Below are 41,977 nucleotides of genomic sequence, written 5' to 3' on the forward strand. Positions count from 1 at the left end.
ACGCTGCAGCAACTCGCCGACGTGTTCTTTTTCGGCATCCGACACTCGCAGGTTTCTAGCCTCCATGACACCAGGATAATGCCCACGCGAAGCGACTGCCGCACACTGCAAGGTTCGCTGGGCCGGCCCGTGGGTACAGCTCGCAGTATGGAGATCACGATCGACGCGACAGGCCCGGCTCCCGCGGAGTTGGCGTGGGAGCGCTACATGAACCCCGATCTGTGGTCGACGTGGGCGCCACAGATCAGCGGTGTCGACTACGACGGCGAACGGCTGGTTGCCGACACCTCCGGCAGAGTCGAGGGACCACTGTGGATTCGGATCGACTTCCGCGTGCTCGCCGTCGACGAGGCGGCCCGCACCTGGACGTGGCAGGCCTGGTGGCAGAACCGCGTGCTGGGCTTGACGTTGACCCACGGCGTCGAGTCCCATCGGGCCGGCTCACGGACGTGGTTGACGGTCGACGGCTTTCCCGGGCTGGTGCTTCCGTATGTTCCGATCGCCAAGCTCGCCCTCAACCAGTTGGTCAAGAGCTGAGCTACTCGGTCCGCGTCGTGGTCTTCGGGTCCGTCTCGGTGTCGGTGACCTCCGCGGCATCAGGGGTCGGGAACGTCGGGTTGTCGCCCGACCCGTCCAGGTGGTCGTCGAACTCGCGGACGGCCTCCCCACGCTCGGCTGCACTCTGCGCACCGTCCGCATCGAGGCCTGCCGACTTCTCGGTCGGATCCACCGTCGTGTCCACTGGCTTGTCCGTCTCACTCATGGGGTGTGGTTGCCCCGAGTGGACGGCTCACAAACCCTGTTCGATCGCGTAACGCGTCAGCTCGACCCGATTGGCCAACTGCAGCTTGCGGAGTGTGGCCTGCACATGATTTTCCACCGTGCGATGACTCAACGTCAGTTTGGTTGCAATCTGCTTGGCGCTCAGGCCCTTTGCAACGAGGCGTAGCACTTCGGTTTCGCGGTCGGACAGCGTCGGACGTAGCACTTTGGTGTCGTTCGCGTCTGCGGGGGCGGTAGCGATACGTCGATACTCCCCGAGGACCAGCCCGGCCAGACCGGGAGTGAACACGGCTTGCCCGGCGGCGGTGGCCCGGACGGCGTCGAACAATTCCTCGGCCGATGCACTCTTGACCAGGTATCCGCTGGCGCCGGACTTGATTGCGTCGAGCACGTCACCGCGCTCGGCGGAGGCCGACAACACCAGAATCCGACTGTTCGGTGAACCGAGAAGTACCTGGACCGTCGCGTCGGCACCGTTGCCGTCGACCAGGTGCATGTCCATCAGAACGACGGCCGGTTGTGTGGCCTGAGCGCGACGCCCCGCGGATCCGACTCCGTCAGCGGTGGCAACGACGTCGAATCCGGCTGCATCGAGGTCGCGTGCCACCCCGTCGCGCCACATGGGGTGGTCGTCGACGACCATGACAGAAATCCGCTTGTCCATCACTTCTGCTCCTTCGGTACTCGAATTTCCCACTCGGTCCCCGTGCCGACATCGCTGTCGAGAACTGCTGTGCCGCCCAGCATCTCAACTCTCCCCAGTATCGACTCGGAGACGCCCATTCGGCCCTCTGCCTCGGCTTCGGCGAGGCGTCCGGCGGCTATCCCGATGCCGTCGTCGCGGATACTCACGATGATGTCGCCTGCTACATCTTCGAGCAGAACATACGCGCGCGCACCCGATCCCGCGTGCAGTGTCACGTTCGACAATGCTGTCGAGAGAACGGCAGCGAGCTCGTCGGCGACGGGTTTGTGGACGAGTACAGGATCCGTAGGGGCAGAGATCGACACGGTGGTGCTGCCCTGTTGTCGGAGCAGACTTCCCAGATCGACCTTTGCATCGCCGGTATCGATGCGGCTCGGGTTCCTCTGCTCGGAGATCAGCATCCGCAGCGCAACCTCTTGCTCGCCCGCGAGGTCGGCGAGTTCACCTGCTGCACCGCCGATTTCGTTTCCGCGCCGACGAACCAGCGCCAACACTTGCAGGACGCCGTCGTGCACCTGGCGGGCAAGCCGTTCGCGTTCTTCGGTGATCGCCGCGAGCCTGATGGCCCGCTCCAATTCCGAGTGTGCGCGTTTGGCGGTGTTGCTCGCCAACCCGAGCGCAAGCCCGACCGACACCAGAACCGGCGCTGTCGCGTCCGTCCACAGATCGAAATTCACCTGATCGCGTACCAGTGCGCTCACGGCTGCGAGCATGATCGCCGACGCGATTCCGCCCCTGGGCCCGAACAGAATTGCCGCCGAGATCACCGCATTGGTGGCCCACAATGTGGTCGGGAGAGTTTGGTGAGTGCTGTACCACTGGGGATCGGCGACCAACCGAGTCGACGCCATCAACCCGATGACGACGAGTTGGTCGGCGAACACCACCTTCCATAGCGGGATTCTCTTCTCCGAGAGAAGCGCTGCCGAGATCCCGGTCCACACCGCCATCAGCGCCACGAAGAACCAGCTCAGGCGCGGATTGCTGTAGGACGACATCGAGCCGATCTGGTAGCTGACCGCATAGAGGAGGGTGACGAATCGAAATACCTGCGACGCGCGCCAGAGCGGGGTCAGTGCGTCAGTCATCTGGCTTTTCGAGAGTTCCTGGGTCGAGTTGTCGACTACGTGGATGTGGGCTGTCCCCTGTTGCCGGGAACAGGGGCTCCGACGGGTCGTGTTCCTCGAGTTCCTCGTAGACTTCGTCCGGGTCCTCTGCCAGCAGTGAGCGGATTGCAGTGTTGAGCACTGCCACGATCGGAACGGCCAGCAGCCCACCGACGATGCCTGCCAGCAGGATTCCCAAGGTGATGGCGAAGACGACGGCCAAAGGATGCAGCCGTACTGCGCGTCCCAGCAGCAGAGGTTGCAGTACGTGCCCTTCCAGTTGCATTACTGCGACGACGATGCCGAGTGTGATCAACGCGGTGATCAGACCCTTGGTCACCAGGGCGATGAACACTGCGACGAATCCGGTCAGGAAAGCACCGACAATGGGGATGAACGCGCCGATGAACACCAACGATGCCAGCGGCAAGGCCAAGGGCACACCGAGAATGGCCAGCCCGGCCCCGATCCCGATGGCGTCGGCAGCTGCGACGGCAACCGTTGCGCGAACGTACCCGATCAGGGAGCCGAAGCCCTGACTTCCGGCGAGCCGAATACGACGCCGCGCCGACGTCGGGGCAAGCCTGGTGACGAAGTTCCAGATCTGATCGCCGCCGTAGAGGAAGAAGATCAGCGTGAACAGCGTCAGCAACGCGCCGGTGAAGATCTCACCGATGAGCGTCGCGGTGGTCAAAGCGCCCGACGTCACCGCTGCCTGATTGTCCTGGATGGCTTTGACTGCGTCGTCGCTGGTCTGCCGGATCTGATCCTCACTGATGTGGAGTGGGCCAGTGGACAACCAGGACTGGATGTCGTTGATGCTCGCGGTGAATTGATCGCCGAGTTGCGGTAGGCCCTCGATGAATTGCTCGACGACGAACGTCATGATCCCGACGACGACACCGATACTGGCGATGATGACAACGACGACGGCCGCGGACCTCGGGACTCCGCGTCTCTGCATCCAATCGACGATCGGCACCAGCATCGCCGACGCCAGCAGCGCCAGTCCGATAGGAATGAACACTGTTTCGAGCCGGATGACGACATAGCAAAGGGTCAGGAATCCAGCGAACAGAACCAGCAGACGCCACGTCCATTCCGCTCCGACACGCACCAACGGATGAACCGAATCCGCGGGCGTTCGGGCACCGGAAGGCTCCTTTGGTGCTTCTGCCCGCAGCTCGCCAGTACCCACCCGGTAAATTTAACCTGTGCTGGCATCTTTCCGAGCGGTCTCGCTCACCCTGAAGAGTCGCTGGCCGCTCTATATGGTCTCGATGGGCCTGTCCAACCTCTTCGGCGCGGTGCTCGTATTCGGCTTCGTTCGTTATGGGCTGCCCATAGCCGAGTCGGAATCGATCATCGCGGACCGATCACGCAATGTCTGGATCTTCGGCATCTATCTGCTGGTCGGAGGCGGGGTTAGCCTGTATTACGCGTCCCGCATGTTGAGGACGGTCGTTCGTTGGCAGCTGCGGGGTGGCCCACCCACCCGCAAGGAACAGATGACTGCGCTGCACGCGCCGTTGCGTCAAGCGATCGTGCATGCCGTTCTGTGGGTCATCGGGGGTGTCCTGTTCGTCGTCCTGACGGTCGCCGAAATGCCGTCGCTCGCCGTCGCCGTCATCGTCACCGTGGTCATGGCCGCCACCGTCACCTTCGGATTCACCTACATGCTCGGAGAACGGATCCTGCGCCCGGTCGCTGCGATGGCGCTGAGCGAGGGCCGATTCGACCGGACCATGACCCCCGGCATCGGCACCCGGATGGCGATGACCTGGGGGCTGGGCACCCTGATGCCCGTCATCGGCATCATCTTGCTCTGCGTGACCCAGCTGACCACCGATCTGGTGTTCTCCCCCCATTCGCTCGCGATAGCGATCATCCTGCTCAGCGTCCTCGCTATCGGGCAGGCGTTCATCCTGTCGATGTTGACGGCCAGCCAGATTTCCGACCCGATCCGGCAACTGCGTCGGGCGATCGAGCGGGTCCAACGCGGTGAAAACGACGTCGAGGTCGACGTATTCGACGGCAGCGAGATCGGCCGACTTCAGGTTGGCTTCAACCGCATGATGGAAGAGTCCGCGGAACGGCGCGTTCTGCGTGAACTGTTCGGCGCACACGTCGGCGAAGACGTGGCGCGCCGTGCATTGCAATTCGGTACCGAATTGGGAGGCGAGACTCGCTTCGTCGCGGTGCTCTTCGTGGACATGGTCGGGTCGACGGCTACGGCTTCCGAGCGTCCTCCCAGTGAGGTCGTAGTCCTCCTCAACGAATTCTTCCGCGTCGTCGTCGACGTCATCGATCAGCACAACGGATTCGTCAACAAGTTCATGGGTGATGCGGCGCTCGCCATTTTCGGCGCGCCCCTCGACCGACCCGACGCGCCGACCGCTGCGCTCGCTGCAGCTCGTGACCTGCGGTTCGCCCTCAACGACATCACCGGACTCGACATCGGGATCGGTGTGTCGGCGGGACTGGCGGTCGCCGGGAACATCGGCGCAGCCGAGCGGTTCGAGTACACCGTGATCGGAGATCCCGTCAACGAAGCGTCTCGATTGACCGAACTGGCCAAGCTGAGACCGGGCCGCGTTCTCGCATCGACCTCCGCGCTCTACTTCGCCAGCGACGAGGAACAGGCGCATTGGGAACTCGGTGATCAGGTTCAATTACGCGGCCGTCGCAGACGCACGCATCTCGCGTGGCCGGTCGAGCATCCCTGACAGCGGGCGCCGTGTGGTTACCCTGTGAAGGTGGCCGAACCAAGACCGGAGTCCGTTGCCGACGGGCCACGGAAGAGGAATCGTCTCCGCTGGTTCAAATGGATCGTCGGGATTGCCCTGGTCGCACTGCTCATAGGCGAGGGGATCTATCTCTGGCCGCGGTTGCACGAGTCGTGGAAGGCCCTCACCGAAATCCATTGGGGGTGGCTCGCCGCATGTGTCTTTGCGCAGGCACTATCACTGAGCACGTTCGGCCGAGTCCAGAAGCAACTGCTCGAAGCCGGCGGAGTTCGCGTCCGTCAGTCCAAGTCGGTATCGGTCATCTACGGCAGCACTGCCATGTCATTGACGCTGCCCGCCGGCCAGGTCTTCTCCACCGCGTTCACCTACCGTGAAACCCGGCGGTGGGGCGCGAGTCCCGTAGTCGCCTCATGGCAGCTCGCGATCTCTGGAGTCATTGCGGCGGCAGGCCTCGCCGTCCTCGGCGTCGGTGGCGCTCTTCTAGTGGGCGGATCGGTCAACACATTCACCCTGGTACTCCCGATTGCGGGCGTCATCCTGATAGTCCTGGCAGTGCGGTACATCTCCGCACACCCGCAGGCGATACGCAGCACGGCCCAGTGGACGCTGCACAAGATCAACGATTTCCGTAACCAACCGGCCGATACCGGCGCCGAGCGTATCGACGAGATCATCGAACAAGTTCAATCGGTTCGACTCGGCACACGCGACGGCGTGCTCACAGTGTCGTGGTCGGCGGTTTACCGACTCGCCGACGTCGCCTGCCTCGGCTTCGCTTGCTTCGCCGTCGGCGCAGACCCTCGGCTCTCCGGTCTGCTCATCGCGTTCGCTGCAGGTAAGGCCGTCGGATCCGTGCCGCTCGCGCCGGGTGGGCTCGTCATCGTCGATGCCACCCTTATCGCCTTTCTCACCAGCGCAGCCAGCATCAGCGCGTCACAGGCCGTCGCAGCCGCCTTCGTGTATCGCGGTGTCAGTTTCATCCTCGTCGCGATCGTCGGCTGGATCGTGTTCCTCGTGCTTTTCCGCAACCACCGGCAAGAGAACCTCGAGTACGACATCGTCCTCGAACAGCGGGAAGCCGTCGAGCAGCGGGAGGCCAGTGGCCTGTACCAGCCGCGGGCGGACAACGCCGATCCCGAGTCTGGATAACGGGCTTTCCCTCCCGCTCGAAAACTGTGATCGGCATCTCTATTCGGCAGCCGGGAATAGATTCGGACCCCGGTCCGCTTGTGTACTATGCAAGTTGAACCTTCAACCCCACCGCTAGAGGAGCTCACATGACCACCGCGATCGCATTGCCAGAATTGTCCGCAGGCACCTGGAACATCGACTCGTCGCACTCCACCGTCGGCTTCTCCGTGCGCCACCTCGTCGTGAGCAAGGTCCGCGGCCGTTTCCAGGCCTTCACCGGCACGATCACCGTTGCCGACGACGGCGCCCCTTCCGTCGCCGCCGAAATCGACGTCACCTCCATCACCACCGACAACGCGCAGCGCGACGGCCACCTCAAGACTGCCGACTTCTTCGAGGTCGAGAAGTACCCGACCGCCACCTTCGTGTCGACGTCGGTACAGCCCAAGGGTTCCGACTTCGTCGTGACAGGTGACTTCACCCTGCACGGCGTCACCAAGTCGATCGACCTGGCACTCGAGTTCAACGGCGTCAACGCCGGCATGGGCAACGGTCCGGTCGCCGGCTTCGAAGCCACCACCACCATCAACCGTCGCGACTTCGGTCTCACCATCGACATGCCTCTCGAAGGCGGCGGCGCAGTCGTCGGCGACAAGATCACCCTGACCCTCGAAATCGAAGCAGGTCTGGCTTCCTAGATCGCCACATTCACCGGAACAGGCCCGCGGACATACAGTCGGCGGGCCCGTTCTCTATTGTGGGAACGGTGAGCAAGCGCAACCCGATCATCGCCGCCGTACCGGGCCGTTTCGCCCCGCTGTACGTTCCCGCAGTCATAGATCTCGTTCTGGTCCTGATCTTCTGCGCCATCGGTCGACGCAGCCACGACGAGACGGGTGCACTTGCCGGATTGGCGACGACCGCTTGGCCGTTTCTGATCGGTGCGGTCGTCGGCTGGGCCGCCACCTGGGCGCTCTACCGCGACAAGTTCGACGCGTTCCTCCTCGTCCCGACCGGCATCATCGTGTGGGTGTCCACCGTCGCGATCGGCATGGTGCTGCGGGCGATCAGCGGGCAGGGCACTGCCTTCAGCTTCGTCGTCGTAGCCTCGACCGTGCTTGCACTGTTTCTTCTCGGCTGGCGCGCCCTCGCGCGAGTCATATCCGCCCGGAGAAACTGACCCCATCGGCCCCCTCTGCACCATCGAGCATGGGACAGTTCTTCAATGGCGGATGTGACGGACAAGCAGGACACCGGATTCTTCGGGCAGCCATTCGCACTGGCGAATCTGTTCGGTGTCGAGATGTGGGAGCGCTTCTCGTTCTACGGGATGCAAGGCATCCTCATCTATTACCTCTACTACGCGGTGTCCGACGGCGGACTCGGGATCCCCGAGAGCTCGGCGACGTCGATCGTCGGCGCATACGGCGGCACCGTGTACCTGTCTACGATTCTCGGCGCGTGGATCGCCGATCGACTTCTCGGTTCCGAACGCACCCTGTTCTACAGCGCCATCCTCATCATGTTCGGCCACATCGCTCTGGCAGCGCTCCCCGGTTTCATAGGGGTCGGTGTCGGTTTGGTGCTCGTCGCGTTCGGTAGCGGCGGCCTCAAAGCCAACGCGACGTCTTTGGTGGGAGATCTGTACGAGGAGAAGGATCCTCGACGGGATGCCGGTTTCTCGCTCTTCTACATGGGCATCAACATCGGCGCGTTCATCGGCCCGCTGCTCACCGGGTTGGCCTGGGACAAGATCGGATTCCATGCCGGCTTCGCGCTGGCTGCTGTCGGTATGGGGCTCGGCCTCATCCAGTACACGCTCGGCCGGAAGCATTTGCACGGCATCGGCGCTGTCGCCCCCAATCCGCTCCCCTCGACCGAGCGAACCAAGTGGGTCGCGATCGCTGCGGCGGCGATCGCCCTCATAGCTCTGCTCTCGGTGTTCGGCGCGATCAAAGCATCGAACCTGTCCAACATCGTCGTCGGTGTCACGGTCGTCGCTGCTATCGGGTACTTCGCGATTATCCTCTCCAGCAAGAAGATCACCTCGATCGAACGTCGTCGGGTCATCTCGTTCATTCCGATGTTCATCGCCAGTGCTGCGTTCTGGTCGCTGTTCCAGCAGCAATTCACTACAGTGCCGCTCATCGCCGATACCGAGTTGGACCGCAATCTCTTCGGCTGGGAGTTCCCGCCGTCGTGGGTACAGTCCATCAACCCGGTGTTCATCATCATCTTTGCAGGCATTTTCGCCGCAATGTGGACCAAGCTCGGTAATCGTCAGCCCTCGACACCCCTGAAGTTCGCTGCAGGAGTGGGCATCATGGGCGTAGCTTTCCTCGCATTCGTACCCGCCCTCGCCGGCGACAACATGCCACTGCTCGCCCTGATCGGCATCTTGCTGATGTTCACCTTCGCGGAACTGTTCCTCTCCCCGGTCGGCCTGTCACTGTCCACCAAACTCGCACCGGAGAACTTCCACACGCAGATGGTCGCGTTGTTCTTCCTCTCGGTTGCCCTCGGTTCGGCCATGGCAGGCACTCTCGCCGGCTACTACGACCAGGACAACCCGAACCCGTTCTTCTACAGCGTGGGAGCTGCATCCATCGCGGTCGCCGTGGCGCTGGTTGCTCTGACGCCGTGGATCAAGAAAATGATGAGCGGTGTGACATAGCAACGCCTGCAGCTATTTCCACATCAACCATGCTGCGAGCCCGAGCCCGAGAACTCCGACAGCGATGCGCAGAAACGTCGGGGGAATAAGCTTGACCACGGGCGGGCCGCAGTAGCCACCACAGAAGGCCCCAATCGCCAGCGCCAGCGCAGCGAGCCAGTCGACTTGGCCGGAGAATGCAAAGATCACGGCCGCAACCAGGTTCGCGACGCCCAGAAAGAAGCTCTTCAGAATGCTGGCGCGCCATATCGTTTCGGATGTGGCGATCAAAGCGAGCGCCAAGAAGATCACCCCGGCGCCTGCCCCGAAGTACCCGCCGTAAACAGCAACCAAGAACAGTGCAAACGGATACAGCGTCGGAAACTCTCGATTTCCGGACAGCTTTCGAATCCTCGGTTGCAGTAGGAGCGCGAGGGCCGCGAACGCAACGAGGAACGGCACCACCACCTCGAAGGATCCCGAGGGCGCAACGAGCAGAACGACGGCACCGACCAGCCCACCGGCTGCCGAATAGACGGCGTAACGAACCAGCTGCTTACCGTCCTTGGCGAGCTCAGCCGAAGCATTCGTCGTCGCGCCGACACCGACGGCGACCATCGCCACCGTGTTGGTGACATTTGCGCTCACCGGAGGCAACCCGGCTGCCAGTAAAGCTGGATACGACACCAGCGACGCCATCCCGGTCACGAAGCCGACGAGGCCGGCGAAGTAACCGGCCACCACGAGCAGACCGAAATGAAGCACAGGGGGTTACTCGGCGATGCCGGAGTCCATGCCTCGGATCAGACGGGTACTCATCTTCACTGCCTGGTCCGTTCCGTCCGCGTCCTCGATGTAGACGGCGAACGCAAGATCGCCTCGGTTGGCTATGAACCACCGGTCGTCGCCACTGTTACCCGCGAAACCTGTCAATCCCGCGTACGCGTCGAGTCCTTCGGCATGAGCCGAGTCAACCAACATCTTTCGGAGCCTGGCCAGGGCTTCAGGGGGAATCGAATCGGTCGGCTGGTCGGCGACGGCGTTCTGACCGACGACGATCGACGGGAGAGGCGCTGAGCCACGGGAGATCGCCGCACCCATCTGAGCCAGACCGAACGGCGTCATCGACTCCGTGGAGCTCTCGTTTCCGACGGACCGGATCCGATCGATCGACCCGCCTGGCCCGGAACGTTGACCGGCGAAGGCGTCGAGTCCGGGCATCGAGTAGTTGACCCCGAGGCCGAGCTGAGACGGGTTCCCTGGGTTATCACCCGACTGCAGGGCGTCGAGCAATGCCGATGCCGATCCTGCGGGATACATCCCCGAGAACGCAATCTGACCCTGTTCGTTGGCGTAACTGTTCTGAGCAGCCGCGACAATGGCACCGGTCGAGGGCACGATAGCTACGATCGAGGCGGCAGTCCCGACGCTGACCACGGCATCCTCGGCCGCCAACTGAATCCGAGGATCGAGCGTGGCATGCAGGTCCGGACCGGCAGGGCCCTGGAACCCCACCTGACGCGCCGGAATTCCGTCGGCACCGACGACGTCCACTGCCCAACCGGACGTCGCGTCGCGGCCGAGTTGCCAGGCGTCTCGAATCGAGTCGAGCAACGGGGAGGTGATTCGTCGATCGCCCGCGATCAGTTTGGGTGTCTGCGAGATCACGACGCCAGGAATGGTACGCAGATCGTCCTCGAGAACTGCGAAGTCGTCGTCGCGCAGGTTCACCGCGAGTACCGGGGCACCAGGTGCGGCGTCGAGCTCAGCGGTGAGTGATTCTGCAGTGATCAACGGCGCCACGACGTCGATGACATCGGCGAGTCGCGCCGCGGACCCTGCCGGGTCGGGCATCTGCGCTGGGTCGAGGGAGACGGCGTTGATGGTGCGTTCGCTCATCAGGACGTTCTGGGCAGCGTCGAAGACCAGCGGTGGCGGCGCGTCCGTTCGGGTGTAGTGCACTGCGCTGGCGAGACCCGGTGCAAGGATCTCCGGCTCCCAGGTAATCCGCCAGCCGACGCTCAATCTCTTCGTGCTGCCGCGTGTCGAGTACTTCCAGTCTTTGCCCTCACCGAAGTTCCATGCCGAACCGAGGGTGAAGAACCCCGCGTCCTGATCGAGGTCGATGAACTGCGAGAGTTCGAACTGCGAGGATGATTTGCCGCCCGCGGACAGGCCGTCGAACATCTGTGAGATCGATGCCGCCGCAGCGTTGGGGTACGAAGTCAGGTTGGCGGCTGCATCGACGTCACGGTCGTTGAGCGCCTCGACGAAGTCGGACACAGTGGACTCGGCCCCGCCGGCGGGGCGATCGAGGGTCCACGAAGCGAGTGATGCGGCCAACACCAACGTTGCGCTGAGCGCCACCACATATCGGACACGAATACGACGAGGCATCAGTGACCTTCCAGAACTCATGGGTCACAATATTCACTGTAGCCACAAGGGTAACAAGCACGACAGACATACACTCCGATCACGATTGGGCCACACCAGGTGTTTGCCTGCTAGGCCCTACCGGAGGAGCTTACCCGCTGCTTCGAGCGCGGGGTCCGAACTCTGGCCACCCGCTACGAAGACCGCGAAGGCAAGATCACCCGCGATCCCGACGAACCAACCGTGCGCGATCTCGTTGTTCGGCCCGAACTCGGCAGTTCCGGTTTTACCCAGAAGGCCGGGGATGTCCTGCAACTGCGTGGCCGTGCCATTGGTGACGGTCTCGCGCATCATCGCCTTCACCTGGTCGGCTACCTGCGGATCCACAGGTTTCGGCGTCGCATTCGCTACACCGGGCTGTCCGTCGAGAAGCGTCGGAGCCTTCAACACGCCACTCGCGATCGACGACGCGACCAAAGCCATCCCGAACGGTGACGCCGTCACCTGCCCCTGGCCGATGGCGGATTCGACGCGTTGGGCCGGCGTATCGGCGAGAGGGACATCACCGGTGACCGAGGTCAGCCCTGGCGTCACATAGTCGACGCCGAGGCCGTACTGCTGTGCCGTCTGCTGCAATCCGTCGGCGGGAAGTCCGACGCCGAGGCGGCCCATCGTCGTATTGCACGATCGGGCGAATGCCGTGTGCAGCGGGACGTCACCGAGATCGAAGTTGTCGTCGTTCGGAATCTGGCGGCCCTCGATGTTCTCGGTTCCTGGGCACGGCAGGATCGTGTCGGGGGTCGCTGTCCCTGCTTCCAGCGCCGCCGACGTAGTCACTGTCTTGAACGTCGAACCGGGCGGATACAGACCAGTCAGCGCGATCGGGCCTTCGGCGTCCGCCGCTGCGTTCTGCGCGACGGCGAGGACGTTGCCGGTCGAGGGCTGCAACGCGACGATCGCAGCCTGCTGCGGCAGCGACGCGAGAGCGTTCTCGGCTTTGATCTGAAGCGCCGTGTCCAGCGTCGTCGCGATGTCCGGTGCGGGCTGGGCGTCGATTCCGGCCAGCGGTTCCACGGATCCGTCGGCCTTGACCGACTGAACGGACCAGCCTTTGTTGGCGTCGAGTTGTTGCTGCCACAGCTCCGATACCCCGTTCAGCGCTGGTGACGCGAGCGCGCGATCGGTGGTGAGTAGCCGGGCCTGCGGCGCAAGCGTCACGCCGGGCATCGCGGCGAGCTGGGCGGCAACGGGGTCGACGTCGGACTCTCGCAGCGACACGAGAGTGACCGTCTTGCCCTGCGCGCCCGCAACGTCGGCTGCGATCGACTGCGCAGTGATCGTCGGAACGAGCGGCGTCACGAGCGCTGCGACGGCCGCAGGATCGGCGGTCGCGTCGACGTTCACGAGTGTCACGACCTGCTGCGACATCAATTCACCCCCGGCACGATCGAGCACCTTGGCGCTCACGAGCGCATCGGTCGGGGTGAACCTGATGGTGCTGTCGGCCGCGAGTGTCGGGGCCAAGATGGTGGGGTCCCAGTCGATCCGCCAACCCTGGTCGGTATCGGTGGCCGTTGCAGTTGTCGCATAATGCCACTGCTTCGGCTCACCGTCCGGCTCCTCGGTTCCGTCCTGCGTTGTCGAGAAACGCCACGTGGCATCCAGGGTGACCGTCCCGCCCTCCTCGGAAGTGTCCTCGACGGTGAAATCGGGTGTCGCCGTCACCGTCCCCCCGGCACCCAGTCCGTCGTACAAGCCCGTCAGTGCTGCGGCCGCGGCGGCCGGATCCGTCGTCAACGCGGCGGCTGCCTCGGCATTTCCCCCGTTGACCGCATCGACGAACTGCTGGGCTGTGGTGCGCGGCTCCGGCGGACCGTCGTCCGAGCAACCGGCAAGTACAAGCGCAGTGACGGCAACGAGGGCGGACACCGTTCTCTTCGAGGTGAGCACGGGGACGATCATGCCTCAGTTGTGCGGATATGACCTACGTAAGAAGGGCCGACCAAAACACGGTTGCAAGGCCGGCAACCGCGGTCTAATCTGAGCTTCGTCTTTGTCGCCAACAGATTCGGAGAGGCAATTGCTCTTCTAGAGGTTTCTTACGCCTGCACTCCCGCACGCATACCTCTGGAGCACTTATGTCTACTTCATCCTCGCTGCGCATTTCCGATCTCGAGTTCACCTGGCCGGACGGCGAGAAGGTCTACGACCGACTCGATGCCGTATTCTCCTGTGGCAGAACAGGCCTCGTCGGATCGAACGGCTCTGGAAAGTCCACACTCCTCCGACTCATCGCGGGTGAGTTGAAGGCGAATCGCGGGTCGATCAGCGCCGAAGGAGAACTCGGCTACCTACCGCAGGACGTGACGTCGACGCCAGGCCGGCGAGTCGACGAGATCCTCGGTCTCCGCGGAATTCGAGCAGCACTGCAGCGCATCGAGTCCGGCGATGGGACCGAATCCGACTTTTCGACAGTGGGGTCCAGGTGGGATGCCGAGCACCGCGCCGTGGGTTTGCTCGACAAGCTCGGACTCGGCCACATCGTCTCCACGCGAGCCGATCTCGATCGCACTATCGGAACGTTGTCCGGTGGGGAATCGATGTTGCTGGCACTGACTGCCGAACTTCTCGCCGAACCCGAGGTGCTTCTGCTGGACGAGCCGACCAACAACCTCGACGCCGACGCCCGTACGCGGTTGCATTCTGCCGTACTGGAGTTTCCGGGCGTTCTCGTGGTGTCGAGCCACGATCTGGAACTTCTCGACATCATGGACAGCAGCGCCGAAGTGCGTGCCGAGCGCGACGGCGCGCGCACCATCCGGATGTTCGGCGGCAACTACTCGCACTACCGGTCGGTGATCGACGCCGAGCAGCAAGTAGCAGCAGCCGCATTCAGCGATGCCAAGAACGATGTGCGCAAGCAGAAACGCGAATTGATCGAGACCAGGACGAAGATCGACAAGCGGATTCGCTACGGCAAGAAGATGTTCGAGCAGAAACGCGAACCGAAGATCGTCATGGGTGCACGCAAGCGCGCGGCACAGGTCTCCGCCGGAAAATTACGCGGAGCCCACGAGGACAAGGTCTCCGGCGCGCAGGCCGTGCTCAGCGCGGCCGAGGACCGCCTGCGTGATGACCGCGAGATCAGAATCGATCTTCCGTTCACGAACGTTCATGCGGGGCAACAGGTAGTCGTCACCGAGGAGCTCGAGATCGTCGGTCCCGAACGGATCGCCGTGATCGGGCCCAACGGCAGTGGCAAGACGACATTGCTACGAAAGCTCGAATCCGCAGGGCCCTCGGTGCCGTGGCAGTACCTGCCGCAACGGCTCGACGTTTTCGACGAATCGAGAACAGTGGTCGAGAACGTTGCCGACGTCGCTCCGCACGCGTCGAACGAACAGATCCGGGCCCAACTGGCCCGGTTCCTCTTTCGTGGTCACGACTCGGACGCCGTCACCTCCACGCTGTCCGGCGGCGAGCGATTACGTGCAGCGCTGGCACGCATCCTGCTGGCCGAACCGCCACCGAAATTGCTCATGCTCGACGAGCCGACCAACAACCTCGATATCGCCGGCCGAGCGCACCTCACCGAGGCGCTGGCGACCTACGAGGGTGCACTCGTCGTGGCCAGCCATGATCTACCGTTTCTACGTGGCATTGCGCCGACACGATGGATCGAGCTCTAGCCCAATTATCACGGTGGTCCGCTCAAGGGTCGATACTCATGGCATGTCGCGGACTGGAGGGGCCTTGGCATGGACGGCAAGTCTCGGCCGGCTACCGGGTATCGCGACGGCCAGGACCTACCAGCGCGCATGGTTGCGCAGCGACATCACGGCCGGCCTGGTCCTCACCGCCCTGCTGATCCCTGCCGGGATGGGGTACGCACAGGCAGCCGGTTTGCCCGCTTACGCCGGGCTGTACGCCACGATCGTGCCCCTGCTCGCCTACGCCGTAGTGGGGCCGTCGAAAATTCTCGTCCTCGGTCCCGACTCTTCGCTGGCGCCGCTCATCGCGGCGGCGGTGATCCCGCTGGCAGTGACCGACGACCCCGAGAGCGCACTCGCGCTGGCCGGGATTTTAGGGGTTCTCGTCGGACTCATTCTCGTACTCGGCGGATTTCTGCGGCTCGGGTTCGTAACCGAACTGCTCTCCAAACCCATCAGGCTCGGTTACCTCAACGCGATCGCTCTCATCGTGGTCATCGGGCAGATACCCAAGCTGCTCGGGTTTTCCGTCGATGCGTCCGGCGTCCTCGGCCAGGCCAAGGAGACCGCGCAATCGATCGTGGCGGGCGACATCGACCCCATTGCAGCCGCGGTGGGCCTGACTTCGCTTGCCGTCATCCCGATCTTCAAACGATGGGTCCACCGCGTCCCCGGGGTTCTGGTCGCCGTGATCGGGTCGATCGTCCTGTCCGCGATACTCGGACTCACCGAAGACATCGCGATGGTCGGCGCACTACCGGCCGGGCTTCCGCTGCCCTCGTTCGGCGGCGTCGACTGGCGAGATGTAGGACATCTGATCGGGCCGGCGGCTGGAATCGCACTGATCGCGTTCGCCGACACCGGTGTGCTCTCTCGCACGTTCGCGGCGAGGCGTGGTGAGGACGTGAACGGTAGTACCGAAATGAAGGCAATCGGTGTCGCCAACATTGCCGGTGGGTTGTTCGGCGGTTTCCCCATCTCCGCCAGCGGCTCGCGGACCCCGGTGGCCGAACAGAGCGGCGCCCGCACCCAACTGGCGGGCGTGGTGGGAGCGCTGGCCGTCCTGCTCTTCGTCCTCGTTGCACCCGGCGTCACCGCGTACCTGCCCGATGCGACGCTCGGGGCGGTGGTGATCATCGCGGCCGGGGCGCTGATCGACGTGCGTGGAATGGTTCGCATGTGGCATATGAGCCGTGTCGAATTCGGTCTCGCCGCAGCCACCTTCCTCGGGGTCGCCCTCGTAGGCGTGCTGCAGGGCATCCTCGTCGCGATAGGTCTTTCCTTCCTCGCGGTGGTCGTACGGGCATGGCAGCCGCACCGCACCGAACTCGTCCGCACGACCGACCGTCCCGGCTTTCACGACATCGAGCGGCATCCGGACGGGCAGCGCATCCCAGGGTTGGTCATGGTCCGCTTCGACGCGCCGCTTTTCTTCGCGAACGGTGAGATCTTCGATCAGTACGTGCGTTCGGTGGTGGCGGACTCGCCGTCCCCGGTCGAGTGGGTAGTCATCGCCGCGGAGCCCATCACCGGACTCGACACCACCGCCGTCGACGAACTCGTCGACCTCGATCGAAATTTGGCGAGTCGCGGGATTCGGTTGATATTTGCCGAGATGAAGGGTCCGATCAAGGATCGGCTCATCCGTTTCGGAGTGGGCGGAAGATTCGACGGAACGCGTTTCTATCCCACCGTCGAAGCAGCCGTGGAGGACTTCCACCGGCGTGTGGACCAGCTGTGATCGGCCAGAAAGATGACCCGGGTCTCTGGCGATGCTTCGAAAAGTCATCTGAACAATTGAGCAGATGTTGATAATTGGGGTTAGTGTTCGCTGGTGACTGTTCCGGCTCCCGGTGGGAGCAACATCGATATGAACCAGAACATCGCCATGCACATGAGCGACGGCATCATCGATCTCCCGACCTCGCTCCTGTTCGGACTCATCGCCCTCGTGGGTGCCGGAGTGTGTGCGTGGAAGGCACGATCGGAACTCGACGAGCGCACCGTGCCCATGGCCGGGCTGGTCGCCGCGTTCATCTTCGCCGTCCAGATGGTCAACTTCCCGATCCTCCCCGGCGTCAGCGGACACCTGCTCGGAGGCGCGCTCGCTGCCATCCTGGTCGGCCCGTTCACCGGCGCGCTCTGCGTATCGATAGTGCTCGTCGTTCAGGCACTGCTCTTCGCCGACGGCGGATTGAGTGCGTTGGGAGCGAACATCACCAACATGGCGCTGGTCGGCGTTGCCGTCGGATACGGCGTTGCCGTCGGACTACGACGCATCATCCTTCGGCGGGAGAATCGGGCCGGACTCGGTACCATCGCGTTCCTGGCTGCACTGTGCGGCACGGTCGCCGCAGCCGCCGGGTTCATCGTCGAATACTCGCTCGGCGGTGCCTCCTCGACCTCGGTCGGCACTGTCGCGGCTTACATGCTCGGCACACACACTCTCATCGGCATCGGTGAAGGCATCATCACCGCGCTGACGGTTGTCGCGGTGGCGCGCGTGCGACCAGACCTGGTGCACCTCCTGCGAACCCGCAAGCAGGTAGAGGTATGACGCGCAGATTCTATGTCGGCTTCGCGGTGGCGGCTCTGCTGATCGCCGGAATAGTCTCCTACTTCGCCAGTTCACACCCCGACGGTCTGGACTCGACGACTCTGCAGGGCTGCCAGGTGGTCGGGACCGACACCGGTGACACGCTGACCGGATCGTGCATAGCGCAGTCTGCGACCGATCATGGAATGACCGGCACCCCCTTGGCGGATTACGCCATCGACGGCCGGGATACGCTCACCGGTGTCGCTGGAATTATCGGAGTCATCGTTACATTCGCGGCTGCCGGAGGACTGTTCTGGCTGATCGCACGGTCGCGACACAGTCGAGCGGACTGAACCGGCATGGGCATCGCGCTGTATCGCGAGGTACGTTCACCGCTGCACGAGGTGCCCGTCGAGGTCAAGATCGTCTGTGCCGTCGTCACCGTCCTGGCTGTGGTCGCGACTCCGCGAGAGATGCTGTGGCCCTACGCTCTGTACGCGATCGGCCTGCTCTGCGTGTGGCGGACAGCTTCCATCCCGTTGACGTGGATCGCCCCTCGGATGCTCATCGAGTTACCTTTCGTCGTCCTCGCGGTGTTGCTACCGTTCGCGGAGGGCGGGGACAGAATTGTCGTTCTCGGTATGGAACTTTCGACATCAGGACTGTGGGCTGCATGGGGCATCATCGTCAAAGGCACTCTCGGTGTTGCAGTCTCCCTGACCCTTGCCGCCACGACCGATCCTCGCGAACTACCCGTCGGCCTCACGAGGCTTCGCGTACCGTCCTTCATCGCGACCATCGTGGTACTGATGCTCCGCTACGTGGAACTGCTTGCAGCCGAGGCAGATCGGATGCGGATCGCGCGCTTGGCCAGAGGCGATGACCCGCGGGCCTTCCATCAGATCGCGGCTACGGCCCGCGGGGTCGGTGGATTGTTTCTCCGCTCCTACGAGCGCGGTGAGCGCGTACATCTAGCCATGGCCTCCCGCGGGTTCGACGGCGCAATACCCGCAATGGACTCGATAGCAGGGGTCTCCGCCGCTGCAGTTCGGCGTGACTGGTTCCTGGGCACTGCGCCGGCTTTCGTTGCTCTCGGAATTTCATTGGCAGCATGGTTGGTCCGATGAGCCTGAAACTTCACGATGTGTCCTTCGCCTATCCCGACGGCACGGCCGCATTGACCGCACTGAACCTCGAGGTCGCACGAGGTGAACGCGTCGCCGTCCTCGGACCCAACGGAGCAGGAAAGACGACGCTGATGCTTCAGCTCAACGGCGTCCTCACCGCAGACCGGGGAACCGTGGACGTCAGCGGAATCCGTTTGAGCAGCAAGACCGTACGAGAAATCAGAAGGCTCGTCGGGATCGTCTTCCAGGATCCCGACGACCAACTGTTCATGCCCACCGTCGCCCAGGACGTCGCATTCGGTCCCGCCAACTTCGGTGTCACCGGTCCCGCGCTCGGCGCCCGCGTCGCCGCAGCCCTGAAGGTCGTCGGGATGAGCGAACATGCCGACCGCAACTCCACGCACCTCTCGGGTGGCCAGCGTCGACGCGTTGCCCTCGCCTCGGTCCTCGCCTGCGAACCGGACATCCTGGTCCTCGACGAGCCGTCCGCCAATCTCGACCCGGTCGCGCGTCGAGAACTCGCCGAGACGCTGATGGACCTCGACACCACGATGCTGCTGGTCACGCACGACCTGCCGTATGCCGCTCAGCTGTGCACGCGGGCCGTCATTCTCGACGACGGGGCACTCGTCGCGGACGGACCGATCGCGGACATTCTCGGCGATTCCGAACTCCTCGCCCGGCACCGCCTCGAACTACCGTGGGGATTCTGCATTTCCCCCGAGCGAAGTTGATACTTCGATGTCAGTTCAGTTCGCGTAGTTCTCGGCGTAGCAACTTCCCAGTGACCGTCTTGGGAATGTCTTCGACGATGGTTACATAACGCGGATATTTGTAGGCCGCCATCCGTTCTTTTGCGAACGCGATGAGCTCCTCGGGCGTCGTGGTCTGTCCGGGGCGCAAGCTTACGAAAGCCTTCACAGTTTCACCGCGGTACTCATCGGGAACACCGACCACGGCAGCTTCGCGGACCGCGTGATGCTCGTAGAGCACGTCCTCGACCTCTCGTGGCCACACCTTGTAACCACCGGCATTGATCTGGTCCTTCTTCCGATCGACTATGTAGAACCAGCCTTGTTCGTCCATATAGCCGACGTCTCCGGTATGTAGAACACCACCGGGCAGGGCCTGCTCCGTCGCCTCGGGCTTGTTCCAATAACCGGCAACCACCTGCGGCCCTTCGATGACGAGTTCGCCGATCTCGCCAGGCGCTCGGTCCTTGCCTTGGTCGTCGATGATGCGCACCACGGTGTTGTAGACCGGTACCCCGACAGACGTTGTCCCAGTGGCGGGGTCGGCGGGCGCAACGGTCCCTAGTGGGACGGCATGCGATGGCGATGTGGTCTCGGTGAGTCCGTAGATGTTGTGTATGTACTGTCCGAACGTCCTCTGGAATGCGGCAATCGTGCTCGGTGGAATCGGAGCACCGCCGGAGTAGATCTTCGTCAAACTTGCGAGAGCATCTTTCTCCGCGTTGGGAGCGTTCATCAAAGCGATGAATACCGTGATCGACCCCACGGTGAACGTGGGTCTTTCGGCTTCGATCGTCTTGATCGTCTCTACCGGGTCGAGTCTGTACATCAGCACCAGCGGTGCCCCGACGAGCAGCGAGATCGCAATGTGTCCGATCAAGCCGGTGACGTGGAAGAGAGGTGCTATGCCGAGGATGACATCGTCGGAACCGATACCGATCCAGTCTCGGTACGTCTGAGCATTGAACACCACGTTGCGATGAGTGGTCATAGCGCCCTTGGGCGGTCCGGTGGTCCCCGACGTATAGGTCAGAAACGCCACATCACTCGGAGCCAAGACCACTGTTGGACACGGCTTCCCACGAAAACGCTGCATGAGTTCGGCCATATCGACGGTGTCAGGACACTCGATTCGCTCCACTTCGGCGAGAAATCCACGGTGACCGCCGCTCTGGTACTCGAGTTCCGAAGTCGTGATCACTGTCCGCACCTGGGTTTCAGGCAAAACCTCCGCTGCGATATCACGGTAAAGAGTCTCCAGCGCGACGAGTACGGTTGCACCGCAGTCGATCAGCAGTTGTTTCAACTCTCGTTGCCGGTTCATCGGATTGATCGAGACGGCGATTCCGCCGGCCTTCCACGTGCCGATTTGGGCGATGACGAACTGCGGGATGTTCTGGGCGTAGATAGCCAGTCTCTCACCGGGTACGAATCCGGCTTCGGTAATTCCCAGTGCAAAGGCGTCGGACAGCTCATCGAGCTCGCGTAGCGTGACCCGGCCGTCGAAGTAACGAATGATGTCGCCGTCGGGATTTCGCTCGACTGCAGCTTTGAACATGTCCAGCGCGTTGTCGAACTCCACCTCGATCTGGGCAGGTTGCCCTGGCCCGTAACGACCCAACCAAATCTTGTCGTCATACACGCTCATGCTGGAATCTTTCAACGGATCACAATTGGATTGACCGGGGCGCCGGTCCCATTGACTACCTTGAGCGGGGCGGCCGTGTAGAGAAAGCTCCACCTGCCATCGGCGGAACAGGCATCGGCCAGATCATCGAGCCAGGCCATTTCGGTAAAGACGACCCCCAGGTTGCGCATCAGCGCGCAATGAAGCGGCAGCGCGACACCGGACTCAGGGTCGTTTGTTACTTCGTTGGCAATGGTGTCGGTCACGAGGTTCGCAATCTCGCGGTTCTGGAACCACTCCACCAGCTCGCGCGAGTACGTCAATCCCGGTTCGCAGAACTCGTCATAAAATTCTTTCGGGTTGTTCAGCTCATACCAGTAGTTCATCCAGCCGGTCCGAATGAGCAGGATGTCATGGGGCTCGATGGTTACGCCTTGAGCCAGTGCAGCAGCTTCCAGATCGTTGTGATCGAACGTTTCTTTCTTGTCCAAAGAGTCCTTGCCTCGGTGACGCGCCATGTCGATAAGGACACCTCGGCCAACGACACCCTTTTCCGCTATGGGGAGCACCGACGCCTTTTCCATCTTCCCGACGGTTGTTCGCGCGTCGTAACCGTTCCACAGCTTGCCGTCGTACCAGACGTGCCCCAGAGCGTCGTACTGCGTGGAACCTTGCAAGAACATCAGAGCGGTGTCATCGGCGTAGTGCAAGCCACCTGGAAATGCTGGTGCACCATCTCCGTCCCAGGAGCTTTCGTCGAGCACGTTCTGCCGCTGTATACCCTCTCGTGCCGGCCAGAGAGGATCGCCGGGGCTTTCCGTGCGTCCCATCTGAATCTGCAGTGTGAACGTCTCGCCTGACTTGATGTGCTGCACTCCGCGCAACACCTCGCTCGCGTCGAGGTAGTTCAAGGTGCCCAATTCATCGTCGCGGCCCCATTTTCCCCAGTTGCTGGGGGCGTCGTCACCTAGCAGTTCGTGCATCTCGGGGGCGGCTTCAGACATTCGATCTCCTCAGATTACCAATGACCCAGATCATTCGAGCGATCGCTCGGTAGGTGTTTAGATTATGATCTAACCCACGTTAGGCTTTGTCAATAGCGTGGCTAAGCCCTCTCGCTAGACCGGGCTTCAACGCTCGAGTCCGCTAGTTTAGAATTTCTAAACAACCTACGAGGGGCGTATCAGAGGTGAGAGAGGACAGGGAGTCCAGCCATGAGGCCGACGCAGTCTTGGGAGCGCAAGTGCGTTCGGCGAGGACGGCGCAGAAGTTGAGTCTGCGGGCACTGTCCGGTGCGCTCGGAGTGAGTCCGGCGACCGTGAGCCAGATCGAGAACGGCAAGACCGGAATCAGCGTCGTGCGCCTCAATCGAATCGCTGAAGCTCTCCATATCACCGTGCCGCAGATCCTCGACATCGTCGTCGACATGGAAACGCAGCATGCCCCGGCGATGCCGCTTGCGGAGACGCCAGGCGCGACATCGCCGAATCAGCACAGTTGGCGCAGCTACGCCCCGTTGGATTTCGACCCGGTTCTATGGGCAGCCCTCGAGGAAATTCTGGAGATCGGCTATCACGGCGCGAGCGTTCGTAGTATTGCCGCGCGATGTGGGCTCTCGGTTTCCGGTATCTATCACTACTACACGAGCAAACAGCACATGCTGGTCACCATTCTCGACCACGCCATGACGGAATTGCAGCAGGGTAGCGAGGCCGCACGTGCCGAGGGGCAAGATCCGGTTCAGCGCTTCTGCCTGCTCGTGGAGAATCTTGTGCTCTTTCACACGCACCGGCGCGAACTCGGTTTCGTCGGATCGAGTGAGATGCGAAGCCTCGACACCGAGAATCGCCTAAGGGTCGCAGACCGACGCAGAACTCAGCAACGGATGGTCGACAAAGAAGTCACGGGTGCTGTCCACGAGGGATTGTTCCACAACGACCGCCCCTACGAAGCGTCCCGAGCGATCGTGACCATGTGTACCGCGCTCCCCAACTGGTGGCACCCCGACGGCCCTCTGAGTCCGGAACAAGTCGCAGAAAACTATGTCGGATTCGCCCTCGATATCATGAAATACGTTAGGTAGCATCGCGAGTCGGCGCAGCCCGCTCTACTTCAGCCCGGTGAACTGATCGTCACGCCACTCGGCCGAGAGCACCTCGCCGGAGTCCTCGCGAGCCCGAAGTTCGACGCGTCGAATCTTGCCCGAGATGGTCTTCGGCAGTTCGAAGAACTCGATCCTTCGGATTCGCAGGTACGGGGCCAGATGCTCGCGTGCGTACTTCAGGATTTGAAATGCGGTCTCCTCGTTCGGTGCCCAGCCTGCTGCCAGGGCCACGTACGCCTTCGGGACTGCAAGTCGTGTTTCGTCGGGTGCCGGTACGACAGCAGCTTCGGCGACGGCGGGGTGCTCGATCAGCACGCTTTCGAGTTCGAACGGTGACACCTTGTAGTCCGAGGCCTTGAAGACGTCATCGGTGCGACCGACGTAGGTGATGTAACCGTCTTCGTCGCGGGAGGCCACATCGCCTGTGTGGTAGTAGCCACCGGACATGACTTCCTCGTTGCGAGCCGGGTTGCCGAGGTATCCCGTCATCAGGTTGAACGGCTTCTTGGCCAGATCGAGACAGATTTCGCCTTCGTCGGCTTCCTCGCCGGTCACCGGATCGATGATGACGACCGGGATACCCGGCAACGGACGGCCCATGGCGCCGAACTTCAGTTTCGCTCCTGGCGTGTTCGCTACCAAGGCAGTCGTTTCCGTCTGACCGAAACCGTCGCGAATGTTGAGGCCCCACTCGTTCTGCACCCTCGAGATCACCTCGGGGTTCAGCGGTTCACCTGCGCCGATCGCTTCGCGCAACGCGCCACCTCCACCGGAGATGTCGGCCTGAATGAGCATGCGCCACACGGTCGGTGGAGCACAGAACGTCGTCACCTCGGCGCGACGAATCTGGTCGAGGAGAGCGCTCGCGTCGAAGCGCTTGTAGTTGTAGATGAAGATGGTGGCTTCGGCGATCCACGGCGCGAAGAAGCAACTCCACGCATGCTTGGCCCAGCCGGGCGAGCTGATGTTCAGGTGAATATCACCCGGCTTCAGACCGAGGAAGTACATCGTGCTCAAATGCCCTACCGGATAGGACACCTGCGTGTGCTCGACGAGCTTGGGCTTACTCGTCGTTCCCGAGGTGAAATACAGAAGCAAACGGTCGGACGGGGCAGTCACGGTCTCGAACGGCTCCGGACTCTCGACGTCGTAGGCTGCGTGAAAGTCGGTCCACCCGTCCGCATCTCCGACCGCGATTCTCAGGTAGTCCCCGGGCACTTCCTCGAACTTGGACGTATCCGTTGGGTTCGCGATGACGGCTCGCGCCTGGCCGCGTTCGACTCTGTCGGTGAGATCCGCCGAGCCGATCGCCGTGGTAGTCGGCATCAATACGGCGCCGAGCTTCATGACCGCGAGCATCGAATCCCACAGCTCGACCTGGTTTCCGAGCATGAGAATCACGGAATCCCCGCGGCCGATACCGAGCCCAGAGAGCCACCGAGCCACCTGGTCCGAACGGTGCGACATCGATTCGAAGCTGTACTTCGCTTCGGACCCGTCTTCTTCGACGATCCAGAGCGCCGTCTTCTCGTTGCCCCGGGCGATAGCGTCGAACCAGTCGATTGCCCAGTTGAACCGCTCACCCAGATCGGGCCACTGAAAGTTCGATACGGCCGCGTCGTAGTCGCCGTAGGCATCGAGAAGTAGATCTCTTGCCGACTTGAAGGCGTCGTGTTCCGTCACGTTCGTCATGTTTCTCCCTGCTGTGGCACACGTCTCTCGCTAGCTCGACTCACGCTATGACTCACAGCTACCGATGCGCTACCCCCGAACAGGGGTACCGCACCCGATCAGTCTCGCGCGTCCACGTAGTGCAGCGCGTCACCGAGTCGAGAGAACACCACCAGGTCGGGGTCCTGGCCGATGATCTCGATGGACCTACGCGCTGCATGGGTGGTGGCGACGATCGCCAGCGCAGTCAGCATGTTGCCCCGCACGAGGTCGACGAGGCAGGACAGCCCCGGCACCCCCAGGAATGTCACGCCACGAATATCGACGATGAGCGCACCGATCGCTCTATTGGACGCACTGAACAGTGCGGCCCGGAACTGAGAGACCGTCCCGAGGTCGACTTCACCGCTGACGACGACGCGGAGACATTTTCCGTGTCTGCTCTCGGAAATATCGAGGGTGGGAACGTCGAGAGGAGGGGATGGATCGAGGATGACAAGGCGTGGCACACCGCGTGCGCGCATCGAGCGCGGATCCGACAGACCTGACATAGTGGCCACCCCTGGGGTCGTTGAGTGGCCAATCATGCACGTCGTCGATGTCGGGCGAGCAACAAAAAAGATAACAGAACAATCGACGTTGAATCACGAATCGGTAACGTCGGGACCGTACATGCGCGGAGTCGGAGCGCCGAGCTTCCGCGCACGTACGAGGAAGCGCCTAGATCCGTTCACCGGTTTCCGGATGGAACAGGTGAACAGCGCCGTCGAGCCTGCTCAAACCGATGCTCTCACCAATCTTCGCGGGCGCACGCACCGCCGAGCGCGCGACGAGCGACACCGGTCCGCCGTCGAGGCCCTTGACCTTCGGATCATCCAGATGCGCGTACACGTAGGACTCGCTGCCCAGCTCTTCGATCAGATCGACCTTGCCCTCGAAACCCTCCCCCGTGCCGTGCACGATGCCGAGTTGCTCGGGCCTCAGGCCGATCGTCACGTTGTCGAGGCCGAGACCAGCGAGCTTGGTGAGCTCCTCACGCTCGAGCGGCAGCAGGAAGTTACCGATCCGAACACCACCCGATCCGATGGGAACGGTCATCAAGTTCATGGCAGGAGAGCCGATGAAGCCGGCCACGAAAGCGTTGACAGGGTGGTCGTAGAGATCGGTCGGACTGGCGAACTGCTGCAGCTTGCCCCCGCGCAGCACTGCAACGCGGTCGCCCATCGTCATCGCCTCCACCTGGTCGTGGGTGACGTAGACGGTCGTGGTGCCGAGTCTGCGCTGCAACGCGGCGATCTGGGTACGAGTCTGCACACGCAGTTTAGCGTCGAGGTTGCTCAACGGCTCGTCCATGCAGAACACCTGCGGTTCCCGAACGATGGCGCGGCCCATGGCAACTCGCTGACGCTGACCACCGGAAAGCTTGCCCGGCTTGCGATCCAGGAAATCCGTCAGGTCGAGAATCTTGGCCGCATCGGCCACCTTCTTCTTACGCTCCTCGAGCGGAACGCCGCGCATCTTGAGCGCGAACCCCATGTTCTCTCCGACGGTCTTGTTGGGGTAGAGGGCGTAATTCTGGAACACCATCGCGATGTCGCGATCCTTGGACGGGACCCCGACCATGTTCTGCCCACCGATTTCGATGGCGCCGCCGTCGATCTCTTCGAGACCGGCGAGCATCCGGAGGGCGGTGGACTTTCCGGAACCCGAAGGCCCGACGAGGACGACGAATTCGCCGTCCTGGATGTCCAGATCGAGTGAATCGACAGCGAGCGAGTCGGCACCTTCGTAGACGCAGGATGCCTTTTTGTACTTGATTGCAGCCATGACTTGTTCTCCTGATTCGTGAAAGGGCCGAGTTACTTGATGGCGCCGAAGGACAGACCGCGCACGAGCTTGTTCTGCGCAAACCACCCAGCAAGGACGACGGGGAGTGCTGCGAACGTCGCAGCGGCGGACAGCTGGGCCCAGTACAGCCCCTGACCGGTGATGAATCCGACGAGATAGACCGGAATGGTCTGTGCCTGAACCGCTGTGAGGTTGACTGCGAAGAAGAACTCGTTCCACGAGAAAATCACGCAGATCAGCGACGTCGCGGCGATTCCAGGAGAGACGAGAGGCAGAATCACCTCACGGACCGAGGTCCACAGCGACGCACCGTCCATGCTCGCGGCCTCGAGCAGTTCGCTCGGCACCTCGAGGAAGAACGACCGCATCATCCACACCGCGATAGGGAGGTTCATCGCGGTGTAGAGGATCACCAGCGTCCAGATATTGTCCAGCATGCCGATATCACCCACGATGACGTACAGCGGCACGATGGCCGCGACGACCGGGAGCATCTTGGTGGAGATGAAGAAGAACAGCACGTCCTTCGTCTTCTTCACCGGCCGAAGCGACAGCGCAAATGCAGCCGGAACACCCAGCAGCAGAACGAGAAGCGTCGATACGATCGTCGCGAAAGCAGAGTTGAGCAGCGCAGTGCCGATACCACTGTCGAGTACCCCGCGGTACTGATCGAGCGTCGGGGTGAAGAACAGTTTCGGTGGGTCGGAGTACGCGTCGGCCTCTTGCTTGAAACCGGTGAGGACCATCCAGAGCACCGGGAAGAAGAAAACGATCCCGGCAACCCACGCAACGACAGACCAGATGGTGCCCGGCCCCCAGTTGCTCCTACGCTTGATCGCCACGCCGTCCGAGGTCTGCGGCACTGCTCTCTTACGCTTCTTGTTCGTGGTTGCGGTACTCATCACGCAGCCTCCTCGTTTCCACTGAAGCTCTTGAAGATCAGTCTCAGCGCCAGGGTGCTGACGATGATGGTGGCGACCACGGTGACCACGCCCATGGCCGCAGCCTGGCCGATGTCGAATCCGAGGAACGCACGCTGGTAGATGTAGAAGGGCAAGTTGGCACTGGCGACGCCGGGTCCGCCGGAGGTCATCATGTAGACGGCGTCGAATGTGTTGACCAGGTAGATCGCGCCGAGAACGGCACCGAGTTCGATGAAGCGTCGCAGATGCGGGAACGTGAGTTCGCGGAAGAGCGCGAGCGGCCCCGCGCCGTCGACGCGGGCAGCCTCGGCGATGTCCTTCGGCATCGACTGCAGACCGGCGAGGATCAACAGCATCATGAAGGGCGTCCACTGCCACACCAGGTTCGTCATCACCGCAGCCAACGGAAAGCGCGAGACCCAGTCGATCTGGCCGACCCCGAACGGGCTGAGAGCGAAGTTGATCAAACCGAAGACCGGGTCGAACATCGTGGTCTTCCAGATCAGCGCGCCCGCAACCGGCGTGATCAGGAAAGGCGTGATCAGCAGTGTGCGAATCAAGCTGCGGCCGATGAACTTCCGATCGAGCAGCAACGCGAGGAAGAGCCCCAGTATGACGGAGATGAGGACGGTTCCGACGATCATGATCACGGTGTTCAGGGCGACCTGACGGAACTGACTGTCACGGAACACGTCGACGTAGTTGTTGAGCCCGTTGAACTCCTGCGACCCTGGCCGCACGAGGTTCCATGATTGCGTCGAGTAGTACAGCGTGAACAGGAACGGTACCTGGGTGACGATGATCGCAAAGACCATGGCCGGTAGCAACGGCCCGCGACGACGCCAACCCTCCGCTTTCGAGATCACCCTCGGTCTAGGTACGAACTTTTCCGAATCCGCCTGTGACGATTGCACTTCGGTTGCGGTCATCCCTGGCCCTCCTGGTACGTCTTACCGACCACTTCGGCGTATTGCTGCGCTTGCGCGAGCGCGTCCTGGACGCTGATCTGTCCTGCCACTGCTGCGCTGATCTGTTGACTGACGCGGGTTCCGAGATCCTGGAATTCCGGGATGGTCAGGAACTGCACTCCGGTGTAGGGAACCGGATCCACGGTCGGCTTGTTCGGGTCCGCACCATTGATGGAGTCGAGCGTCACCTGGCCGTACGCAGCCGATGCTTGTTTGTACTCGGGAATCTCGTAGGTCGACAAGCGGCTCCCCGGAGGCACACGCTCCCAACCCAATTCGTTGCCTACCTTGTTCAGGTATTCCTTACTGGTCATCCACGACACGAACTTCCACGCTTCGTCCGGATTCTTCGACGTCTTCGGGATGCCGAGAGCCCACGAGTACAGCCAGCCGTTGTCGCCCTTGACCGCGCTCGGCGCCTTCGCATACCCGATCTTGCCGACGACATTGCTCGACGTGGGATCCTCGAGCACCGACACTGCCGAGGTGGCGTCGTACCACATCGCGGTGTTTCCCTGCGAGAGCTGAGTACCGCACTCACTGAATCCACTGGTCGCTGCACCTGCTTGACCGTGTGTGCGAACGAGGTCGACGTAGAACTGGACGGCCTCTTCCACCTGCGGACTGTCGAGTTGTGCGTTCCAGTTCTCGTCGTACCAACGTCCGCCGAACGCATTGATGACGGTGTTCAAAGGCGCAAGAACTTCGCCCCAGCCCGGCTTTCCGCGTAGGCAGATTCCGGAAACATCTTCATTGTCGAGCTTCGCGGCGGCATCGGCGACCTCTTGCCAGGTGGGCTCCTCGGGCATCGTGATGCCTGCCTCCTGCATGAGGTCCTTGCGGTACATCAGGAACGAGGACTCACCGTAGAACGGCACCGAGTACATGCTGCCCTCGTAGGAGAGCGATTCCTTCAGTGTCGGGATGAAGTCGTCCTCGTCGTAACCGGGAGTTTCGTTTGCGTACTCCGAAAGATTGGTGAGCCAATCGTTCTCGGCCCACTGCGGCGTCTCGAAATTACTGATCATCACGACGTCGAACTCACCGCCACCGGTCGCCACGGAGGCAGTGATCTTCGCGCGCGCTTCGTTCTCCGACAGTGAGACGAACTTCAGGTTGATTCCTGGGTTCTCCTCCTCGAACTCCGGTGCCAGCGAAATAGCGTCGGACATTTGCGAGTTCGAGACGATGGCCACGGTGATCGTCGTGCCGTCACCATTTCCGCCGAACGATCCAGCGCCGGCACAGCCGGACAGCACCAAGGTCATCGCGAGCGATGCCGCGACGGCCACTTTCGGTAGAACTTTCACTTGGACACCTTTCCCTCTGGGTCGTTTCTGCAGGCTCCACTGTCAACCTTCGTGTGCGCCATCAACCAACGCGCACTTTCGATATCGGTCACCAGCACGGTGGCGAAGCCTCCGCGAAGTGCGCCGAGAATCGCCTGATGCTTCTTGATGCCACCGGAGATCAGGATCGCCCGATCACAGTCACGAATGGCGTCGAGTCCGACCGATACGGTCCGCCCTGGCAAGGATCCTCCGGTGGGAGTGCCGTCGAGGTCGAAGAACCTGCCGCCGATCTCGCCGACGGCACCGAGGTGGCGCAGTTCGTCGAGAATGTCCAGGTCGATGAAGCTTCCCTCGAACAGGGTCGTGGACGTGGAAACGGGACCGAGACCGTACATCATCACATCAGCCTCGGTCCCGGCTTGGATGGCACGAGAAATCACCGAATCCTGCTGCAGCGCAGTGACCGTGGCTGGGTCGGCGTACAGCGGCGCGTTGAGGCGCACCGGCTTCGCCTGCAGGTACTGCGCACACCGACCCAGGGTGTATTCGACGCCGGTTTGATAGTCGGCCGAACTCATCGAACCGTCGAGTTGAACCACGCGGTCGCATCGCGCTCCACGCGTCTTGAGCGACTGGGCGACTGCGACAGTTTCCGGCCCCCAGGTGAACCCGAGGACGTCGGCACTCTCCAGGCGCCGGGAGAGCATCGCCGCGGCGGCCCGCCCCAACGATCCGTACCCGGTGTCGGTTCCGTCGATGACATCGGGAACGACAAGTGCTTCGGTGAGGTCGAATTCGCGCTCCAAGTCAGCTTCGATGTCAGCGTGCACGGTGCCCTGCAGTTCGTCGGGCACATTAATCTCGATGGTCACCAACCCCAGCGCTCGCGCCTTGGCAACGAGTCGGCCGGCGGTGGGACGCGAGATTCCGAGTTTCTTCGCGATCTCGGCCTGAGTCGCGCCCTCCAGGTGGTACATCGACGCCGCGCGGAGAGCGAGTCGGAGGTCGTCGCTCGACTTCGACGAGCGCTGCACTCCCGTTACCTCGGGGACCGATGCGGTCACGAACACTCCCTAAACTCAGTGAGCAGATGCTCACAATATGCTCTTCTGCTCATTAAGCTAACATTAAGGTGTGATCTACACAACACCTACCATGAGCGGAGCCGGCGTGATCAGAGAAGCGGAAGCAGGGAGATCTTTGTGACACAGTCCATGCAGGTCAGCGTCCTCAGCGGTCCGCAGGAGATCCGCCTGGAGACCCGCCCCGTACCCTCCCCCGCTGCGGACGAGGTTCTCGTGCAGGTCACCGCGGTCGGCGTCTGTGGATCCGATGCTCACTACTACCGCGAAGGCCGCATCGGCGATCACGTCGTCAACGGGCCTTTGGTGCTCGGTCACGAAGCTGCCGGGGTCATCGTTGCCGTCGGTTGCACCGTCGCCGATACGCGCATCGGTCAGCGGGTGTCGATCGAACCGCAGCGCCCGGACCCGACGAGCGCACAGTCGAGGGCGGGTCGATACAACTTGTGCCCGTCGATGGAGTTCTTCGCCACCCCGCCCATCGACGGCGCACTGGCAGAGTACGTTCTCATCCAATCGGCGTTCGCGCACTCGGTTCCCGACGAGATTTCCGACGAGGCCGCTGCGTTGTTCGAGCCGTTGTCGGTGGGGATCGCGTCGGCGCAGAAGGCGGGCATCACAGCCGGGTCGAGCGTGCTGATCGCAGGCGCCGGTCCAGTAGGCCTCGTCACTGCTCAGGTGGCTCGCGCATTCGGCGCCACCGCGATCATCATCAGCGACATCGCACCCGACCGCCGCGAGAATGCAAAGAAATTCGGTGCGACCCAGGTGATCGACCCGATGACCGAGGATATCCGGGCTCTCGACGTCGACGCGTTCATCGACGCGTCGGGCGCACCCAGGGCGGTCGTCGACGGCATTCACGCCGTCCGTCCTGGCGGCACGGTCGTCCTGGTCGGGATGGGCTCGTCGGACTACGCGTTGCCGATCTCGCTGATTCAGAATCGTGAACTGGTCCTCACCGGCGTCTTCCGCTACGCGAACACCTGGCCCATCGCTCGCGAGCTCGTACTCTCCGGCCGGGTCGATCTCGACGCCATGGTCACTGGGCGCTTCGACCTCGCGCACGTCGAGGATGCGCTCAATGCCGACACACTGCCGGGCAGCATCAAGGCAGTGGTAATACCGTCCTCGCACAAGGAGACCGACGTATGAAGCTCAATTCGCACACCCTCGCCGATTTCATCGAGGACGTCGAGGTACCCACTTACGACAGATCCGAAGTCACTGCCGGGATAGTGCACTTCGGTGTCGGCGGATTTCACCGTGCACATCAAGCGATGTACGTGGACCGGCTCCTCCAGCAGGGGGAAGCATCCGAGTGGGGAATCTGCGGCGTCGGAGTGCTGCCCGCAGACCGAAAGATGCGCGAGGTCATGGAGGCTCAGAACTGCCTCTACACGCTCGCACTCAAGCACTCCGACGGAGCGTGGGACACCCGGGTGATCGGTTCGATCATCGAGTACCTCTTCGCACCCGACGATCCAGATGCCGTGATCGAGAAGATGGCAGCCGAGAGCACCAAAATTGTCTCGCTCACCATCACCGAAGGGGGATACAACTTCTCGGCCACGACGGGTGAATTCGACACCGCAAATCCGGCGATCGTGGCAGATCTCGAACCGGGTGCGATACTCTCGACCACATTCGGTCTCGTCGTGGAAGCTCTTGCGCGCCGGAAAGATCGAGGTCTGAAGCCCTTCACCATCATGTCCTGTGACAACATCGAGGGCAACGGCCACATCGCGGAATCGACGTTCACCACGTTTGCTCGCCTGAAGGACCCCGCTCTGGCGAAGTGGATCACCGCCGAGGGGGCCTTCCCGAACTCGATGGTCGATCGAATCACCCCGGTCACCACTCTCGAAGTGGTGCAGGAGCTTTCGGCACGGTATGCACTCGACGACCAGTGGCCCGTCGCAGGTGAGCCGTTCACCCAGTGGGTACTCGAAGACAAGTTCACGCTCGGGCGGCCGGCATTCGAACATGTCGGAGTTCAGGTCGTGGACGACGTCACTCCGTACGAGTTGATGAAGCTCCGCCTACTCAACGCGAGCCATCAGGCGCTGTGCTATTTCGGGTACCTCAGCGGATATCGACTGGTGCACGAGGTTGCACAGGATCCGTTGTTCGCCGAGTTCCTGTTGGCGTACATGGACGATGAGGCGACGCCGACGCTGCAGCCGGTTCCCGGCATCGATCTGGGCGAGTACAAGAAGACCTTGATCGAGCGCTTCTCGAACCCGGAAATTCGGGACACCGTTGCGCGACTGTGCGCCGAATCCTCGGACCGAATTCCCAAATGGCTGTTGCCCGTCATCCGCACCAACCTCGACAACGGCGGGCCGATCACGTTGGCTACCGCAGTGGTTGCGAGCTGGGCTCGGTACGCCGAGGGCGCCGACGAGCAGGGTCAACCAATCGAAATCGTCGACCAACTGAAGGATTCGCTCGTACCGCTCGCGCTCGAACAGAAAGACGACCCGACCGCCTTCATCGCCAACCGAGCAGTGTTCGGCGATCTCATCGACAACGAGCGATTCGTAACGGAGTACACCAAGGCGCTCGCCTCGCTCCACGAGCACGGTGCCCGAGCGACGTTGGAGGGACTCCGTGACTGAGAGAACACAACAGAGAGGCCGCCGCTAGCCTCGCATTTCGGCGTACCGCTCACGGACTGCCAGATCCGGGTCGGCCTCGTAGGTACGCACGGGCGCCGATGCCCAGCGCGGTGGCTCGGACGTGCCCGCCAGCGCCCACGCTGCTTGGCGTGCCGCACCGTCGGCAACGTATTCGCCGGGATCGGGGACGACGACGGGTACACCGAAAATCGCCGGGGCCAACTCGCGCAACGCCGCAGATTTGGCCCCGCCACCGATCAGCAGAACGCGACGGGTCTCGATTCCTGCTGCACGCAGCGCGTCGATCCCGTCCGCCAGTCCGCACAACAGCCCCTCCACTGCTGCGCGGGCAAGATGCGCTGGAGTCGAATTACTCAGTCGCAAACCATGAATGGCTCCCGAGGCATCGGGCCGATTCGGTGTCCGCTCACCCTCGAAATAGGGAATCAACACCAGACCCTCGCTCCGGGTAGAGCGTGCCAAACGGGACAGTTCGGCGTGGTCGACGCCCAGCAACGACGCCGTAGCGTCGAGCACGCGGGCTGCGTTGAGGGTGCACACGAGCGGCAATTGCCGACCTGTAGCGTCCGCGAATCCGGCAATGATTCCTGAGGTATCCGCAGCCGCAACGTCGGTGACCGCCGACACGACACCCGAGGTGCCGACCGAGACGACGACATCGCCGACGCCGACGCCGAGCCCCAGTGCGGCAGCGGCATTGTCTCCGGTTCCCGGCGCGATCACCGCTCCGGACTTCGTGACACCGATTCGCTCCGAAGGTCCCGCAACACGAGGAAGCCGAGGCGTTCGTCCGCGCATGGCCAGCTGCAGTAGATCCTCGCGATAGTTGTCGGTGGCGGCGGAGTAGTAGCCGGTGCCGCTCGCATCGCCGCGATCGGTGGCCAGGGAATCGAAGCCGGCCGCACCACCGAGATGCCAACTCAACCAATCGTGCGGAAGGCACACTGCTGCGGTGCGGTCGGCATTGCCGGGTTCGTTGTCTGCCAGCCACCGCAGCTTGGCGACGGTGATCGCCGCCAGCGGTACGACGCCGACCGCGTCGGCCCATGCTTTGCCGCCGCCGAGTTCGTTCACCAGGTCCTGGCCGGAGGATGCCGAGCGGGTGTCGTTCCACAACAACGCCGGGCGGACGACACTCCCGGCGTCGTCGAGGCAGATCATGCCGTGTTGCTGCGCTCCGACGGCGACTGCATCCACGTCGTCGAGACCTCCGGCGTCGGCGATTGCAGTATCGAGGGCAGATTTCCACAGCGCCGGGTCGACCTCGGTGCCGTCGGGGTGCTTTGCTCGCCCGCTGCGGACGAGGTCACCCGAATCGGCATCGCGGACAAACACTTTGCACGACTGGGTGGAGGAGTCTATTCCTGCGACGAGAGCCAAGATGGCCGCCTTTCCGGTACACCGAGAGCGTACGAACGACACTACCGTGGCACCGATCCTCACCCCGGGTGCAACGCGATCGGTAGCAGCAGCGGAAGAATCTCGACTACGTTCTTGGACTATGCGCGACTCCGAGGATTCCGACGCCTTCCGCCTTTCCGTGGCGAGGGCGGCACTCGACCTGTTCGCGGTGCAGGGATACGAGGCCACCTCCGTCGACGACATCGCCGAGGCATCGGGCATTTCGCGTCGGACGTTCTTTCGTCAGTTCCGCGGCAAGGACGACGTCATCTTCGCCGACCACGAGATCCTGCTCGAGCAGACCGCCGCGTTTCTCGGCCGCCCGCACCCGGACCCCTGGACTGCCGTGTGCGATGCGGCCCAGCTGGTATTCGAACGGTTCTCGGGGTGGAAAGAGCAGTCACGACTCCGCTACCAGGTGGTCCACGAGAACCCTGCGCTACGGGATCGAGAGATCGTGACGGTCTTTCGCTACGACAGGCTGTTCGTCGACTATCTGCGCGCGGCGTTGCCCGAGCATTCACACCTGGAGATTCTCCAGTTTTCGGCATCGATCACCGCCACTCACAACTACATCTTGAGACGAATGATCCGCGACGGCATTCCAACCACCAGCAGTGACCTGCAGGAAGCACTCCATAAGGTCAGAGCCGGATTCGATACGAGCGCGGAGCAGATCGTCGTTGCAGTCTTTCCCCGAGGCACCTCGCGTGCCGCTGTCGCCGACGCGTTGGCGGAGCATATGAAGTGACTCCCCCCGGCGCTTGAATGTGCCGTTCAAGACATCTGATCGTATGAATGGACCATTGAAGCGGTCAGGGGTGCGAGCGTCTGGCACCGAGTGCCATCAAGGGGTTGATTCGCTACCAGCCGTGGCGTAGACTGGACAAATCCGTGGCACTGAGTGCCGTAAAGTCAAGCCCTAGGAGAGTGGCACCCATGGCCGGTAATCCTGATTTCGATCTGTTTCAACTTCCAGCGGAGCACGACGAACTGCGCACGGCAATTCGCGCCCTCTCGGAGAAGGAAATCGCGCCGCACGCCAAAGCGGTGGACGAGGACGCACGCTTCCCGGACGAGGCGCTGACCGCACTGAACAACTCCGGCTTCAACGCAATTCACGTACCCGAGGCGTACGACGGCCAGGGTGCGGACTCCATCGCGACATGCATCGTCATCGAGGAAGTTGCTCGCGTCTGCGGCTCTTCCTCGCTGATCCCCGCGGTCAACAAGCTCGGCACCATGGGCCTGATACTGAAGGGTTCCGAGGAGCTCAAGAAGCAGGTCCTCCCCTCGCTCGCAGGTGGCGCAATGGCGTCGTACGCACTGTCCGAGCGTGAGGCCGGCTCCGATGCAGCCGGCATGAAGACCCGCGCCAAGGCAGACGGTGACGGCTGGATTCTCAACGGCTCCAAGTGTTGGATCACCAACGGTGGCAAGTCCGATTGGTACACCGTCATGGCTGTCACGGACCCGGACAAGGGCGCGAACGGTATTTCCTCGTTCATCGTGCACAAGGACGACGAGGGATTCGTCGTCGGACCGAAGGAAAAGAAGCTCGGTATCAAGGGCTCACCGACGGCTGAGCTGTACTTCGAGAACTGCAAGATCCCCGGCGATCGCATCATCGGTGATCCGGGTACCGGCTTCAAGACAGCCCTGGAAACCCTCGACCACACCCGTCCCACCATCGGTGCGCAGGCGGTCGGTCTGGCACAGGGTGCACTCGATGCCGCCCTCGCTTACACCAAGGATCGCAAGCAGTTCGGTCAGTCGATCAGCAGCTTCCAGGCCGTGCAGTTCATGCTCGCCGACATGGCGATGAAGGTCGAAGCAGCTCGTCTGATGGTCTACTCGTCCGCGGCTCGCGCCGAGCGCGGTGAGAAGAACCTCGGTTTCATCTCCGCAGCGGCGAAGTGCTTCGCCTCCGATGTTGCCATGGAGGTCACCACTGACGCCGTCCAGCTCTTCGGCGGCGCCGGATACACCACAGACTTCCCGGTCGAGCGGATGATGCGTGACGCCAAGATCACGCAGATCTACGAGGGCACCAACCAGATTCAGCGCGTCGTGATGTCCCGGGCGCTGCTCAAATGAGCAACATCGAATTGGTAGGCGTCATCGGCGGCGGCACGATGGGCGCAGGCATCGCCGAGGTATGTGCTCGCGCAGGCAGCTCCGTCGTCGTGCTGGAAACGAGCCAGGCTGCGGCCGACGCGGCGGAAGCTCGTCTCGACAAGTCGTTCGCCCGCGCCGTGAAGTCCGGGCGTATCGAAGCCGACGCAGCGGAGAAGGCCCGCGCTGCAATCACACTGACACTCGACATCAACGACTTCGCCGATCGCGATCTCGTGGTCGAGGCAGCGCCGGAGATCGAATCGCTGAAGTTGGATCTGTTCGGAAAGCTGGACTCGATCGTGAAGCCGAGCGGGATCTTGGCGACGAACACTTCGTCGATACCCGTCATCAAGATGGCCAATGCGACACAGCGACCGGACAAGGTCGTCGGAGTTCACTTCTTCAACCCGGTGCCGGTACTACCACTGGTAGAGATCGTCGTCAGCCTCGTCACCAGCGAGGAGACTGTCGCAACCGTCACTGACTTCGCCTCGAACACGCTCGGCAAGAAGACGATTCGCTCCGGTGACCGTGCCGGGTTCATCGTCAATGCGCTGTTGATCCCGTATCTGGTATCCGCGATTCGGATGCTCGAATCCGGTTTCGCGAGCGCCGAGGACATCGACGAAGGCATGGTCAACGGCTGCGCGCACCCCATGGGTCCGTTGCGTCTGACCGACACCGTCGGCCTCGACGTCACACTCGCCGTCGCGGAGTCGCTGTATGCGGAGTTCCGTGAGGCGCACTATGCGCCGCCGCCATTGTTGCAGCGCATGGTGGACGCCGGAATGCTCGGACGTAAGAGCGGTAAGGGTTTCTACACTTACTGATCCAGTACCGACAGGAATGGGCCATCGCAGCGTGCTGCGGTGGCCCATTCCTGCGTGGGGAGTCGATCCCCAACCGAGCTCAGTCCTTCGGGCCACCGGCGGCATAGACGACCTGACCGGAGATGAAGCCCGCACCTTCACTGACGAAGAAGGATGCGAGGTGCGCAATATCGTCCGGATTCCCGACGCGGTTGACCGGAATCTGTGATGCTGCAGCGGCTTTGAAGTCTTCGAAAGGTACACCGACGCGCGCTGCCGTCGCGGCGGTCATTTCGGTTTCGATGAACCCGGGGGCGATGGCATTGGCTGTGACGCCGAATTTGCCGAGCTCGATGGCCAGCGTCTTGGTGAAGCCCTGCATGCCTGCCTTGGCCGCCGAGTAATTGGCCTGTCCACGGTTACCGAGTGCAGAAGTGCTCGACAGGTTGACGATACGGCCCCACTTGGCGTCGATCATGTGCTTCTGGATCGCGCGGGTCATCAGGAAAGATCCGCGCAGGTGTACCCCGAGTACGGAGTCCCAGTCTTCGACGGTCATTTTGAACAGCAGATTGTCCCGAGTGATACCGGCATTGTTGATGAGCACGGTCGGGGCACCGAACTCGTTGGCAATTCGGTCGACAGCCGTCTTCACCGACTCTTCGTCCGCCACGTTGGCACCGATTGCGACGGCCTGACCACCGGCGGCTTGGATGGCACCGACGGTGTCGGCGCAGGCAGCCTCGTCGAGGTCGACGACTGCGACTCCGAACCCGTCCTTTGCCAGGCGCTTGGCGACTGCGGCGCCGATTCCGCGGGCACTTCCCGTTACGACGGCTGTCTTGATCTGATCGCTCACATGCATCTCCTATGGTCGAGAATCTCTGGACTGTTCTATCGAGCTACTGCTCAGTACGCTGCGACCGCTCCGTCGACGGCTTTCTGCAATCCGGCAGCGACGACGCGCGCGATCTCGATCGGCTTGGCCGGCAGGTCGGTGATCGGCTCGTCGATGTAGACGCTCGCAGATTTGAGCTTCGTCGAGCCGGGTCCGTAGCTGAGACCGATGCAGATCAGAACCGGCTCGACGCCGAGCTTGCGGGCCCGTGCCGCGATGTGGCCGATTCCGCTGCCGACGTGTTGAACCTTGGTGGCGTCTTCGAGATTACAGGTGCCTTCGGGGAACACTGCAAGGTCGTCACCGCGTCGCATTCGCTCGGCGCTGACGTCCATCATCCTGCTGCCTGCTGCGCTGACCGCGCGAAGTCCGTGGTTCTTTCCACGGAACACCGGGATGCCGCCCATCATGTCGATTCGCTTGCGCTGCTTCGATTCTTGAAAGAGCTCGTCCTTCGCGAGAACCCGAGTGCGCCCGATCCCGGGTCGCAGCGGACTGGCCCACGCGGAGGCTGCGAGGGTGTACGGGTCACTCTCGGTCAGATGATTGACGGCAATGATGAACCGTGTGTTGTCGTAGACGAGCCTACGAATTTCTTCACGCGCACCGGCGGGATAACTGACCCGCGGTTTGAACCGTCGGGCCAGTGTGGCGTACGCGATCCTGGCCACCTGACGGTTCTGCTGATGCTCTAGGTAGAAGTCATAGACTGCGGCGTCGTTCGCGAGAACTACTGCGGGTCGATCCATGAATCGAGCTTACCTAGCGAAATAGCGGAAGCTCTGAAAATCTCTCCGCAAAACTCCGGTTGTGTACGAGGGTGTGAACTTCGCTCGTGCGGGTATGCCGAGCAAGAGTCCGTCGCTTTTCGTAGCCGTAGCGGACTGCTGAAAGGACGGAAGCCATGACAGAAGGCAAGAAGGACCACGGACCGCGCTGGATCAAAACTGCTGAGAACCGTATCGGAATCATCATGCTGATGGCCGGAGTCGTTGCTGCGGGGTTGCTGATCACCGCTTTGGCCGGCGGTTTCAGCGGGTGGGCTTGGATCGCCGGGGCTGCGACGGTAGTGCTGATCGGTGGCGGCTTCCTTTCCCTGCGGGCGGGCGCTCTGCGGAAGGGAGAAACTGGTCCCATTCTGTATCATCCCGACTCACCTGATGTCGTCCTGGACGTCGACCGCGAAACAGGGAATCGCTCACCTCATCACGACTGAATGCGAAGTCAGCGATCTAAACAGGGCGCAGGATCCACCACCCGCCGAGTACGAGGCATCCGACCGTCACGACGAGAAACAGTCCGACCCAGACTATTCCGGGCAGAAACGTCAATCGGGCCAGCTGATCGGCGTCGGAGTCCCGCCCTCGCCCTCGGCTACGTGAGCGTTGTAGTTCGAGTACCGGCCGAGGGCCTGCGACGAGCAGGAACAGCGTGATGAAGTACGCCGCGGCCACTTGCTGTTCGCCGGTCCCCCACCACGACACCGTGAACAGCAGTGCCCCGAACACCACGAGCGAGATGAACCCGAACACGTTGCGAATCATGATGAGCATCAGCGCAATTGCGATGACGCCGATCCACAACACCGCGATCGCATGCTGTGTACCGAGAACCCAGGCTGCGCCGAGCCCGATCAGCGAAGGCCCGACATAACCAGCGAACGTCATCGCTATCACCCCGAGGCCGGTCGGTTTGCCTGAAGATATGGCTACGCCCGAGGTATCGGAATGCAATCGCACACCCATCAACCTGCGGCCCGTCAAGAAGGCCACGAGTAGATGAGCGAATTCGTGGAAAATCGTCACCACATTACGGGCAATGCGCCATGTCTGCGGAACAAGGGCAATGAGCACGGCTACGAGCGCGGCGATCTGCACGATCCAGGCCGGCGGAGTTGGGCTGACCGCACTGATGCGGTCCCAGAATTCGGTCACCGTTCATTATGGCGGCTGCGCTGCCGCCCCATGTCCCGCCCCCAGTCCCGCCCCCTGTCCTCGATGGGATGACCTACGACGCCTTCCGCTCTGCTTTGGCGGCTTCGCGTGCGAGGGAACGATCACGCATTTCCTCGAACTTGGTGGCCTGACGCTCGAGGTCTTCGAGGAACACCGCCAGTTCTTCACGCTTGGATTCCCCGACACCGGTGAAGTCCTCGCGTTCGAAGATCTGCCACTTCCGTAGCACTGGCCACACCACGTCTTCGAGGTGCTGACGCAGATCGTAGATGCCGTGCTTGGCCATCAACACACCGTTGCGGCGGAAGTTCGGCATCCCGGCACCAGGCATCTGGAAGTTCATCACGATATGCGAGATCGCTTCCAACGTCTGATCCGGCGCGATGTCGAGCGCGGCAGCGGTGACGTTGCGGTAGAACATCATGTGCAGGTTCTCATCCGCCGCGATGCGCTGAAGCATCCGGTCGGCGATCGGGTCGTCGCACACCTTGCCGGTGTTGCGATGCGAGACACGCGTGGCGAGTTCCTGGAAGGTAACGTACGAGACCGAATGCAACAGTCCGGTTTCTGCGCCCGCCGGCGAGGCGAAACCGTTGGTCATGTGAATCATCCGGGCCTGCTCGAGCGCGACCGGATCGACACCGCGGGTGACCACCAGGTAGTCGCGCATGACGATGCCGTGCCGGTTCTCTTCGGCGGTCCACCGTCCCACCCAGGTGCCCCAGGCGCCGTCCTGTGAAAAGTTTTCGGCGATCTCGCGGTGGTAGGAGGGCAGATTGTCCTCGGTGAGCAGGTTGGTGATCATCGCTGCTCGCGCTACCTCGGAGAGTTTGCTCTGCTCCGGTTCGTAGTCCACCCCACCGAGTGCGGCGAAGTTGCGGCCTTCGTCCCACGGCACGTAATCGTGCGGGTGCCACTCCTTCGCCATCGACATGTGGCGGTTCACGTTGTCTTCCGCAACAGGAACCAGCTCGTGTAGCAGCTCCAGCTGTGTCAGATCCCTCGCCAT

41 protein-coding genes (1 of these 41 only partly in view) are annotated in these 41,977 nt (G+C 62.4%); 19 read left to right on the plus strand and 22 right to left on the minus strand.

The window, feature by feature from the left end:
• Positions 1 to 66 carry the start of a DUF1707 domain-containing protein gene (locus BJI47_RS18410; protein ID WP_088945092.1) on the minus strand. Its footprint begins 588 nt before the window's first position, so the window shows 66 of its 654 coding nt (coding positions 1-66); it begins with the start codon at positions 64 to 66; its stop codon lies off the left edge, out of view.
• Between the two features lie 81 nt (positions 67 to 147).
• On the opposite strand from BJI47_RS18410, the gene BJI47_RS18415 reads away from it, so the two are divergent.
• Positions 148 to 537, plus strand: a complete 390-nt coding sequence (locus BJI47_RS18415; RefSeq protein ID WP_088945093.1) for an SRPBCC family protein — start codon at positions 148 to 150, stop codon at positions 535 to 537.
• 1 nt (position 538) lies between these two features.
• Here BJI47_RS18415 and BJI47_RS18420 read toward each other — a convergent pair whose 3' ends face one another.
• Genes BJI47_RS18420 through BJI47_RS18435 form a run of 4 tightly spaced genes read right to left on the minus strand, consistent with a single transcriptional unit; the run spans position 539 to position 3,778 of the window.
• Positions 539 to 763, minus strand: coding sequence for an autophagy-related protein 2 (locus BJI47_RS18420; protein WP_088945094.1), 225 nt, complete (start codon positions 761 to 763; stop codon positions 539 to 541).
• A 27-nt stretch (positions 764 to 790) separates the two neighbouring features.
• Positions 791 to 1,447, minus strand: coding sequence for a response regulator transcription factor (locus BJI47_RS18425; protein WP_176224952.1), 657 nt, complete (start codon positions 1,445 to 1,447; stop codon positions 791 to 793).
• Positions 1,447 to 2,577, minus strand: coding sequence for a MacS family sensor histidine kinase (macS, locus tag BJI47_RS18430; protein ID WP_088945096.1), 1,131 nt, complete (start codon positions 2,575 to 2,577; stop codon positions 1,447 to 1,449). The genes BJI47_RS18425 and macS overlap by 1 nt, the downstream gene beginning before the upstream one ends.
• Positions 2,570 to 3,778 carry an AI-2E family transporter gene (locus BJI47_RS18435; protein WP_088945139.1) on the minus strand — a complete coding sequence of 403 codons (1,209 nt, stop codon included), beginning with the start codon at positions 3,776 to 3,778 and terminating at the stop codon, positions 2,570 to 2,572. Before BJI47_RS18435 ends, macS begins: the two co-directional genes overlap by 8 nt.
• Before the next feature lie 88 nt (positions 3,779 to 3,866).
• Between BJI47_RS18435 and BJI47_RS18440 the strand changes: the two genes are divergently transcribed.
• The 5 genes from BJI47_RS18440 (at position 3,867) to BJI47_RS18460 (ending at position 9,147) form a co-directional block, all read left to right on the plus strand.
• Positions 3,867 to 5,321, plus strand: coding sequence for an adenylate/guanylate cyclase domain-containing protein (locus tag BJI47_RS18440; protein WP_088945140.1), 1,455 nt, complete (start codon positions 3,867 to 3,869; stop codon positions 5,319 to 5,321).
• Positions 5,322 to 5,351: 30 nt separating this feature from the next.
• Positions 5,352 to 6,491 (plus strand): YbhN family protein, encoded by a 1,140-nt coding sequence (locus tag BJI47_RS18445; RefSeq protein WP_176224953.1) that lies wholly within the window; start codon positions 5,352 to 5,354, stop codon positions 6,489 to 6,491.
• Positions 6,492 to 6,619: 128 nt separating this feature from the next.
• Positions 6,620 to 7,171 carry a YceI family protein gene (locus BJI47_RS18450; protein ID WP_088945098.1) on the plus strand — a complete coding sequence of 184 codons (552 nt, stop codon included), beginning with the start codon at positions 6,620 to 6,622 and terminating at the stop codon, positions 7,169 to 7,171.
• Positions 7,172 to 7,290: 119 nt separating this feature from the next.
• Entirely contained in the window at positions 7,291 to 7,653 is a 363-nt protein-coding gene (locus BJI47_RS18455; protein ID WP_088945141.1) for a DUF3054 domain-containing protein, read from the plus strand.
• Positions 7,654 to 7,698: 45 nt separating this feature from the next.
• The gene (locus BJI47_RS18460; protein WP_088945099.1) at positions 7,699 to 9,147 is read left to right on the plus strand and encodes a peptide MFS transporter; all 1,449 of its coding nucleotides are present in this window, start codon (positions 7,699 to 7,701) and stop codon (positions 9,145 to 9,147) included.
• A 12-nt stretch (positions 9,148 to 9,159) separates the two neighbouring features.
• On the opposite strand, the gene BJI47_RS18465 is transcribed toward BJI47_RS18460, so the two are convergent.
• From BJI47_RS18465 to BJI47_RS18475, 3 genes are all read right to left on the minus strand, one after another.
• Complete coding sequence (locus BJI47_RS18465) at positions 9,160 to 9,891, minus strand: sulfite exporter TauE/SafE family protein (protein ID WP_088945100.1); 732 nt, start codon at positions 9,889 to 9,891, stop codon at positions 9,160 to 9,162.
• Between the two features lie 6 nt (positions 9,892 to 9,897).
• On the minus strand, positions 9,898 to 11,544 hold the full coding sequence (locus BJI47_RS18470; protein WP_088945101.1) for an NTF2-like N-terminal transpeptidase domain-containing protein: 1,647 nt from the start codon (positions 11,542 to 11,544) through the stop codon (positions 9,898 to 9,900).
• Positions 11,545 to 11,640: 96 nt separating this feature from the next.
• Positions 11,641 to 13,464, minus strand: a complete 1,824-nt coding sequence (locus BJI47_RS18475) for a penicillin-binding transpeptidase domain-containing protein (protein ID WP_088945102.1) — start codon at positions 13,462 to 13,464, stop codon at positions 11,641 to 11,643.
• Between the two features lie 176 nt (positions 13,465 to 13,640).
• Between BJI47_RS18475 and BJI47_RS18480 the strand changes: the two genes are divergently transcribed.
• The 6 genes from BJI47_RS18480 to BJI47_RS18505 all read left to right on the plus strand — a co-directional run bounded on the left by BJI47_RS18480 (position 13,641) and on the right by BJI47_RS18505 (position 19,612).
• Entirely contained in the window at positions 13,641 to 15,191 is a 1,551-nt protein-coding gene (locus BJI47_RS18480; protein ID WP_176224954.1) for an ABC-F family ATP-binding cassette domain-containing protein, read from the plus strand.
• Positions 15,192 to 15,255: 64 nt separating this feature from the next.
• Entirely contained in the window at positions 15,256 to 16,953 is a 1,698-nt protein-coding gene (locus tag BJI47_RS18485; protein WP_088945103.1) for a SulP family inorganic anion transporter, read from the plus strand.
• Positions 16,954 to 17,082: 129 nt separating this feature from the next.
• Positions 17,083 to 17,769, plus strand: a complete 687-nt coding sequence (locus BJI47_RS18490; RefSeq protein WP_088945104.1) for an energy-coupling factor ABC transporter permease — start codon at positions 17,083 to 17,085, stop codon at positions 17,767 to 17,769.
• A complete protein-coding gene (locus tag BJI47_RS18495) occupies positions 17,766 to 18,104 on the plus strand; it encodes a PDGLE domain-containing protein (RefSeq protein ID WP_088945105.1) in 339 nt (112 codons plus the stop codon). Before BJI47_RS18490 ends, BJI47_RS18495 begins: the two co-directional genes overlap by 4 nt.
• A gap of 6 nt (positions 18,105 to 18,110) precedes the next feature.
• On the plus strand, positions 18,111 to 18,878 hold the full coding sequence (cbiQ, locus tag BJI47_RS18500) for a cobalt ECF transporter T component CbiQ (RefSeq protein WP_088945106.1): 768 nt from the start codon (positions 18,111 to 18,113) through the stop codon (positions 18,876 to 18,878).
• A complete protein-coding gene (locus BJI47_RS18505) occupies positions 18,863 to 19,612 on the plus strand; it encodes an energy-coupling factor ABC transporter ATP-binding protein (RefSeq protein ID WP_088945107.1) in 750 nt (249 codons plus the stop codon). The genes cbiQ and BJI47_RS18505 overlap by 16 nt, the downstream gene beginning before the upstream one ends.
• Positions 19,613 to 19,622: 10 nt before the next feature.
• Here the strand turns inward: BJI47_RS18505 and BJI47_RS18510 are convergent, their stop codons facing one another.
• Complete coding sequence (locus BJI47_RS18510; RefSeq protein ID WP_088945108.1) at positions 19,623 to 21,278, minus strand: class I adenylate-forming enzyme family protein; 1,656 nt, start codon at positions 21,276 to 21,278, stop codon at positions 19,623 to 19,625.
• A gap of 11 nt (positions 21,279 to 21,289) precedes the next feature.
• Positions 21,290 to 22,261, minus strand: coding sequence for a cyclase family protein (locus BJI47_RS18515; RefSeq protein ID WP_088945109.1), 972 nt, complete (start codon positions 22,259 to 22,261; stop codon positions 21,290 to 21,292).
• Positions 22,262 to 22,446: 185 nt separating this feature from the next.
• Between BJI47_RS18515 and BJI47_RS18520 the strand changes: the two genes are divergently transcribed.
• Complete coding sequence (locus tag BJI47_RS18520; RefSeq protein ID WP_254900682.1) at positions 22,447 to 23,340, plus strand: helix-turn-helix domain-containing protein; 894 nt, start codon at positions 22,447 to 22,449, stop codon at positions 23,338 to 23,340.
• Between the two features lie 24 nt (positions 23,341 to 23,364).
• Here the strand turns inward: BJI47_RS18520 and BJI47_RS18525 are convergent, their stop codons facing one another.
• From BJI47_RS18525 to BJI47_RS18555, 7 genes are all read right to left on the minus strand, one after another.
• Entirely contained in the window at positions 23,365 to 25,053 is a 1,689-nt protein-coding gene (locus tag BJI47_RS18525; RefSeq protein WP_088945111.1) for an AMP-binding protein, read from the minus strand.
• 98 nt (positions 25,054 to 25,151) lie between these two features.
• Positions 25,152 to 25,583, minus strand: coding sequence for an STAS domain-containing protein (locus tag BJI47_RS18530; protein ID WP_125458757.1), 432 nt, complete (start codon positions 25,581 to 25,583; stop codon positions 25,152 to 25,154).
• Positions 25,584 to 25,752: 169 nt separating this feature from the next.
• A complete protein-coding gene (locus BJI47_RS18535) occupies positions 25,753 to 26,859 on the minus strand; it encodes an ABC transporter ATP-binding protein (protein WP_088945113.1) in 1,107 nt (368 codons plus the stop codon).
• Between the two features lie 32 nt (positions 26,860 to 26,891).
• Positions 26,892 to 27,782 (minus strand): carbohydrate ABC transporter permease, encoded by an 891-nt coding sequence (locus BJI47_RS18540; RefSeq protein ID WP_088945114.1) that lies wholly within the window; start codon positions 27,780 to 27,782, stop codon positions 26,892 to 26,894.
• Positions 27,782 to 28,732 carry a carbohydrate ABC transporter permease gene (locus tag BJI47_RS18545; RefSeq protein WP_088945115.1) on the minus strand — a complete coding sequence of 317 codons (951 nt, stop codon included), beginning with the start codon at positions 28,730 to 28,732 and terminating at the stop codon, positions 27,782 to 27,784. Before BJI47_RS18545 ends, BJI47_RS18540 begins: the two co-directional genes overlap by 1 nt.
• Positions 28,729 to 30,063, minus strand: a complete 1,335-nt coding sequence (locus BJI47_RS18550) for a sugar ABC transporter substrate-binding protein (RefSeq protein WP_088945143.1) — start codon at positions 30,061 to 30,063, stop codon at positions 28,729 to 28,731. The genes BJI47_RS18545 and BJI47_RS18550 overlap by 4 nt, the downstream gene beginning before the upstream one ends.
• 14 nt (positions 30,064 to 30,077) lie before the next feature.
• The gene (locus BJI47_RS18555; protein ID WP_254900683.1) at positions 30,078 to 31,127 is read right to left on the minus strand and encodes a sugar-binding transcriptional regulator; all 1,050 of its coding nucleotides are present in this window, start codon (positions 31,125 to 31,127) and stop codon (positions 30,078 to 30,080) included.
• A gap of 150 nt (positions 31,128 to 31,277) precedes the next feature.
• Here BJI47_RS18555 and BJI47_RS18560 point away from each other — a divergent pair, with 150 nt between their 5' ends.
• Both BJI47_RS18560 and BJI47_RS18565 read left to right on the plus strand, forming a co-directional pair.
• On the plus strand, positions 31,278 to 32,300 hold the full coding sequence (locus BJI47_RS18560; RefSeq protein WP_088945145.1) for an NAD(P)-dependent alcohol dehydrogenase: 1,023 nt from the start codon (positions 31,278 to 31,280) through the stop codon (positions 32,298 to 32,300).
• A complete protein-coding gene (locus BJI47_RS18565; protein ID WP_088945116.1) occupies positions 32,297 to 33,766 on the plus strand; it encodes a mannitol dehydrogenase family protein in 1,470 nt (489 codons plus the stop codon). Before BJI47_RS18560 ends, BJI47_RS18565 begins: the two co-directional genes overlap by 4 nt.
• 24 nt (positions 33,767 to 33,790) lie before the next feature.
• Here BJI47_RS18565 and xylB read toward each other — a convergent pair whose 3' ends face one another.
• A complete protein-coding gene (xylB, locus tag BJI47_RS18570; protein ID WP_088945146.1) occupies positions 33,791 to 35,167 on the minus strand; it encodes a xylulokinase in 1,377 nt (458 codons plus the stop codon).
• Positions 35,168 to 35,288: 121 nt separating this feature from the next.
• On the opposite strand from xylB, the gene BJI47_RS18575 reads away from it, so the two are divergent.
• The 3 genes from BJI47_RS18575 to BJI47_RS18585 all read left to right on the plus strand — a co-directional run bounded on the left by BJI47_RS18575 (position 35,289) and on the right by BJI47_RS18585 (position 38,136).
• A complete protein-coding gene (locus BJI47_RS18575; protein ID WP_088945117.1) occupies positions 35,289 to 35,939 on the plus strand; it encodes a TetR family transcriptional regulator in 651 nt (216 codons plus the stop codon).
• A gap of 179 nt (positions 35,940 to 36,118) precedes the next feature.
• Positions 36,119 to 37,285, plus strand: a complete 1,167-nt coding sequence (locus BJI47_RS18580; RefSeq protein ID WP_088945118.1) for an acyl-CoA dehydrogenase — start codon at positions 36,119 to 36,121, stop codon at positions 37,283 to 37,285.
• 5 nt (positions 37,286 to 37,290) lie between these two features.
• On the plus strand, positions 37,291 to 38,136 hold the full coding sequence (locus BJI47_RS18585; protein WP_303393532.1) for a 3-hydroxybutyryl-CoA dehydrogenase: 846 nt from the start codon (positions 37,291 to 37,293) through the stop codon (positions 38,134 to 38,136).
• A gap of 79 nt (positions 38,137 to 38,215) precedes the next feature.
• Here BJI47_RS18585 and fabG read toward each other — a convergent pair whose 3' ends face one another.
• Both fabG and BJI47_RS18595 read right to left on the minus strand, forming a co-directional pair.
• On the minus strand, positions 38,216 to 38,974 hold the full coding sequence (gene fabG / locus BJI47_RS18590) for a 3-oxoacyl-ACP reductase FabG (protein WP_088945147.1): 759 nt from the start codon (positions 38,972 to 38,974) through the stop codon (positions 38,216 to 38,218).
• Between the two features lie 50 nt (positions 38,975 to 39,024).
• On the minus strand, positions 39,025 to 39,762 hold the full coding sequence (locus BJI47_RS18595) for a 1-acyl-sn-glycerol-3-phosphate acyltransferase (protein WP_088945120.1): 738 nt from the start codon (positions 39,760 to 39,762) through the stop codon (positions 39,025 to 39,027).
• 155 nt (positions 39,763 to 39,917) lie between these two features.
• On the opposite strand from BJI47_RS18595, the gene BJI47_RS18600 reads away from it, so the two are divergent.
• The gene (locus BJI47_RS18600) at positions 39,918 to 40,229 is read left to right on the plus strand and encodes a hypothetical protein (protein ID WP_088945121.1); all 312 of its coding nucleotides are present in this window, start codon (positions 39,918 to 39,920) and stop codon (positions 40,227 to 40,229) included.
• A gap of 16 nt (positions 40,230 to 40,245) precedes the next feature.
• On the opposite strand, the gene BJI47_RS18605 is transcribed toward BJI47_RS18600, so the two are convergent.
• Both BJI47_RS18605 and BJI47_RS18610 read right to left on the minus strand, forming a co-directional pair.
• Positions 40,246 to 40,947: a M50 family metallopeptidase gene (locus BJI47_RS18605; protein ID WP_088945122.1), complete on the minus strand. Its 702-nt coding sequence runs from the start codon at positions 40,945 to 40,947 to the stop codon at positions 40,246 to 40,248.
• Positions 40,948 to 41,020: 73 nt separating this feature from the next.
• The coding region (locus BJI47_RS18610) for an acyl-ACP desaturase (protein ID WP_088945123.1) at positions 41,021 to 41,977 on the minus strand (957 nt) is incomplete at its 5' end.

Origin of the sequence: Rhodococcus sp. 1168 (assembly GCF_002091955.1) — a bacterium.
GTDB lineage: Bacteria > Actinomycetota > Actinomycetes > Mycobacteriales > Mycobacteriaceae > Rhodococcoides.

Coding starts and splice junctions, on each gene's coding strand:
- BJI47_RS18415 (WP_088945093.1), top strand. CDS start 148: ATGGAGATCACGATCGACGCGACAGGCCCGGCTCCCGCGGAGTTGGCG.
- BJI47_RS18420 (WP_088945094.1), bottom strand. CDS start 763: ATGAGTGAGACGGACAAGCCAGTGGACACGACGGTGGATCCGACCGAG.
- BJI47_RS18425 (WP_176224952.1), bottom strand. CDS start 1,447: ATGGACAAGCGGATTTCTGTCATGGTCGTCGACGACCACCCCATGTGG.
- macS (WP_088945096.1), bottom strand. CDS start 2,577: ATGACTGACGCACTGACCCCGCTCTGGCGCGCGTCGCAGGTATTTCGA.
- BJI47_RS18440 (WP_088945140.1), top strand. CDS start 3,867: ATGGTCTCGATGGGCCTGTCCAACCTCTTCGGCGCGGTGCTCGTATTC.
- BJI47_RS18450 (WP_088945098.1), top strand. CDS start 6,620: ATGACCACCGCGATCGCATTGCCAGAATTGTCCGCAGGCACCTGGAAC.
- BJI47_RS18460 (WP_088945099.1), top strand. CDS start 7,699: ATGGCGGATGTGACGGACAAGCAGGACACCGGATTCTTCGGGCAGCCA.
- BJI47_RS18470 (WP_088945101.1), bottom strand. CDS start 11,544: ATGAGTTCTGGAAGGTCACTGATGCCTCGTCGTATTCGTGTCCGATAT.
- BJI47_RS18475 (WP_088945102.1), bottom strand. CDS start 13,464: ATGATCGTCCCCGTGCTCACCTCGAAGAGAACGGTGTCCGCCCTCGTT.
- BJI47_RS18480 (WP_176224954.1), top strand. CDS start 13,641: ATGTCTACTTCATCCTCGCTGCGCATTTCCGATCTCGAGTTCACCTGG.
- BJI47_RS18490 (WP_088945104.1), top strand. CDS start 17,083: ATGAACCAGAACATCGCCATGCACATGAGCGACGGCATCATCGATCTC.
- BJI47_RS18495 (WP_088945105.1), top strand. CDS start 17,766: ATGACGCGCAGATTCTATGTCGGCTTCGCGGTGGCGGCTCTGCTGATC.
- cbiQ (WP_088945106.1), top strand. CDS start 18,111: ATGGGCATCGCGCTGTATCGCGAGGTACGTTCACCGCTGCACGAGGTG.
- BJI47_RS18505 (WP_088945107.1), top strand. CDS start 18,863: ATGGTTGGTCCGATGAGCCTGAAACTTCACGATGTGTCCTTCGCCTAT.
- BJI47_RS18510 (WP_088945108.1), bottom strand. CDS start 21,278: ATGAGCGTGTATGACGACAAGATTTGGTTGGGTCGTTACGGGCCAGGG.
- BJI47_RS18515 (WP_088945109.1), bottom strand. CDS start 22,261: ATGTCTGAAGCCGCCCCCGAGATGCACGAACTGCTAGGTGACGACGCC.
- BJI47_RS18525 (WP_088945111.1), bottom strand. CDS start 25,053: ATGACGAACGTGACGGAACACGACGCCTTCAAGTCGGCAAGAGATCTA.
- BJI47_RS18530 (WP_125458757.1), bottom strand. CDS start 25,583: ATGTCAGGTCTGTCGGATCCGCGCTCGATGCGCGCACGCGGTGTGCCA.
- BJI47_RS18535 (WP_088945113.1), bottom strand. CDS start 26,859: ATGGCTGCAATCAAGTACAAAAAGGCATCCTGCGTCTACGAAGGTGCC.
- BJI47_RS18540 (WP_088945114.1), bottom strand. CDS start 27,782: ATGAGTACCGCAACCACGAACAAGAAGCGTAAGAGAGCAGTGCCGCAG.
- BJI47_RS18545 (WP_088945115.1), bottom strand. CDS start 28,732: ATGACCGCAACCGAAGTGCAATCGTCACAGGCGGATTCGGAAAAGTTC.
- BJI47_RS18560 (WP_088945145.1), top strand. CDS start 31,278: ATGCAGGTCAGCGTCCTCAGCGGTCCGCAGGAGATCCGCCTGGAGACC.
- BJI47_RS18565 (WP_088945116.1), top strand. CDS start 32,297: ATGAAGCTCAATTCGCACACCCTCGCCGATTTCATCGAGGACGTCGAG.
- BJI47_RS18575 (WP_088945117.1), top strand. CDS start 35,289: ATGCGCGACTCCGAGGATTCCGACGCCTTCCGCCTTTCCGTGGCGAGG.
- BJI47_RS18595 (WP_088945120.1), bottom strand. CDS start 39,762: ATGGATCGACCCGCAGTAGTTCTCGCGAACGACGCCGCAGTCTATGAC.
- BJI47_RS18600 (WP_088945121.1), top strand. CDS start 39,918: ATGACAGAAGGCAAGAAGGACCACGGACCGCGCTGGATCAAAACTGCT.